The organism is Actinocrinis sp. (assembly GCF_035946395.1).
GTDB lineage: Bacteria > Actinomycetota > Actinomycetes > Streptomycetales > Catenulisporaceae > Actinocrinis.
Map to the genome: position 1 here is coordinate 1 of NZ_DASYZI010000412.1, position 41845 is coordinate 41845.

Sequence of the window (41845 nt, forward strand, 5' to 3'; positions counted from 1 at the left end):
TGTCAGCTCACGCCGAGCAGGTCGACCACGAAGATGAGCGCCTCGCCCGGCTTGATGACCGGCGGGGCGCCGCGGTCGCCGTAGGCGAGGTGCGCCGGGATGGTCAGCTGCCGCCGGCCGCCGACTTTCATCCCTGCCACGCCGCGGTCCCAGCCCGCGATGACCCGGCCCTTGCCGAGCGGGAACTGGAACGGGGCGCTGCGGTTCCAGGAGGCGTCGAACTCCTCGCCGGTTGAGTGCGAGACCCCGACGTAGTGCACGGTCACGCTGTGCCCGGGGGCCGCTTCCGCGCCGTCACCCTCCCACAGATCCTTGATTTCCAGGTCGGCGGGCGCCGGACCCTCCGGGAAGTCGATCTCGGGCTTCTGTACAGACATCTCGGTGTTTCCTCTCGGTCGCGCTTTTCCCGCCTACTTTTTCACATCGCTCGTCCCGGCCCGCCCAGCAGACTCGCGGCTGCCCGTCCGGCCGCCGCGGCGGCGAGGAAGCTCGCCCGGTCGGCCGACAGGCCCCGGCCCATCGTGGACAGGCCGACCGGGCTCGCCGCCAGCGCCTCGTCCAGCCCGCGACAGTCGACTTCGCGCAGCGTGTGACGCGCCGTCAGTGTCCGTGCCTGCTCGCGTACCCCGTCCCAGAACGAGCCGGGTTCGGCCGGGACGGCCAACAGCGTGGGGCAGAGGGCGACCCGGCCGTACGCGGTCAGGCTGTGGTGGCTAAGCCCGCGATGCCGGCCGCGGGCGTCGGCTTCGGAAATCCGCAGCACGCCGACCGGACGGCCGCCGAGCACCCCTGCCGCGTTGACGGCCTCGCCGCAGGCCACGCCCGAAAAGCCCCAGCGCGTTCCGGTGCCGAGATTGCCGGGCCCCTGCGCGACGATCGCGACGTCCGCGTCCAGGACCAAGCGCGCTGAGAGCAGGCCGGAGTGCACCGTCACGGCCTCCACGTCGCCGCCGAACGCCTGACCCACGGTCACCGACCCGGCCAGCCAGCCCGCGTCGCGTAATCCCGCGGCGGTGCGAGAGAACCACAGCGGCAGCGCGCCGCCGTCGCTCATCACGTACACAATGCGGGTGCCCGGCCGATCGGCGAGGATCGCGGCGCACACGGCCGGCAGCGCCGAGTGCAGATCGGCGGTCACCACCGGCATCCCATCGAGTGAATCCGCGTCGCGCAACAGTTCGTGGTGCGGGGAGTGCTGCTCCTCCACTCCCAGCACGATGGCTTGTAGCGGCGTGTAGCGCGCCTTCACGAGGTGCCCCGGCCCGAGCGGGGAATCCTCCGGCAGGCGGTCGGGCAGGGCGACGACCAGCGCGTAGCCGCCGGTGCCCAGTTCCATCGTCTGCGCGGTCGTGTTGAGCAGGACTCTGTCGCCGATCGCGGGCTCGCCGGTCAGCAGCGGATAGGCCAGCGCCCTGACGGCCGCGCCGTCCACGTCGGCGGTCAGTTCGCGGGCGCCCCGCCAGGCGCGGCCGAGGGCGGTTACCCGCCCGGCTCGCCAGCTGATCACGGCGGCAGCCTATTCGGTATTGTGCGTCCTTTGGTACAGAAGCCCGCGCGGAGGCAGTAGCGTCGGAGTCGCACCGTCGGCACGGGGCGCAGGCGACTAGGAGGGAGTCGGCGAATGCCAGCGAGCAAGACCGAGCGGCTGGTCAACCTGGTGATCTGCCTGCTCGCCTCGCGGACCTTCGTGACGAAGGAACGGCTGCGCGCCACCTTGGAGCCGTACCGCAGCTGCCCGACCGATGAGGCTTTCGAGCGGATGTTCGAGCGGGACAAGGAGGAGCTGCGCGAACTGGGCATCCCGCTCGAAGTGGGCGCGGTCAGCGCGCTGTTCGAGGACGAGGTCGGCTATCGGATCGCGCCGGGGGAGTACGCCCTGCCGGAGTTGCGGCTGGAGCCGGACGAGGCGGCGGCGATCGGCGTGGCCGCGCGGTTCTGGCAGCAGGCGACCCTCGCGCAGGCGGCCTCCTCGGCGCTGCTCAAGCTCAAGGCGGCCGGCCTCGACATCGGCGAGGCCGCGCCCGCCGGGATCGAGCCGCGGGTGCGGGCCGAGGCCCCGGCCTTCGAGCCGCTGCTTGAGGCGGTCTACGACCGGCAGGTCGTGCGATTCTCCTACCGCAGGTCGGACGGCGAGGTGCGGATGCGCGAGGTCGAGCCGTGGACGATCGACTCCTGGCGCGGCCGCTGGTACCTGGCCGGGTACGACCTGGGCCGGGACGACGCGCGGGTCTTCCGGCTCGACCGGATCACCAGCCCGGTGCTGCTGACCGGCCGCCCGCCGGAGCACAAGGTGCCCGACCGGCTCGACGTGCGCGCGCAGGTGGACGCCTTCGCCATGAGCAGCAGCAGCGACCTCGGCCCGGCGACGCTCCGGGTGCGCAAGGGCACCTGCTTCCCGCTGCGCCGCGGCGCGACCTCGATCGTCGAGGGCGCCGACGGCTGGGACACCATCGTGATCACGTCGTATGCGGACACGGCCGGATGGCTGGCCGAGTACGGGCCCGATGTCGTGGTGCTTGAGCCGTCGTCCCTGCGCAAGGGCGTGATCGCGAAGCTGCGTGCCATCGCGCAGCCCAGGCCGGTCGCCCACGAGCACGAAGCGCCCGCGGCGGCACACGGCGGCAAGGGCAAGCAGCTGCGCGGCAAGCATTTGGAGGTCGCCTCGTGAGCACCGCGGTCTCGCAGGTCGAGCGGCTGCTGAACCTGGTCCCGTACCTGCTCAGCCACCCCGGCAGCACGGTGAGCGAGGTCGCCGAGGAGTTCGGCGTCACGGCGAAGCAGGTCGCCAAGGACCTCAATGTGCTGTGGTTCTGCGGCCTGCCCGGCGGTTTCGCGGACGACCTGATGGAGGCGCACGTTGAGGAGGGCGGCGCGATCCACCTGGAGAACGCCGCCGAGCCGATCGTGCGGCCGCTGCGTTTGTCCACCCGCGAGGCGGTGGCGCTGCTGGTCGCGCTGCGGGCGCTGGCGCAGGTGCCGGGCATCGCGGACCGCGACGCGCTGGACCGCGCGGTGGCCAAGCTGGAGAACGCCACCGGCGACTCGGCCCGGCTGGCCGAGCGGCTGTCGGTGGCCTTCGAGGCGCGCGATGTCGTCTTCGAGGCGGCGCAGCGGGCACTGGCCGAGAAGCGGCTGGTGCACCTGCGGTACTACGTGCCCTCGCGCGACGAGGTGACCGAGCGGGACGTCGACCCGATGCGCGTCGCGCTGCTGGCCGGGCGCGCCTACCTGGAGGGCTGGTGCCGGCTGTCCAAAGGCGTGCGGCTCTTCCGGCTCGACCGAGTGGTCGGGATCGAGGTGCTGGACCTGCCGTCCGAACCGCCGGCCGACGCCGTGGGCCTTGACCTCACCGAGCAGGCGCCCGCCACGGCACTGCGCGTGGACGAGGACGATCCGCTGGTGACGCTGGAACTGGCGCCGGAAGCCCACTGGGTGCCCGAGTACTACCCCTGCGAAAGCGTGCGCGAGGTCGGCGACGGCGATGGAAGGCTGCACGTGACGCTGCGCGCCGCCGATCCGGATCGGATCAGGAGGCTGGTGCTGCGGCTCGGCGGCGCGGCCCGGGTGCTGGCGCCGGAGTCATTCGTCGCGGAGGTCCGGGACACGGCCGCCGAAGCGCTGGCGGCGTACGGAGCGGACGCCACGGCGTGACGGCTGACAATCCCGCCAATCCCGCCTCGATGGTCAGGGCGCGGTGCGAGGACTGTGGACCACGTCTCGTCGAACTCTCCTCCGTACGGCTGCTCGGCCGAGGTGACCGCTGGGAGTACGCCTTTACGTGCACCGGCTGTGGCTCGCGTGTCCGGCGTACCGCCGATGCGGAGTTGCAGGCGGTGCTGCGAAGCGCCGGAGCCGCGGAGCTGACCGTTACCGTTCACGCACCCGACGAGGCAGCGCACCAACGCTCGCCTGGGCACCAGGACGCGCCCGCGCACCCGATAGGGTCATGACCGTGATGGTCTGGGTGATTGTCGGGGCGAGCCTCGCCGTCGCGGCGCTCGCCGCCATCGGCTACTTCGCGTTCGGCGTGTTCCGCGCGCTCAAGGGCCTGATGAAGGAAGTCGGCCGGGCGAGCAAGACGTTGTCCGAGGCCGCCGGCCCGATGCAGGCCGGGTTGGCCCAGATGCAGTCCGGCGACGGGACACGGCCCGGCGCCGCTGCGGCCGACCGTTGACAATATCCACAAGCCGCTGAAACCTTGATTCGGCGTGGCAGTCCATTCCGCCGCGCCCGCGGACCGGCCGTCGAAAGGGCGCGTCACGATGTTGCTCCGTGCTGAGGGACTTTTTCTGATCATCGTCCTCGGGCTGGTCTTCTTCGGCTGGAAGCGGCTGCCCGACGCGATGCGGAACCTGGGTAAGACGCGCCGTATCCTCAAGGCGGAGAGCCAGGCGCTGCGTGACGACGTCCCGGTGCCGCCGAAGCGCACCATCGTGGCGGATCCGGAAGACGTGGTCGACCGCGCGCCGGGCCAGCAGCGGTAATGCGGTTGTAATACCGACATGACCACGACGACGGGAGCGGGTGGCACGAGAGGTGGCTGGTAAGGCCGGACGCTCCGCGGACGACGCGGAGCGCATGCCGCTCATGGAGCACATCCGGGAACTGCGCGCCCGGTTGATCAAGGCGGCGCTCGCGATGCTGGTCGCCGCGATCGTCGGCTTCATCTACTACCGCAACGTCGTGCACGTCCTGGAAGCCCCCATCTGCAACATCAAGGGCATCTCCGGCGTCGGGCGGCCTTCAGCGGACTGCGCCAACGGCGTTCTGGTGCTGCAAGGGCCGAGCGCCGGCATCACCCTCGCCTTCAAGATCGCCATGTTCTCCGGGGTGGTGCTGGCCGCGCCGGTCTGGATGTACCAGCTGTGGGCGTTCCTGGCCCCCGGGCTGTACAAGAAGGAGAAGAAGTACAGCCTCACCTTCGTCGGTACCGCGATCCCGCTGTTCGTCGCGGGCGCCGCGCTGTGCTACTACTTCTTCCCGACCATCCTGCGCGTCCTGATGGGCTTCGTGCCGCGCGGCGTCGCGGCGCAGTTGCCGCTGGACCAGACACTGGTCTTCTTCTTACAAATGATGATCGTCTTCGGTACCTCGTTCGTGCTGCCGCTGATCCTGGTGCTGTTCAACTTCATCGGGATCCTCAGCGGCGCGCGGATGCGCCAGTACTGGCGCATCGTGGTGCTGCTGATCTTCGTCTTCGCGGCCATCGCGGTGCCCACCGGCGACCCGGTCGGCATGAGCGTGCTGGCGATCCCGATCTGCGTCCTGTACTTCGGCGCCATCGGCGTCGCGCTGCTCAACGACAAGCGCCGGGCAGCGCGGCGGGCCGCCGACCCGATCCACCAGCTCTCCCCGGACGAGGCCTCGCAGCTCGACCTGAGCCCGGCCCCGGTCGAGAGGGCGAGCAGCCTCGAAGACATCTCGTGACGACGGCCGGCCGGTGAGCGCCGGCGAGGCGCTCGCACTCGTCGTCAACCCCACTTCGGGCAAAGGCCGTGGCCGTGCCTACGGTGATAGGGCACGCGCCGTCCTCACGGCTGCCGGACTCGACGTCCGGTTCATCGTCGGACGCGACGCCGACGATGCCGCGAAGCAAGCCCGCGTGGCACTCGACGACAACGCCGCCGCACTCGTCGTCACCGGCGGCGACGGCATGGTCAGCCTCGGCCTGCAACTGGTCGCCGGCACCGGCACCCCGCTCGGCGTCATCCCCGCTGGCACCGGCAACGACGTGGCGCGCTTCCTCGGCCTGCCGCTGCGCGACCCGGAAGCGGCCGCCCGCATCGTGGCGGCCGGACGCACCGGCGCGTTCGACCTCGGCCGGATCAGCGGCCCCGGCTCCCTTACGCCACGCTGGTTCGGCACCGTGATGGCCTGTGGCCTCGACTCGAAGGTCAACGAGCGGGCGAACCGGATGCGCCGCCCGCGCGGCTCGTCCCGCTACGTCCTCGCCCTGCTGGCCGAACTCGGCCCGTTCCGGGCGATCCCGTTCGCCCTCGACACGGACGGCACGCACGCCGAACTGAACGGCATGCTGGTCGCGGTCGGCAACGGCCCGAGCTACGGCGGCGGCATGCGAATCTGCCCGCAGGCCGACGTGCACGACGGTCGCTTCCAGATCACCGTGGTCGACGAGGTCACCAAGCCGACCCTGCTGCGCATCTTCCCCGGCGTCTATTCCGGCCGCCATGTCAAGCACCCTAAGGTACGCGTGCAGCACGCCGCCGAGGTCGCGCTGTCCAGCGCGCCCGGGCAGACCGTCTCGATCTGGGCCGACGGCGAGTGGGCCGGAGTGCTGCCCGCGCGCATCGAGACCGTGCCCGGAGCCTTGCTCGCCTACGTCCCCGCGCCCTGACCTGGCCCGAGCCCACGTCAGCCAGCGTGTCACGCTGGGGAGCAGCACACTACGCTACGCATATGAACGTTACAACCACGCAGCGTACTATCACCCAGCGCGAATTGCGCAATGAGAGCGCTGCGATCATGGATGCCGTCGAGGCCGGCGAGACGATGATCGTCACTCGCAACGGCGTCCCCGTCGCCCACCTCAGCCCGATCAAGCGTTATCGGCTCACGCCGATCAGCGAACTGCGCCAGGCATTCGCGGCAGGTCCCGATCCCGACTACGCATCGATGCGCGCCGACATCGATGCGTTCTTCGGCGAGGATCGGATCGGCGATGAGTGAAGCAGGCCGGCTGCCCGCCGGCGTGCTTGACACCTGCGTGTTCATCGACCTTCAGAAGATTCCCGACGAGGCGCTGCCGATGAGCGCGGGCGTCGCGACCGTCACGCTGGCGGAACTCGCGATGGGGTCCATCTGGCCACGGACCGTTTCGAGCGTTCAGTGCGGATCACGCGCCTGATCTCGGCAGAGGCCAATTTCGAGCCGCTGCCCTTCGACGCGAACGCGGCGAACGCCTACGGCGCCCTGGTGGCCCTGGTGGTCGCGCTCGGCCGCAATCCCAAGCCACGCAAGTACGACCTCATGATCGCAGCCACGGCGATGGTCAATGGGCTGCTTCTGTACACTCGCAACGTCGACGACTTCAAGACCTGAAATCGCAGCTGACTGTTGTTCCGGTGTAGAACCGGCGGTTGGGAAACGATCAGCGGCTTGTCTGAGGTGTCGCCTAGGATTGGAGCATGACCTCGCCCGCCGAGCGGTACGCCGCCGCCCGCCGTCGTCAGGCCGAAGAGCGGACCGAGCTGCACGGGTTCGCCAAGCTCTACTCCTTCGGTCTCGACCAGTTTCAGTTCGACGGGTGCTCAGCCCTCGAAGAGGGGCACGGGGTGCTGGTCGCGGCGCCGACCGGGGCGGGCAAGACCGTCGTCGGTGAGTTCGCCGTGCACCTGGCGCTCGCCCGGGGACGCAAGTGCTTCTACACCACCCCGATCAAGGCCCTGTCGAACCAGAAGTACACCGACCTGGTCAGGCGGCACGGCCCGGCGAAGGTCGGCCTGCTGACCGGGGACAACTCGATCAACGGGGACGCGCCGGTGGTGGTGATGACCACCGAGGTGCTGCGCAACATGCTCTACGCGGGCTCCGAGGCGCTCGACGGGCTCGGCTACGTGGTCATGGACGAGGTCCACTACCTCGCCGACCGCTTCCGCGGCGCGGTCTGGGAGGAGGTGATCATCCACCTGCCCGAGTCGGTGCAGCTGGTGTCGCTGTCCGCGACCGTCTCCAACGCCGAGGAGTTCGGCGAGTGGCTGGCGACCGTGCGCGGCGAGACGAAGATCATCGTCTCCGAGCACCGGCCGGTGCCCCTCTGGCAGCACGTGCTGGCCGGCGGCAGGCTCTACGACCTGTACGCCGGAGCGGACCCGCACGAGGCGGACGTGGCGCGGGTCAACCCCGAGCTGGTGCGCTTCGCCCGGGAGGGGGAGCGCTTCGGCTACGCGCCGCGCAGCGGGCGGGCCGGCGGGCGTAACGGCCGCCCGCGCCGGATGCCCCCGCCGCCGAGCCGGGTCGACGTCGTCGAGCGCCTCGACGCGGCCGGGCTGCTGCCCGCGATCACCTTCATCTTCTCCCGGGCCGGCTGCGACGCCGCGGTGCACCAGTTCCTGCGTTCCGGGGTGCGGCTGCTGACCGACGAGCAGCGCATCCAGGTGCGCGCGCACGTCCTGGAGCGCTGCGCCGACCTGCCCGCCGAGGATCTCAATATCCTGGGATACCACGACTTCGTCGACGGCCTGGAGCGCGGGGTCGCCGCGCACCACGCCGGGATGCTGCCGACGTTCAAGGAGATCGTCGAGGAGCTGTTCGCGGCCGGGCTGGTCAAGGCGGTGTTCGCCACCGAGACCCTGGCCCTCGGCATCAACATGCCGGCCCGCAGCGTGGTGCTCGAATCGCTGGTCAAGTGGAACGGCGAGGCGCACGCCGACATCACGCCCGGCGAGTACACGCAGCTGACCGGCCGCGCCGGGCGGCGCGGCATCGACGTCGAGGGCCACGCGGTGGTGGTCTGGCGGCCGGGCCTCGATCCGCGCGCGCTGGCCGGCCTGGCGTCCACGCGCACGTATCCGCTGCGCTCCTCCTTCAAGCCGTCGTACAACATGGCGGTCAACCTGGTCGGGCAGGTCGGCAAGGTGCGCGCCCGCAACCTGCTGGAGAGCTCGTTCGCGCAGTTCCAGGCCGACAAGGGGGTGGTCGGCCTCACCCGGCAGCTGCGCCGTAACCGTGAGGCGCTTGAGGGTTACCGCGAGGCGATGACCTGTCATCTCGGCGACTTCGACGAGTACATGGGCCTGCGCAGGTCGCTGGCCGACCGCGAGGCGGAGCTCTCCCGCGAGGGCGCCGGCCAGCGCCGCGCCGCCGCCGCGTCGGCCCTCGAATCGCTCAAGACCGGCGACATCATCGTCGTGCCGGCCGGGCGCAAGGCCGGGCTGGCGGTGATCCTCGACCCGGGCCTGGACGCCGGGCGCGACGGCCCGCGGCCGCGCGTGCTCACCGCGGGTCGGGAGGTCGCGACGCTCTCGCTGCTGGACTTCCCGGTGCCGGTCGAGCCGACCGGCTGGATGCGCATCCCGAAGACCTTCAACCACAAGTCCCCGCAGTCCCGCCGCGACCTGGCCGCGACGCTGCGCACCAAGGCCGGGGTCGGCGACGGCGACAAGCCGCCGCGCCCGCATCGGCAGCGCTCGGCCGCCGCGGACGACGAGGAGATCGCCCGGCTGCGCAGGGCCCTGCGCGCCCATGCCTGCCACGGCTGCGAGGACCGGGAGAACCACGCCCGCTGGGCCGAGCGCTACCACCGGCTTGAGCGGGAGACCGAGGGTCTCGACAAGCGTGTCAAGGGTCGTACGCACTCGATCGCGCGCACCTTCGACCAGGTCTGCTCGGTGCTCGCGGTGCTCGGCTACCTCGACGGGGAGAAGGTGACCGCCGAGGGCAGGCGGCTGGCCCGGATCTACTCCGAGCTCGACCTGCTGGCCGCCGAGTGCCTGCGTGAGGGCGTGTGGGACGGCCTGGGCCCGGCGGAACTGGCGTCGGCGGTCTCCCTGCTGGTCTACGAGGCGCGCAACGCCGAGGACTACGGCCCGCCCCGGCTGCCGAAGGGCAACGCGCGCGAGGCGATCGAGCGGATGGGGAGGCTGTGGCTGACCGTGCACGAACTTGAGGGCGACCACGCGGTGGACTTCCAGCGCGAGCCGGACGCCGGGTTCGCGTGGGCGGCGTTCCAGTGGGCGAGTGGGCAGCGGCTGGACACGGTCCTTGAGGAGGTCGGCCTGCCCGCGGGCGACTTCGTGCGCTGGTGCAAGCAGCTGATCGACCTGCTCGGCCAGCTCGCCGACGCGGCGGGCACCCTGGCGTCGCAGAACTCGGACTCGGCGCGGATCCGGGACACGGCCAGGGCCGCCGTGGACCTGCTGCGCCGCGGCGTCGTGGCCTACTCGTCGGTCGGGTGATCCAGACCGCGCGTGGCGGCCGGATCACCCGTTCGGCAGGTCACTCGTTCGGTAGGGCGTTCGGCGGGAGACTTCCGGCTCGGTAGGACGCTCTCAGGAGGACGAACCGCGTCGGCCCTGGCCTCGCTGCCTCGGCCGGCGCTGGTACAGCAGTGAGGCGAAGAGCACGACCAGGGCCGCACCCAGGGCCCAGAGCACCTGCGGGCTCATGGGGTCGAAACCGCTGTCCGCCATCGGATCCGGCCCGGACAGGGCGCTGTTCGGGTTCCTCGCCGCCCCGGCGTGTTCGTGCTCGAAGCCTGCGACGCTGATCGGCGTGCTGGTGACCGCCGCGACCGGTTGGGTTCCGGCCGCCGCCTTTCCGGCTGCGGTGCCCGGTCCGCCGTTGCTTCCCGTTCTGCTTCCGACTGAACCGGCAGCGGGAGCGGACGTGGACGCAGGTGTGCTCGACGGCGGCTGGTCCGGCTTCGTCGGCTGCGATGGCTGGTTGGGCGTGTCCGAGGAGGCGGGGGCGGCTGCGTTCGTGCTCGGCGATACTGCGGCGCCCGGACGGCTATTGGGGTCGTCGCTGCCGCCAGTGCTCTGCGTTGGCGCCGGGCTGCTCTTGGCCGGCTCCGGCGAGTGCGAAGGAGTGCGCGACGGCTCGGCCGTGGGCGTGACAGGACTCGTACTCGGGCTGCCCGACGGCGAAGCACTCGTGCTTGCGCCGGCATGGGCGCTTGCGCTGGGAGTGGGGGTCGGGCCGACGTCCACTTGGTCGAACGTCGCGTCCACGGCGACCCCGTTCGCGTCCGTCTTCAGGTGCACCGGATTGCGTACGTTCAGCAACTGCTCGCAGCCGAGATTGACGTACGACTGCTGAAGCCGCTGCGCCAGGAACGTGAACAGGTTCGAGGCGGCGCCTGGGTCGGGCGACGACGTCGTGTCGGTCAGGCTCCTGTCGAGCCTGGTGCGCATGACGCCGATCGTGCGCAGGTTGGCGCAGTACTGCGCCGCGGAACCGGAGGCCTGCGACAACGGGGGTTGATCCACCCCGGCGCGGTAGAGGTCTGTCTTGGTGTCGCTGGCGGCGCCGCCGTTGTCGAGGACCATCGGGTCGTCGACCGGCACCAGCGCGATCGGCGCCGCCTGGTGTGCCGCGGCCTGCAACTCGTTGAGGCCGAGGCCGGTGGCCTGGAACCCGGGGTTCGCCAGGTCCGGCGCGGTGAACGGCGTGCAGTCGAGGGCCGGGTCGACGAAGTGGTCGAGCAGCAGGTTGTCACTGCCGTTGGCCATCACCGCCAGCGTCTTCCCGGCCAGCTTCCCGGCGGCCGACCGGGTGTTCTGCGCGGTGCGTCCGTCGGGCAGGACCAGGTACGTCGTGGTCATGTTGTCGCTCTGGTCCTGGTCCACGATGCCGAAGTCGCGCGTCGTCGGGCAGGCCTTGCCGTCGGCGGCGTCGCCGAGCGGCGGCACCGTGATCTCGCCCTTCGCGATCGCCGTGTTGGCGGCGGCGAAGAAGGCGGGAGCATTGCAGTAGGAGAACTGCCCGAACGGCGAGTTGTCCGTGCCGTTGACGCAGGATCCGGCCTTCACGCCGCCACCGGTGAGCGCCAGCACGTTGCCGTTGAACCCGAACCAGAGGGCGACGACCGCGTTCGCGGGCAGCGCCGGGACGGTCGGCGCGACGGCCGGCTGCATGCCGGCGTCGACAACCAGCGGGTCGTAGACGGACAGGTGGCCGGTAGCGGGATCGAGTACGAGCCCTTGCACGAAGGCGGCGGTGCCCGAATCCGACTCGTGGCACGCTTGGCCGCCGCCGGACAGCACGAAGGGCGTGGCAAGCCCCTGAGCCGTCAACGGCTGTTCAGGCACCTGTAGCGTGCACGTCGGCTGCGGCGCGGCTGGTATGGCGGGCGCGTTGGCCGGAGCGGCGAACGCGGCGACGGCGCCGCCTACCGCCAACGCCAGGGCGAGCGGCCCGGCTTTCGCGATGCGGCCGGACAAGTGGGGCCTGGCGGGCTCGTCGGCGGTGGTTCGCCGCCGTCCGCGGGTACGCGGCCTGCTCGCGCCGCGTTGCGCGGCGGAACGCTCGAAGCCGGTCGAGTCGTTGTTTGTCAGGTCGCTGTATGTCAGGCCATTGTGTGCCGTGTCGTTGAGTCTTTGCCCGTTGGCATCAAAGCCGTTGCCATGGCTGCCGTAGTCGTCGGCGCGCGCTCGGCGTCTGCCGACGTAGTCGTACGCCCCGGCCTCCCGGCTCCCGGCCGGTTTGCGTGTATGCCCAGACATGATGCGACCCCTCGCAGTCCGGTCGCCGTGCGGCGCAGCTGATCAGGGCGCTGCAACCGCGGCAGGCGCTTTCGGCGTCAAACCCTGCCAGTCCGAACGTTCGGGGCGACAGCCCTTCTCTGAAAATATTACGTTCGAATAAACATCCCGATGGATTGTCAAATCGGGGTTTTCCGCTCACCTCCGGCCGAATCGGTCGGCCCTGTCACGCTCGGTGATGTCCCGTTTCCATGCGGATTCCATCCGGAGGCGGCTTCGTGTACGCCGATGGCATCTGCGTGGTGTGAGGATCATAATGCCTTGCAGATGCAAGTGGATCACGGCTTTCTCCTGGCAGGTGCTGGGTAGACTGTGCGTGTGACGACGTTCCGGATCGGCGAAGCCGCCGAATTGCTGGGCGTGAGCCCGGACACGGCACGCCGCTGGATCGACTCCGGGCGGCTTCCGGCGGCGCGCGACGAGCACGGGCACCGCACGATCGCGGGCAGCGACCTGGCCGTCTTCGCGCTGACTCTGGCCGATACCGACGAGCGCGAGCGGTTCGGAGCGCTCTCGTCGGCGCGCAACCGGTTCCGCGGCATCGTGACCCGCGTCGTGCGCGACGGGGTCATGGCCCAGGTAGAGATCCAGGCCGGGCCGCACCGCGTCGTGTCGCTGATGAGCCGCGAGGCCGCCGACGAGCTCGCGCTCGAACCCGGTGTGGTCACCGTCGCCGTCGTCAAGTCCACCAACGTCGTCGTCGAGCGCGCGGACGCGTCGCCCGCGCACGGATGAAAAAGGGGCAGGCCATGACCGGAGCGCGAGCCATGGCGGCGGCAGTCGTCGCCATGGGGCTGATCGCCGTCGCGGGATGCAGCTCAAGCTCGGATACGAACCCTGCGGCGAGCGTGTCGTCGAGCGGCGCGGGCGGTCCCGCTCTCTCCGGCACGGTGACGGTGTTCGCGGCCGCGTCGCTGAACAAGACGTTCACCACGCTGGGCAAGCAGTTCGAGGCCGCGCACCCGGGCGTCACGGTCAAGTTCTCCTTCGGCGGCAGTGACACGCTCGCCGCGCAGATCACCCAGGGCGCCCCGGCGGACGTGTTCGCGGCGGCCAGCACGACCACGATGGGCACCGTGACCAAGGCCGGCGATGTGATCGGCGCGCCGATGGTGTTCGTGAAGAACGAACTGGAGATCGCGGTGGCGCCGGGCGACCCGCTCAAGATCCAGAGCCTCGCCGATCTGGTCAAGCCCGGAGTCAAGGTGGCGCTGTGCGCGCCGACGGTGCCCTGCGGCGCGGCCGCGAAGAAGGCGCTGGCCGCCGCGAACGTCAAGCTGACGCCGGTGACGTTGGAGCAGGACGTCACCAGTGCCCTGACGAAGGTCGAACTCGGCTCGGTCGACGCGGCGATGGTCTACCACACGGACGTGGCGGGGGCCGCCGGGAAGGTGGACGGCGTTCCGTTCCCCGAGGCCGCTTCGGCGATCAACACCTATCCGATCGCCGTGCTCAAGAACGCGCCGGACCCGATCGCTGCCCAGGCCTTCGAGGCGTACGTGCTGTCCAGCGAGGGCGAGAGCGTCCTGTTGCAGGCAGGCTTCATCAAGCCGTGAGTAGTGCGAAGCCGTTTGTGAGTTCGCGGCGATAAGCGTCGGCGATGATCATGGATGAGTGATGAGTAAGGCCGATCGGTCACATGTGGCGCTGTACGTTCCGGCGCTCGTCGGTCTGGGCTTCCTCGTCCTGCCGGTCGTGGGGCTGCTCGCGAAGACTCCGTGGCGTGAGCTGCCCGCACTGCTCGCCGCGGGCGACTCGTGGACGGCCCTGCGGCTGTCGCTGGAGACCGCGACGCTCGCCACCGGCGTCTCGCTGGTCCTCGGCGTTCCGCTGGCCTGGCTGCTGGCCCGCACGCGCGTGCCCGCCCGGCGGCTGGTGCGGGCGCTGGTGACGGTGCCGCTGGTGCTGCCGCCGGTCGTCGCGGGCATCGCGCTGCTGCTGGTGCTCGGGCGGCAGGGGCTGGTCGGCGGCTGGCTCGACCGGGAGTTCGGGGTCACGCTGCCTTTCACCACGCCCGGCGTCGTCGTCGCGGAGTCGTTCGTCGCCCTGCCGTACCTGGTGGTGTCCGTCGAGTCGGCGCTGCGCCTGGCCGACCCTCAGCTGGAGGAGGCCGCGGCGACGTGCGGGGCGAACCAGTGGCAGATCTTCCGCTGGGTCACGCTGCCGATCGTCGCCCCGGGCGTCGCCGCGGGGGCGGCGCTCGCCTGGGCCCGCGCGCTCGGCGAGTTCGGCGCGACCATCACGTTCGCCGGAAACTTTCCCGGCACGACGCAGACGATGCCGCTGGCCGTGTACCTCCAACTCGAACAGGATCCGCAGGCGGCGATCGCGTTGAGCCTGGTCCTGCTCGTGGTGTCGATCGCGGTGCTCGCGGCGCTGCGGGACCGGTGGTGGACGGGGGTCCGCTGACGAGCCGGAACATGCCTGTAAGCATGCCGAATGGCATCCACAGGTGATTGTCAAGTCGCTCTGCGTGAAAGATTGGTCTAGACCTTGACGTTTTGCCGTAGGTAGCGCACAGTGACCCATGACGGTACTTGGAACTGGCGATCGAGTGCGGCGATCACGCGAGTGGAACCGAGGTGATCGGCCGTGCGGCGCGAGGCACGCCGACTGGCCCGGCGGATGCTGATTGCGGTCGGGCCGTCCTTCTCGACCTACGTCCCGGATCGGGCGTGGCGCGTCATACCGACACCGCTCGACCGCTTCGTGGTCACGGCGCTTCCCGGCCCCACCGCGGTCGCCGACGCGCGCAGGCTGACCGTGCGGACCCTCGACCGCTGGGGCTTGGCCGAACGCTCCGCGGACGCGGCGGTCGTCGTCAGCGAGCTCGCCGGTAACGCATTCCGGCACGGACGCGGCCCGGTACGCCTCGTGTTGCACTGCGAAGCCTCGGCGCTCGGCCCGGCGGCCGCCTGCACGATACGCGACGCGGGCCGGTGGACCGGCGCGCAGATACCCGACCGCGCCGCCGTAGAGGCCGCGATGTGCGACGAAGGCGGACGCGGCCTGTACATCGCCAGGGAACTGGCCGACTCGTTGACCGTACGTGCGACCCGCTATCGTCCGGGGACCGCGGTCACGGCGACTTTCACGAACTGGGGCGCCGCGTAGCGGCTCGCGGCAGCAAGTTTCATGGTGCAGGGTTCCGCGACGATCACTTCAAGCCGCGGCCCGTATCGCGCAAGTCGGGCACCCTGTACCTTGATGAGGTGAGCATCTTCTTCGACTTGTTCAGCTCGGGCAATCGGCATCGCACCGAGGAGTTGCGCCGGTTGGAGAACACCCGCGAAGAGGAGGCACAGGGGGAGCTCCACCGCGGCCCGATCGATCTGAACTCCGGCAGCGTCGTGATTCGCGTCCCGGCCAAGGAACCCGCCGTTGAGGACGACGACACCGCAGACGACGACAGCGCGCACAATGACGCTGTGCACAATGACAGCGCGCACAATGACACCGCGCACAATGACGTCGTGCACGACGACGCAGCGGACGCCGCCAAAGATGAGACCACAGACGACGTCGCCGCCGCTCTCGCGAGGGAGAACGGCGGCGACTGACGTGGTCTGGCTGGTCCGGCCGACTCGTCGTCGGCCGGCGGCAGGACGCCGATAGGCAGCTCGCGGCGCGTTACGCGGCCGCTGCGACCAGCTTCGTCGCACCAGCGGGGGAGAGGGCCAGGTTCAGCACCTCGCGCACGTCGGAGACCAGGTGGATCTCCAGTGCGTCACGCACCTCGCCGGGAACGTCGTCCAGATCCGGCTCGTTGCGCTTCGGCAGTAGCACCGTGGTGGCCCCGGCGCGCTGCGCGGCCAGCAGCTTCTGCTTGACCCCGCCGATCGGCAGTACCCGTCCGGTCAGCGAAACCTCACCGGTCATCGCCACCTCGGCGCGTACGGGCCGGCCGGAGAGAAGCGAGCCGAGAGCGGTCACCATCGTCACGCCGGCGCTCGGGCCGTCCTTCGGAACGGCGCCGGCGGGCACGTGGATATGTACGCCGCGCTCCTTGAGATCGCCGACCGGGAGCTCAAGCTCCGCGCCGTGCGAGCGCAGGTAGGACAGCGCGATCTGCGCCGACTCCTTCATGACGTCGCCGAGCTGCCCGGTAAGGCTCACGCCGGTCGGGCCGGTCTCCGGGTCGGCCAGCGAGGCCTCGACGAACAGCACCTCGCCGCCCGCGCCGGTCACCGCCAAGCCGGTGGCCACGCCCGGAACCGCGGTGCGTTCCGCCGTCTCCGGGGTGTGCCGCGGTCGGCCGACGTACTCGCGCAGGTCGTCCGGACCGACGCTGATCGGCAGCTCCAGCGCGCCGGTCGCGTGCTTGGCCGCCACCTTGCGCAGCACCCGGGCGATCGACCGCTCCAAGTCGCGCACGCCGGACTCGCGCGTGTACTCGGCGGCGAGCCGACGGATGGCCGTGTCGTCGAACACGACCTCGTCGCCGGTCAGCCCGGCGCGGTCCAGCTGACGGCGCAGCAGATGGTCGCGGGCGATGACGACCTTCTCGTCCTCGGTGTAACCGTCGAGCCGGACCAGTTCCATCCGGTCCAGCAGCGGGCCCGGGATCGATTCGAGCACGTTCGCCGTGGCCAGGAACACCACGTCGGACAGATCGAGGTCGACCTCCAGGTAGTGGTCGCGGAAGGTGTGGTTCTGCGCCGGGTCGAGTACTTCGAGCAGCGCCGCGGTCGGGTCGCCGCGGTAATCCGCGCCGACCTTGTCGATCTCGTCGAGCAGGATCACCGGGTTCATCGTCCCGGCCTCCCGGATCGCGCGCACGATCCGGCCGGGCAGCGCGCCGACGTACGTACGCCGGTGGCCGCGGATCTCCGCCTCGTCCCGGATGCCGCCGAGCGCGACACGGGTGAACTTGCGGCCCATGGCGCGGGCCACCGACTCGCCGAGCGAGGTCTTGCCGACCCCGGGCGGGCCGACCAGCGCCAGCACCGCGCCGGAGCGGCGGCCCTCCACGACGCCCAGGCCGCGGTCGGCCCGGCGCTTGCGCACGGCCAGGTACTCGACGATGCGGTCCTTCACGTCGTCGAGCCCCGCGTGGTCGGCGTCCAGGACGGCGCGCGCGGCGGGGATGTCGTACGCGTCCTCGGTGCGCTCGTTCCACGGCAGTTCGAGCACGGTGTCCAGCCAGGTGCGGATCCAGCCGACGTCCGGGGCCTGCTCGCCGCCGCGCTCCAGCTTGTCGACCTCCTTCAAGGCGGCCTCGCGCACCTTCTCGGGCAGGTTCGCGGCCTCGACCCGGGCGCGGTAGTCGTCCTTCTCGTCGGCCGGGCGGCCGTCCAACTCGGCCAGCTCCTTGCGGATGGCCTCCAGCTGACGGCGCAGCAGGAACTCGCGCTGCTGCTTCTCCATGCCCTCGTTGACGTCGTTGCGGATCGTCTCGGCGACTTCGAGCTCGGCGAGTTGCTCGCGGGCCCAGCCGAGCACGGTCTCCAGCCGTTCGGCCGGATCGGTGGTCTCCAGCAGCGAGATCTTCCGTTCCAGCGTCAGGTACGGCGCGTATCCGGCGGAGTCGGCCAGCGCCGAGGGGTCCTCGATCTGCCGGATCACGTCCACGACCTGGAACGCGCCGCGGTGTTGCAGGATCTTGACGGCGACCTCGCGGTAGGCCTCGGCCAGCTCGCGGGCGCGGTCGGTGGCGGGCGGCTCGGGCAGGATCTCCGCCTGCACCCACAGCGCCGCGCCCGGTCCGGTGGTGCCGCGGCCGATCTTGGCCCGGCGGGTGCCGCGCACCACGGCGACCGCCTGGCCGCCGCGCAGCCGCCCGGTCTGCTCGACGACGGCGAGCGTGCCGTAAGCGGCGTACTTGCCGTCCGGGCGCGGCACCAGCAGCAGTTCGGGGGAGTCGCCGGCAGGTGGTGCCACAGCTTCGGCGCGTGCGGCGTCGACGGCGGCGCTGACCTCGCGGTCGGTCAGGTCGAGCGGCACGACCATGCCGGGGAGCACCACCGCGTCGTCGAGCGGCAGGACCGGCAGGGCTCGGGTGGTCGGGGCGATGGCCATCGGGCAACTCCTAGCAGACGCGGGTTGAGTCTGCTCTGCTCAACTTCGGCCGCGCCCCGGGTGTTCCGCACAGCCGCGCTGTTCGCTGTGGGCGAGCAGCGCAGCGCGGCGCACGGATGCTAGCGCCCTGCGCCGACAGTCCGCCGCATAAGAAAGTCGGTCATCCGCGCCCGGCTGGATGCGGGGGCCGGTTTCTGCGGCGGACTGCCGACGCAGGACACTAACGAGCCGCTGGCTGCGTCGAGATCGCCGCGTTGATCTGCGCGGCAAGCTCGATGTCGGCCATGGTGATCTTGCCGCCGGCGTCGTGGGTGCTCAGCGTGAAGCTCAGGTTCCGCCAGCGGATGTCGATGTCAGGATGGTGGCGCGCCTGCTCGGCCAGTACAGCGACCACGTTCACCAGGTGGATCGCCCCGGGGAAGTCCTCGGCCTGGTAGGTCCGGTGGATCGTGTCGCCCTCCCTGGTCCAGCCGCCGAGCTTGCCGAGCAGGTGGTCGACGAGGTCCGGTTCGAGCGGCTCATTGGCCATCAGTTCCTCCGAGGGAGTCGGGCTGTGCTGGTTGGGGCGCATTGGGCTTCGGCGCCGGTCGGGGCGCTGCGGGCTTCGATACGGGGTCGGGCGCTGCGGGCCGCGGCAGGTCGACGGGTACCCCGTGCCGCGCGGCCCACCTGCGGGCGTGCGCTATCCGTGCCGGAATCGCAGGGTGCGTGCCGAACCAGGCCTGGGCCAGCGGATGGGGTTCGAGGTCGGAGATGCCGCGCACTGCGAGGTTGCGCCAAGTGGCGACGACCGCGCTCGGGTCGCGGGTCAGGTCGAGCGCGTACTGGTCGGCGCGCGCCTCGACATGCCGGCTGTACGCGTTGAACCACGGGGCGCCGAGCATGCCGAGCACTGTACCGATTGCGACGACCAGCGCGAGGGAGCGCGGATCGGTCGCGGACGGCGTGCCCGCGGCGTCGAGCAGGCCCCGCCAGCGTAGTGCGGCGGCCAGCAGCAGCGTGCCCGCGACCATGCCCGCGGCGCTGATCGCGGTGCCGGTCACCACGTCGCGCCGGGCGGCGTGACCGAGTTCGTGCGCGCAGATCGCGGCGATCTGGTCGGGCCCGGCCTGCTCGATCGTGGTGTCCCAGACCACGACGCGGCGGGTCCGGCCCATCCCGGAGACGTAGGCGTTCATCGAGTTGGTGCGCCGGGAGGCGTCGCTGACCAGGATGTCGCGCACGGTCACGCTGGTCTGCGCGGCCACGCTCAGCAGCCGGTCGCGCAGCGGGCCGTCCGGCAACGGCCGGAAGCGGTTGAACAAGGGCTCGAAGACGACCGGCACCAGGAAGGAGAGCACGAACACCAGCGCCACCGCGGCCAGCGCCGCCGGGATCCACCAGGTCCCCGGCAGCGTGCGGATCAGCGCGAACAGGCCGAGGCTGACCCCGCCGAGCATGACCGCGCCGATCAGGAAGCCCTTGGCCTCGTCGGCCCAGAACAGCCGCCACGACCGGTTCGACAGCCCCCACCGGCGGTTGACGACCTCCGAGCGGGCCACGATCGGCAGCCCGGCCAGCGTGAGGACGAGGTCGAGCGCGACCGCCCCGAGCAGCGCGGTCGCGATCCAGCCGCCGCCCGCGAGCGAACCGGCGCCGTGCGCCAGATCCGCGCCGAGCCGGGTGAACCCGAGCAGGCAGACCGCCGCGAAGCCGACCCCCGCCGAGGCCAGGCGCAGCGGCAGCACCGCGCGCTTGCGGCGCCGTGAGCGCGCGACTTGGTCCTCGGTGAAGTCCTCCAGCAGTTCCGGCACGCTGCAAGTGTCTCGCTCTTTCCCGCCGGACGACGGCTCGTGCACCGATCGTCGCTGCTCGGTGACAAAGTTACCGCCTGGTAGTACCGTCCCGGTCATGGCGGGCACGGCGGCTCTCGGCGGCGAGGGCGAGGGCGCATTCGACGGCGACAGCGACGGCAGCGGCGGCGGTCACGACTACGACTACGACGTGCTGGTGATCGGCTCCGGCTTCGGCGGTTCGGTGACCGCCCTGCGGCTGACGGAGAAGGGCTACCGCGTCGGCGTGCTCGAAGCGGGGCGCCGGTTCGCCGACCACGAGTTCGCGAAGAACTCCTGGCATCTGCGGGACTTCCTGTTCGCCCCCGGGCTCGGCCTGACCGGCATCCAGCGCATCCACCGCCTCGACGACGCGCTGATCCTGGCCGGCGCGGGCGTCGGCGGCGGCTCGCTCGTCTACGCCAACACGCTGTACAAGCCGCCGCGCGCGTTCTTCGAGGATCCGCAGTGGCGTGACGTGACCGACTGGGAGAGCGAGCTCGACGCGTACTATGACCAGGCGCGGCGCATGCTCGGCGTCGTGACGTACCACCGCGTGACCCCGGCGGACGAGGAACTGCGGCGCGTCGCCGAGCAGATGGGTTTCGGCGAGACCTACCACCAAGCCCCGGTCGGCGTCTTCTTCGGCCGAAGCGGCGAGGCGCCCGGCACCGAGGTCTCCGACCCCTTCTTCGGCGGCGTCGGCCCGAGTCGGTGCACCTGCACCGAGTGCGGCGAATGCATGACCGGTTGCCGGCACAACGCCAAGAACACTCTGGTCAAGAACTACCTCTATCTCGCCGAACGCAACGGCGCGCAGGTTCATTCGCTGACCACGGTCACTGACGTCACCCCGCTCGACCGCGGCGGTTACCGGGTGAGCGTCCGCCCCACTGTCGGCCGTCGGCGGGGGCGCGACGTCCGCAAGGCGTTCACCGCGCGGCAGGTCGTCTTCTCCGCAGGGGCGTACAACACTCAGCGGCTGCTGCACAGGATGCGGGCGACCGGCAGGCTGCCTGCGCTCTCCGCCGCGCTCGGCAGGCTCACCCGCACCAACTCCGAGGCGCTGCTCGGCGTGTCCACGCGCGACCGCAGCAAGGACTTCACCGAAGGCGTCGCCATCACCTCGTCCGTACACCCTGACGCGCACACTCACATCGAGCCGGTGCGTTACGGCAAGGGCAGCAACGCGATGGGCCTGCTGCGCGCACCGCTGACCGACGGCGGCGGCCGGGTGCCGCGGGTATTCAAGGCGATCGGCGTGGTGCTGCGTCATCCGGGTCAAGTGCCGGTGTTATTCAGCACGCGCAGGTTCGCCGAGCGCACGGTGATCCTGCTGGTGATGCAGCCGCTCGACAACTCGCTGACGGTGTATCCGAAACGGACGCTCACCGGCCGCGTGAAGATCCGCAGCCGCCAGGGACACGGCGAGCCGAACCCCACCTGGATCCCCGCCGCCAACCAGGCCGCGCGGCTGATGGCGGACAACCTGCGCGGCGCCCCCGGCGGCACGGTGGGTGACCTGCTCGGCTCGCCGATGACCGCGCACATCATCGGTGGCGCGGTGATCGGCGCCGATCCAGCCACCGGCGTCGTCGATCCCTACCACCGCGTGTTCGGGTACGAAGGGCTGCACGTGGTCGACGGCGCCGCCGTCCCGGCGAACCTCGGCGTCAATCCGGCGCTGACGATCACCGCGATGGCCGAACGAGCGATGGCCTTCTGGCCCAACAAGGGCGAGGCCGATCAGCGACCCCACCCGGACGAGGCGTACCGGCGGATCGATCCGGTTGCGCCGCGTCATCCGGTAGTGCCCAAAGCTGCTCCCAGCGCGCTGCGTTTACCGATCGTCGGCGCGTCCTGAGCGCTCAGGTGAGAGGCGTGTAATCGGCGCCTGACGCGGGTGCGGGGAACGTATCGGCGAGTGCGAATGCGTACGGCGTCGAGCCGTGCTTACGCAGATGCTCAAGCCGCTCGCGCGCCTCGACGAGGTCGGGCCGATGCCCGGTCGGCACCCACCACAGTACGGTGACCGCTTCAGCCAGCCGCTCGAACCACTCACGGCGCCGCTTCAGGTACGAGCGATGTCCTTCGTCGTACACGAACGCACGCAGCAGTTCTGGCGACTGCCACACGGACATGTTCACCAGGATCCAGTCGTCCAGTTCCTCGAACATGCGGAACGTCGTCGAGTCGTCGGTGTCCTCGTCCTTCAGCCGCCACACGAAGCCGGGCGCGGCCTCCGCCCGCGCGTTGATGTGCTCAAGGCCGTTGCTGAAGTCGGCCATCAGCGGCGTGTCCAGCGGCGCCAGGATGCGCCCGATGTTCACTTCCGCAAGTTCGTACCCGTACCCGTTCCCCTCGGTCATGTGGCCAAAGGTAGCCACCGTACTGATTCTGTGGCGTGTCGATTACAGGCCCATCGACCAGAGCTGCTCACCGAGCGCGGGCGCGAACGTGTCGCCCTCGGTCTCCTCGACGAGCGCGAATCCGGCCTTGCGGTAGATCCGCGCCGCGTCGCGCTGCATTTCGGTCGTGAACAAGACGATGCGCCGGTACCTCGCCTGCCGCGCGAAACGCACGCACTCCTCGACCAGCCGCCCGCCGATGCCCAAGCCGCGCGTGCTCGGTTCGACCAGCAGAAGCCGCAGCTGAGCCGTGTCCTCGTCGCGCCTGACGCAGAAGATCGAACCGACCGGCGCTCCGTCCGCCTCGGCGATCCACGCGTTCTCACGCCGCGGATCGTGCTTCTCGACGTAGTCGGCCACCACGCGCGCGCAGTAGGCCTCGATCGCGTGGTTCCAGCCGAGCTCCTCGGCGTAGAGGGCGCCGTGCCTGCTGACCACCCAGCCATAGTCGCCGGGCCGCGCCGGACGCAGGATGTACGCGGCCCGGCGCGGCTCGCCGCCGAGTAGCTCGCGGATCGTGTTCATCGCGTCGGTCAGCCGCTGCGTCTGCTCGGGTGTCAGTGACTTGAGCAGCTCGCGCACCTGGTTGTTTGAGCGCTGATCCAGCAGCGTGAAGGCGCCGCGCCCGGTTTCGGTCAGCGTGACGGTCTGCCGTCGCGCGTCGATCGTCGAGGGACGCCGGGTGACCAGGCCGTCCGCCTCGAACCTGGCGAGGATCCGGCTGAGGTAGCCCGCGTCCAGGTCGAGCGCGCGGCGCAGGTCCGCACTGTCGGCGCTGCCGTACTGGTTCAGCTCGAAGACGATCCGTGCCTCGGCCATCGAGTACGGGGTGCCGAGCAGCCCCTCGCGCAGCACGCTGAGCTGGGCCGTGTAGAACCGGGTGAAGGCGCGCACGGCGGCCACCGGGTCGGCGTCGCTTTCGGCGTTTGTCATCATTGACTCCAGCAAAGAACTCGTTGACGTAGTCAACTATGCCGGTGCCGCCGCATGGAGTCCAGCGGTTGCGCCGCGCGAGACGCGGGGTCGTGCGCGGCGGCCGATCGGCTGCGATGATTCGGGTACGCAGCCGACACCGGCGGGAGGAGCGTCCATGCCCCGGGCCAAGGCCAACGGCATCGAACTCGAATACGACACCTTCGGCGACCCGGCGGATCCGGCGCTGTTGCTGATCATGGGCCTGGCTAGTCAGCTGATCTCCTGGGATCCGGAGTTCTGCGGGCTGCTGGCCGGGCGCGGCTACTTCGTGATCCGCTTCGACAACCGCGACATCGGCCTGTCCACCGAGTTCGGCCACCTGCCCACGCCCGACCTGTACGCCATCCTCACCGGCGACCTGAGCACCGCGCCGTACGTCATGGCGGACATGGCGCAGGACACCGCCGGACTGCTCGACGCGCTCGGCATCGAGCGGGCACACGTGGTCGGCGCGTCGATGGGCGGGATGATCGCGCAGGAACTGGCGATCAAACACCCGGAGCGCGTGCTGTCGCTGTGCTCGTTCATGTCGAACACCGGTGACGGCAAGAACGGCCTGCCGTCGCAGGAGGCGTTGGCCGCCGTGAACGCGCCGCGCGGCGCCGACCGCGCGGAAGCGATCGAGCGTACCGTCAACGTTCTGCGGATCATCGGCTCGGCCACGCCCGAGTACGCCGTGACCGACGAGTGGCGGTACGCGCGCGCCACCCGGATCTACGACCGCTCGTACCGGCCGGACGGCGGTGCGCGCCAGGTGGCCGCGATCGCCGCCTCACCGGACCGGACCGAGGCGCTCGGCTCGTTGCCGATGCCCGTGCTCGTGATGCACGGCGACCAGGATCCGCTGGTCGACGTCAGCGGCGGCTACGCCACCGCGGCGGCCGTTCCCGGCTGCGAGCTGATCGTCTTTCCGGGACAAGGACACGACCTTCCCCGGCCGCTGTGGCCCGCATTCGCCGACGCGATCGTGCAGAACGCGCGGAAGGCCGCGGCCTGAAGCGCGCCGTGAAGTCTGTGGCCTGACGGCGGTATCCCGGCCGACCGCGCCGCCGGTCTGGCAGACTCGATCTCCATGAGCCGCTTCACACCGCTTGAGAACGCCCAGTGGTTCGCGAGCCTGCCCAAAATGGCGTTGTCGGCGAACGCGGTGCTGCGCGATCCGCGCGGCCGGGTGGCACTGGTGCGCAACACCTACCGGGAGGGTTGGTCGCTGCCCGGCGGGGTCGTGGACGACAACGAGCCGCCCGCCGCGGCCTGCGTGCGCGAACTGGCCGAGGAACTCGGCTTCACGGTGCGGCAACTCGGCCCGCTGCTCGCGGTGCAATGGGCGCAGCGCATGGACGGCAACCCGATGCAGTTCCTGAATCTCACCTTCGACGCGGGCGTCTGCCCGGATCCGGGGATGCTGCGCGCGCAGCCCGAGGAGATCGCCGAAATCGGCTTCTTCGGCCTCGACGAACTGCCCTCGGACGTCCGTCCGTTCATCGCGCGCCGGCTCGCAGCGATCCGCAACGCCGCGGGCACCGTCGCCTACCTAGAGGAGAGGCACGCGGTACCCGCTGCCGGGCCGCGCTGAAGAGCTTTTGAGCTGAATGGCGTTCGGGCTGAATAGCGTTCGGGCTGAATAGCGTTCGAACAGCGGGGTCCGGGCACCCCAGTTCCTCGCACTGGCCCCGTCCTTCGCCCGGCGCCCGGACGAGCGATATATGGACCGGGACGATCCGGGCTCATCATCGAGCATTGGCCTTACTCGGCAGCGAGAAATGCACGATACTCCCGGATTATCCTTCACTCATTCGAGTGACGTGCGCAGGGTGGGACTGGCGCACCGCGGTTCCGCGTCACCGATTGTTGTTGACCCTCGGATCGAGCAGTCCACGCTCCATGAGGTATTCGCGCAGCGGGTAACGGTCGTCGCCGAGTCCCCAGTACGAAATCGCGTCCTTGCCCGCGCCGAGCAGTTGCCGCTGGATCGGCGTCAACTCCGCCCACCACGGGTGCCCGGGCGCGATGATCCGGTCCTCGTGTGGTGCGATCCAGCGGTACGTCCATCCGACGAACAGCACCCTGCGGGTGATCTGGGAGTAATTGTCAGATCGGCCGTGGTACAGCCGACGGTCGAAGATCACCACGTCGCCCCGGTTCGGGCACACCTGGACAGCGCCCTTTGGGTCCTCGAAGCCGAGTTCCGGGTGCCCGGGGCGTGGCAGTCGGCTGGTCCGGTGCGAGCCGGGGACGCACATGAAGTTGCCGCGGCCCGGCTCCGACGCGTCGGAAAGCCAGTACGAGGTGCGTATCGACAGCAGCGGACGCACCGGTTCCGTCTCCACTTCGAGGTTCTGCCGGCCGCCGTCCTGATGCCAGCGCCACACCTTCGGGCGGGGCCTCGGGATCGGCGGGTGCACGTCGAGGTGGTGGTGGTACGCGTGGCTGTTCCAGCCGAGCAGGCCCCAGACCAGCGGCAGCACGGTCGGCAGTTCCAGCAGTTCGAGGAACGTCCGGTCCCGGTGCAGGAACCCCATGAGATGCAGGCTCTCGTCCTCGGGATGCAACCCGCCGGCGGCCTTCTCTCGCGCGTAGACGCGGTCCACGGCTTCGTCGAGCCGGTCCAGCAACTGCGGCGCGATCGCGTCGCGGGCGATGAAGTAGCCGTCGCGCTCGAACGCTGCGCGCTGCTCGCCGGAGAGCAAGATCCCGTCATAAGGCATGGCGGTACCCACGGCGCTGGTGCTCAAGATTCCCCTCCCGATGAAGTAACCCCACGTCATGAGTACAGACGCCTTGACTCGACGGCCAGGGTGCGCGCGGATCGACACAGGTCCGCTCTGCGCGAACATCGTTGCCCAGACGCCCGCCGCGACCGAGGATGGGGAAATGCGCATCCTCATCCTCGGCGGCAGTCGTTTCCTCGGCCGCGCATTCGTCACCGAAGCGCTCGCGGCCGGACATCAGGTGACCGTGTTCAACCGCGGCCGGTCCGGTCCCGACCTGCCGGGCGTGGTCGCCGTGCGCGGCGACCGGGAGGACCCCGCGGACCTCGCGCGCCTGGCCGCCGCCGGTCCCTGGGACGCGGTCGTCGACACTTCCGGCTACGTCCCCAAGATCGTCGGCGACAGCGCGCGTGCGCTGGCCGGCGGCGCCGAGGCGTACCTGTTCATCTCCAGCCTCTCGGCCTTCACGGGCTTCCCGGCCGAGCGCCTCGATCCCGGCTCGCCGCTGTTCGAATGCCCGCCGGACGCGACCGAGGGGGAGTACGGCGCCCTCAAGGCAGGCTGTGAGCGTGCCGTGCGGCAGGCCTTCCCTGGCAGGGTCCTGATCCACTACCCCGGTCTGATCATCGGCCCGCACGAGAACATGGGCCGGCAGACCTGGTGGCTCTCCCGCATCGCCAAGGGCGGCGACGTGCTCGCCCCCGGCGATCCCGACCGGCGGCTCCAGCTGATCGACGCGCGGGACATCGCGGGCTTCGGCTTGCACTGCCTGGAATCAGGACAGGACGACGCGTTCCTGCTCGCCAGCGAGAACGGCCACACCACGTTCGGGCAGTGGCTCCAGACCTGCGTGCTGGAGACCGGTTCGAACGCCCGGCTCGTGTGGGCGCCCGACAAGGTGCTGCTCGAAAACGAGGTGCCGGTCTGGTCCGGCCTGCCGCTTTGGACACCGCTCGACGACGAGTCTGCGGGAGTCTGGGACACCGACGTCTCGCGCGCGATCGCCGCGGGGCTCAATTGCCGCCCGATCGGGAAGACCGTCCGGGACACCTGGGCGTGGCAGCGGGATGAGCCGTCGCTCGCGGACGAGGATGGCCGGATCCACGGCCACGGCCTGCTTCCGGAGATCGAGCAGCGTGTCCTGGCGGCCCTGACGAACTGAAGGCTTACGACGCGTCCGCCTGGGTTCGTGCGCGGATGAACGCCTCGGCCTCCTCGGCGGTGCGCGGCGCGGGGACGTGCTTACCGGCCGGGACCTCGCGCGCCAGCAGATCCGCCTGCACCTCCTGAAGGTGGCTGATCTGTCCGGCGGCCGGGCCGACCGCGCCGGAGACCGGCACCACGACGCCCGCCAGCACGTCGTCTGTACGCGCCGCGGTCAGCGTCAACGCCGCGCCGACATGCTCGGCGGCCGCGTCGCGGGCTGTCAGTGCCGCCAGGTTCCAACGGGCCTCGATCGTCTTGAGGATCGACGTGTGGTCCAGCGGCGTCGCTCCCGCCGGTACCCGGAAGACGGTGCCCGCCGGGATCAGCGGCGAGACCAGGACCGTGGGCACGCGCGGCCCGAAGCGGGTGAAGTCGAAGCCGAATTCGCCCGCCGTGTTGTCCGGAGGCGTCGCGCCCCACGGCGGCGGGACGTGGTCGTAGCAGCCCCCGTGCTCGTCGTAGGTGATGATCAGCAGTGTGCTGTTCCACACCGGGCTCTTGCGCAGCGCCGCGTACACGTCGTGCATCAGCTGCTCGCCGAGCGCCACGTCGTAGTTCGGGTGCTGGCTGTTGCCCGTGCTGCTCCAGGACGGTTCGAGGAAGGTGAACTGCGCCAGCGAGCCGTCCGCCGCCGCACTCCGGAAGTCGGCGAACAGCCCGAAGTTCGCGGCGGGGGCGCGGGTGATGTCCGGGAAGTTGTGCTTCGTCAGCGGCTGCGCCTCGTAGCCGTAGACGACCCAGCTCACGCCGGCGGCGGTCAGCGAGCCGAAAATCGACGGCGAGGTGAACGTCTTCGTCTTGTCGTCCATGTGGCCTTGGCTGGTGCCGGCCAGCGCGAACGCCCGGTTGGGCAGCGTCTCGGTCGGCGCCGAGCCGAACCAGTGGTCGCATACCGCGTAGCCGCGGGCCAGAGCGCAGAGCACCGGCAGCGCCTCAGGGGTGAAGCAGCCCATGATGTCCTGCGGCTGTGTCCCGCCGACGATCGACCAGCCTTCGCGTCCCTCCCAGCCGAGCGTGTACGCGTAGTCCTTCACAAAGCCCTGCATCGCCGGGACGGGCTGCCCGCTCGGCGCGGCGGTCGAACCGAACAGCTGGCTGTTCGTGGCCATGTAGCCCTCGCCGGGGTCGGCGCCCGGCATGAAGTACGCGTTCGGGGCGTCCGGCGCGATCGGGAAGACCGGGACCGGTTTGCCGTCGGTGCCCGGGTTCGACTCGGAGCCGGTCAGCCCTTCGAAGGCCTGGCCGCTCGGCGTGACGTTGCCCGTGTCGTGGTACAGATATCCGAGCATGTGGTCGAACGAACGGTTCTCCAGCATCAGCACCACGATGTGCTCGATCGCCGCCAGCGCCGTGCCCGCTGACTCAGTGGCCTCTGATTCGCCGGTCTCGGGGGTCGTCGTCACCGCGTCGTCACCTTCCGTGAGCCGCCACTCGTAAAGCAGTTTGGCAGATCGCGGTGCGCTGTACACGTGTTTCGGCCGTTTCGACCCGAGTTACCGAGACGGACGTACCGGACGCCAGGCCAGTGGGGACGAGAGCACCATCGTCGACGAGGGCTGACCATGGTCGGCCAGCCGGTCGATCAGCGCCTCGAACTCGCCCATCGACGCCACCGCCACGCGCAGCAGGCAGCACGCGTCGCCGGTCAGCCGGTGCATCTCCAGGATCTCCGGGCTCTGCTCGACCACGTCGGGATGCCGCAACAGGCAGCGCGGTCCGTAGCACGCCATGCGTACCAGCGCCTCCACGATGCGCCCGGCCCGCGCAGGGTCCACGTGTGCGTGATAGCCGGTGATCACGCCGGCCTGTTCCAGCCTGCGCACTCGTTCGGCCACCGCCGGGGCGGACAGGTTGATCCGGCGCGCCAACTCGTTGTACGACAGGCGGCCGTCCTGCTGCAACTCGTCGAGTAGCAGCCAGTCGATCGCATCCGGAAGGTCGGGTCGCGTTGTCACCTTTCGATCGTAAAGCCATTTTGGCAATGGCAGGACCATTGGCCATTCCGAGCCGCGGGCGTCGGTAGTTCGATAGTCGGGTGCCCGCGAAGACCGCCCCACCGAAGATCACCGCCCCGAGGAATACCGGCCCGGGGATCACCGCCGCGCAGCGATCCGGCCCTAGCGAGAACGAGTACGAGGACTACGCCGAACTGCGCGCCCTACTGAGCCTGCAACGGCCGCGTACCGGAGCTCCGGCGGAGCTGTCGTTCATCGTCGTCACGCAGGTGATGGAGCTCTACTTCACGCTGCTTCGCAACGAGTGGGAAAGCGTGCGCGACTGCCTGATGCACGCGGACACCGCCGCGGACGTGCGCTCAGCGGTGCGCTCGCTGCGTCGCGGCCATGGCGTCCAGGACGCGTTGGCCGCGTCGTGGGAGGCGCTGCGGACGCTGACGGCGGCCGAGTTCGACGCGTTCAGGGAGTCCTTCGGCGTCGCGTCGGGCATCCAGTCCTACCAATACCGGCACGTCGAATTCCTGCTCGGCGCCCGGCACCCCCGCGCCCTGGCGATCCACGAGCAGACGCCGCGCATCCACGACGAACTCGCCGCTCAGGCCGCCGCGCCCTCGCTCTACGACGCGGCTCTGGTGCTGCTGCGCCGCCGCGGCTTCGCCATCCCGGACGAGCTTGCGCATCGTGATCACGAGGCCGAATATCAGGGTGACGACCGGGTCGTCGCGGCCTGGCGCGCAGCGTACTGCGACGAGTCGCGCAACGCCGATTTGGTAGACCTCGGCGACGCCCTGTTCGACACGGCCGAGCGACACTTACGCTGGAAGCAGCGCCACCTGCTGTCCGTCTGGCGTTCGATGGGCGACAAACCCGGCTCGGCCGGCACGTCGGGCGCGCAGTGGCTTGAGCGTGGCGTGCACCGCAAGTACTTCCCGGACTTGTGGACCCTGCGAGACCAGGGATGGGCTTAGCCGATGGACTCACTCGACATCAGCGGGACGACGGCGCCGACGGGCACGCTGGACGCCTTGACCGAACGTGCTGCCACGCTCGACGAGCTCAATGCGCTTGCGCACACTCGTGATCGCTTCCTGATTCCCCCGGGCACGGTCTACCTCGACGGCAATTCGCTCGGAGCACTCCCGGCCGCAGTACCGGCAGCCCTCGACGACGCGGTCCGCCGACAGTGGGGCAGAGGCCTGATCTCCTCGTGGTTCGACGAGGGCTGGTGGGACGCGCCGCCGCGCATCGGCGACCGGATCGGCGCACTGATCGGCGCGGCGCCCGGCCAGGTCGTCGCCGGAGATTCGACCTCGGTGCAGCTGTTCAACACTCTGACGGCGGCCGCGCGGCTGCGCGGCGGTCGCAGAGTACTGCTGACCGATCCGGGGCACTTCCCGACCGACGCATACCTCACCGATTCCGTTGCCGAGCTGCTGGATCTGGAGGTGCGCAGGGTACCCGCCCCCGGCGTGCCCGCGGCACTCGCCGAGTACGGAGACCGGGTCGGCGTGCTCTCGTACCCGATCGTCGACTACCGCACCGGCGAGCTGTGGGACCTGCCCGGCCTCACCCGCGCTGCGCACGACGTCGGCGCGGTGACCGTCTGGGACCTGTGTCACGGTGCGGGCGCCATACCCATCGGACTCGATGAATCAGAAGTCGACTTCGCGGTCGGTTGCACGTACAAATATCTGTCTGGCGGCCCGGGTTCGCCCGCCTACGCCTACATAGCCGCACGCCACCACGGCGACGTGCGCCACCCGCTCACCGGCTGGCACGGCCACGCCGACCCGTTCGCCATGCAGGACTCTTACACGCCCGCCGAGGGAATCGCCCGCGCCCGCGTCGGCTGCCCGCCGCTGCTCTCGCTGCTCGCGTTGGAGGCCGCGCTGACCGCCTTCGACGGCGTCGAGCTCGCCGACGTGCGCGCCACCAGCCTCAGCCTGACCGGCTTTTTCATCGAGTGCTGTGACGCGCTGCTCGCCGATCGCGACGTCCGGGTCGGCACGCCGCGCGAGCCGGAGCACCGGGGCAGTCAGGTGGCGGTGCGGCACCGGGACGCCGTAGGGCTTGTTCCGGAGCTGGCCCTGCGGTCAGTGCTCTGCGACAAGCGCGAGCCCGACATCCTCCGCTTCGGCTTCAACGCGCTCTACAACACCCACGCGGACGCGCTCACTGCGATCAGGGTGCTGCGAGACCTCACGGAGTGAGGGCGTGCACCGAGAACATGATGAAGAACGGCAGCATCGCCAGGATCACCAGCACCGCCCCGGCGATCTGCTCGATCGTGCCGTAGGCGATGTTCGGCTCCTCGGTCGTGCGCACCTGCGGGGCGCGGCCGGCCGAGACCATCACCTCGATCATGTCCCCGACCCGGTAGCTCTCCTGTTCGGTGCGGGCGAGCCGGATCGTGTCCCGGCGGACCGCCCCGCCGAGCTCGTACTCGACCACTATCCGCGCCGCGTCGGAGGGGAACGACTGCCCGGCCCGGTGCTGCGGGATCGCCTCCACCACGCGCGCCGTCACGTGCGCTCCGTGTTCCAGCAGCCGCCGCGACCGGGTGAACTGCGATGCGCACAGGAACGCGCCCCCGATCCCTGTGGTGACGCTGAGTCCCACGGCGATCCCGAAGGCGACGACATTGCCGGCCGCCACGCTCCGCCTCCTGGCGTGAAAAGTTCTTGATGGCTTTCTGTCACGTTAGCGCGCCGCCCCGCCCGGCGCACAATGGGCTGAACCTAAGAAAACCCCAGTTCCGACCGCATGCGCGGCACTTTCAGGCGGCCGGCTCGGGCGACCGGCCCGAGGACGGGTCGACACGCTGCGTCACCATGGTCACGACTTCATCACGAGCCCGCAGCACCGATCAGCGCGCGGCCTCGCGAACCGGCCAGGGTTAGAGCGTGTTGAGAAGTGGGTCGGGTCGCAGTGTCTTTCACGCACGCTCGCCGCGCTGTTGCGCCGTCCGCCTTGCGAACACAAACGCCAGGGACCGCGCTCTGACCCGACCCTACTTCTCACACACGTCCTACGGCAGCCGCCAGTCGATCGGATCAGCACCCTGCTGCACGAGCAGTTCGTTGGCGCGGCTGAACGGGCGCGAGCCGAAGAAACCGCGGTCCGCGGACATCGGGCTGGGGTGTGCGGACTCGATGCAGGGGACGGAAGAGCCGAGCAGCGGTTTGACCTCGCGCGCGTCGCGGCCCCAGAGGATCGCGACCAGCGGGGACCCGCGCTCGGCGAGCGCGCTGATCGCCTGCGCGGTCACCGCCTCCCAGCCCTTGCCGCGGTGCGCCCCCGGCTTGCCGGGCGCCGTGGTCAGCGCCCTGTTGAGCAGCAGCACGCCGTGTTCGGTCCACGGCGACAGGTCGCCGTTGGACGGGGCGGGCAGGCCCAGATCCTGGCCGTACTCGCGGAAGATGTTCACCAGGCTGGCGGGCAGCGGCCGTACCTGCGGGGCCACCGAGAAGCTGAGGCCCACCGCGTGGCCGGGGGTGGGATACGGATCCTGGCCCATGATCAGGACTCTTATCGAGTCGAAGGGCTGCTGGAACGCCCGCAGCACGTTCGCCCCCGCAGGCAGATAGGTGCGCTCCGCGGCGACCTCCGCTCTGAGGAAGTCACCCATCGCGGCGATCCGCTCGGCGACCGGCTCAAGGGCTTTCGCCCACCCGGATTCCACGACTTCGATCAGAGGGCGTGCCATGGCGCATTACTGTACCCGCAACTCAGGCCGCCTATGCGCGCTCTTCGAACATGGCCGGGGCTTCTTGCGCGGCGGCCCCGGCCAAGTCCGAAGAGCCCCCGATGCACGGATGCGCGGATCTGGTCCGGCGACCTGATCCGCGCATCGCGCGTGTCTCTCGTGATTTATGCGCTTCCTGATTCAGTGACCAGGCTCAGCACCGTTCGGCTCGGCTTGACGGTTCAGCTCCGCGGCTCGGCGTCGTGGGGCTCGTCGGCGGCGAGGATCTTGTAAAGCGCCTGCCGCGCCTTGGTCACCACGGCCCGGGCCTCCTCGCGCTGCGCGGTGCTGCCGACCTGGGCGACCTGCTTGTACGCCATGGCCAGCTGGCCGAGCAGTTCGCGGTCGTGCATGAACTCCTCGAACCGTGCGCCGGGCCCGCCGACCGCTTCCTGCCAGATCCGCGAGAGGTGCTCGGCGTTCTGCTCAGCGTGCTGACGGCCGGCCTCGGTCAGCGCGAACAGCTTGCGTCCACCCTCGCCGACCGGCTCGATCAGGCCCTCGTCCTCAAGCTGCGCGAGCGCCGGATAGACGGAGCCGGAGCTGGCCCGCCACACCCCGTCGGTGCGCTGCTCGATCTCCTGGATGATCTGGTAGCCGTTGCGCGGCTCCTCGGCCAGCAGCGCGACGATCGCCGCGCGCACGTCACCGCGCCCGGCCCGCATGCGTCCGCGCCGGTGTCCCGGGCGCGGGCCGAAACCCGGCCCCCAGAACTCGCCGCCGCCCGGTCCGGCGAAGCCGAACGGTCCGATCGGCGGTTGCCCGAAGCCGCGGCCTCTGCCGTGATGCTCGTGCGGTTCATTGTGGTGCTCATGGTGCTCGCCGTGTTCCCAGCGGGCACGCCGCTGCTCGAAGCCGCCCTCGTCGACGCGGCCCTGGCGGTCGCGGCCACGTCCGCGCCGATCGCGAGAGGGGCCGTCCTTGGGGAAGGAAGAGAAAGTCATCGTCATCTCCTCGGTAGTCTGTAGTAGTCGGGCGTCTTACCCGACGCGTTAACGATATATCGCTAACTATCGAAACGCAACTGGCGCCTGGTGCGTGACTGTCGTGCGTCCGACTACGCTGGTCCGGTGATCACGCAGGAGGCGCCGCCTCGGGGCGCGACGCACATACGCACGTTCCATCCGCGCCGCGGCCGGATCGGCGCGACCCGCGCAGACGCTCTCGCGCGGCTCTGGCCCCGGTATGGCTACGACATCGACAGTGCGTACGAGAACAGCGCGTACAAGACCAGTGGGCACGCGGACTTCGATCCGGCCGCGCTCTTCGGCCGTGAGGCCGGGCTCGTCTTGGAAATCGGCTGCGGGATGGGCGACGCCACCGCGGCGATGGCCGCCGCCGATCCCGGCCGCGACTATCTCGCCGTGGACGTGCACACTCCGGGCCTGGCGAATCTGCTGGCCCTGGCCGAGCGCGGCGACCTGGACAACGTGCGGGCCGCCCGCGGTGACGCGGTGGAGCTGCTCAGGGACCTGATGAAGCCCGGGTCGCTCGGCGCCGTGCACATCTTCTTCCCCGATCCCTGGCCCAAAGCCAAGCACCACAAACGCCGCATCGTGCGCCCCGATGTCGTGGCTCTGATACGCGGGCGACTGGTGCCCGGCGGCGTGCTGCACTGCGCCACCGACTGGGCGCCCTATGCGGAGCAGATGCTGGAGGTCCTGAGCGCGGATCCGGGCCTACGCAACCTCAGCGACGGCTACGCGCCCCGCCCGGCGTCGCGCCCGGTGACCGGGTTCGAGCGCCGTGCGCTCGCCGCGGGCCGCGACATCTATGACCTCATATTCGCGAGGAAATAGCGGAGGCCGCTTCCACGCGGGCACTCATCCGGACCTGTCACCAACCGGCCTGATCGCGCTGCTCATCGCGTCGGCTGACAACTCGCACCACACGTCCTTGCCGCCTCGCGGGTCCTGCGTCACGCCCCAGGACTGCGCGAGCCTGGAGACCAGGTCCAGCCCGACTCCACCGATGGTGCGCTGGTGGGGCGGCACGACCCAGGGCACCCCGTCGCCGTCGTCGTGCACGCTCAACCACAGCCGGTCTCCGACGAACTGGACCTCGACCTCGATCGCCGTGCCCGAGTGCACGACCGCGTTGCTCACCAGTTCGCTGACCACCAACTGGCCGATCTCGGAGTACTGCTCGCCGTGCCACGCAGCGCAGGCCCGGGCGACGAAGTCGCGGGCACGGCCGGGTGCGGAGGTCTGCGGCGCGAGGAACAACCGCCTCCGCCTCGACTCCTCGACTACCGCGCGTGCCATTCCGCCGTACTCCATGCCTGTTGCCGTGCACCCGTGAATCTGGTGCCGTTTCAGCCTTCGCGAACCGAGTCGACGGGCTCTCCCTCCTGGCTGCCCGACCTCGCGGCGGGCAAACGGGGGGTTTATGAAGCCTTCGCCGCCACCACGATGCGGCCGCCGCGATGAGGTCAAAAGTGCGATCAGCAGAGGATCAGGCTGGATCACCCACATGTACGTAGCTGAACGCCTTTGCGTGCGCGTCTACACAGCGGCGGTGAGCACTCGTTCGAGTCTGCGGATCGGGCTGGCGAGGCCGAACCGCGTGGCGAGCGCCTCCAGTTCCTTCGGATCGGCCGCAGTAGCAGGGAGCTGAGAATCGACCGGCACAGTAGGCGCGTCGTCCCGGACCCGCACGACCAGCGGTGCGGCGGCGAGATAGTCGCGTGCGGCCTCAAGGCGCCGCCGCGCGGCCGTCTTGAGGGCCGAACCGGGATCGTCAAGTGCCGCGAGGACGCCGTCGAGCGAACCGAACTTGGCCACCAACGCCGCCGCGCTCTTCTCTCCGATCCCGGCCACGCCGGGCAGCCCGTCGCTCGGATCGCCGCGCAGGGTCGCGAAATCCGCGTAACCGCGGCCGGGGATCCCGTACTTCGCGATCAGGGCACTGTCGTCGACGACTTCGAGCTTCGACACGCCGCGCGAGATGTTCAGCACCCTTACACCGCGGGTGTCGTCGACGAGCTGGAACATGTCCCGGTCCCCGGTCTGCCTTCCGGACGATCGACAGTGGTTGCCGGGTTCTCGCTACCTCGGCGGTCAGGCGTTGCAGCATGCCGTCGCGCCGGCTCCGGCCAACTTGTCGAAGTGTTTCTCTCGCATATAGGCATCCTCGGGTGCAAATGTGATAGCGGGCGAAGTCGGCAGCGAGCCAGGCCCTGCGGCCTGCCCAAGCACCGCCGAAGACCACCGCACTCCACAGCATCAGCGCCCTGAGGTCACAGGAATCCCATCGGTGGATCGAGGCTGTATGCGGGCCCAGACCTCCTTCACGCCGCCATTGTCACTCGGGCGGGACCGGCGAGCCCCAGGGCCGACTACGCCTATCGCCGCGCAGTTGCCCGCAGCGGCCGATCATGGACGATGAATAATCAGTCAGGTCCCCGCTGTCGCGATCGGCGGCAGGGGGTCACGAGCACGCACGTGGCGTCGGGGTACGGGTCACCCAGACGGCGGTGTCGTCGGATCCGGCGCAACTACCTCGATCTCGGGCAACCGCGACTCCAGCAGATCGCCGAGTGCGTCACCGATGTCGGCCGACAGAGTCCCGCTGTGCTCGATGCCCAGGGCGCGGGCCAGGTCGCCGGTGTGGAGCCGGACCGCCGCCTCGACGAGCTGCGCGTACGCTTCGGCCGCGACGCGTGAGCGGTGGCGGGCGGTCGTCGCCAGCAGCAGGCTGATGACGGCGGCGGGCCACCAGGCGGCGGTCAGTGGCGCGTACAGGACGGCCCAGGCGGCCAGGACGTACGCCGCGCTCAACTCCTGGCGGGCCGATGAGGTCTCGGAGCGGTCGGTTTCGGAGAGGGTGAGCCAGAGGTGGGGCCAGACGACGGACGTCTCCAGATGGTGGTCGCGGCGGAGGCGGACGGTGACCGCGTTGACGCGGTCTCCGGTCCAGGTCGGGCGTTCGGGGCGCTCGGGGGACACGCGGTCGAGGGCGCGGCGGGCCTCGTGGAGCGCTGTCGGGTCGTGCCGGCGTCGCAGGGCGCGGGCACGACCGGCTTCCTCGCGGCGCTGGTGGACGACGAGACGGGCTGCGTCCCAGTGGGAGCGTCGGGCAGTGACGCGGGCTGCGGCCAAGCGGCGGAAGGGCGCCGGCCAGGCGTTCCAGTCGGCGGCGAGCACCGTGTGTTCGATGGCGGCCCCTAGGGATCGGGCGGCGACGCCGACGACGGCCGCGGCGGCCAGGATCGCCGCGAGCAACACGACCTGGCCACCGGCCGTGCGGACGGCAGGTTCAGCGGCCCAGACGGTGACCTGGTGGGCCAGGTGTGAGAGGTCGAGAGGGTGCGTCTGGCCCAGGGTGAACGCGGCTCGGACCATGGCCAGGTAGAGGATCCCTGGCAGGACCAGCAGGGTGAGCCAGCGTTCTGCGAGTTGTTCACCGAGGCGGGCCAGGAACGCGCCCATCAGCCGACCGCGTCCCGGCGCAGGGGTTTGCCGGTGATTTCGCAGTGGGGCGCTGTGTCGGTGGCGGTCCTGGAGGCAACGGCGGAGGGCCATGTGAAGCGCGCGCACGGGAATGCGTCACGCGGGCACAGGAACACTGCCTCCGGATGCGCGAACTCGTCGTCTCCCGCCACGGTCAGGTTTCGCGCGTGGCCGTAGACGCCCAAGGCGTCACCCGCGACCCGCAGTGCGCGGTGCAGATTCTCCAGCGACGGCCGAGGTTCGTGGCCATCGCGCAGATCACTGAGTGCCGCGTCGAGCGGGCCCGCGCCGCTTTCGCCGACCAGGACCGCGCGCACCTGCCCCAGGTGGCCGCAGAGGTAGTCGACGGCGTCGGCTACTTGCTCGGCCGACCGCTCCACTTCCTGGGTCATCGCGTCCCCCTGCCCGGACATGTCGCGGTGTTCTATGTTCGATACCTGCGATCGTATACTGCCATAAGCCGCGACGGGACTGTATCGGGGAGGGCGGATGGAACTGTTTCCGGCATTGACGGCGTGCCTGGCCGAGGTCTACGCCACCGGGAATCCGGCCCTGGTGCTCGAACCCGGCGTCGTCGAGGAGGCCCGACACCTCGCCGGCAGCCGCGACGCCGATCCCGGCATCGACCCGGTCGGAGCACGGCACGTGCTCGGGTGGTTCCACTGGTTCCGGTACCAGGCGCTGCCACAAGGCCGGTGCCAGGAAGCGCTGGACCAAGCCCGGTCGTACTTCCTCGAGTACTTCGTCTACGAGGGCACGAAGCAGCTTCCCGAGGAACTGCGAGTGGAGCTCGCCATGAAAGCGACGCTGAGTGCCTACGAGCACCAGCGCCGCACCCTCGCCGCGCCCGACCCGTTGTCGGTCGAGGTGGGCGTGCGTCTGTGGACCCGAATCGCCGAGGCACTCGCTGAGTACGGTGACATGCAGGCGCTGTGCCTGATGGGTCTCAGTACCATGTTGCAGGTGAGGTGCCGGCTGACCGGCGATCTGGAGGATCTCGACGAGGCGATCCGCGCCAGCCGTGAGGCCGTAGCTCTTTGCCGGGAGAGCGGCGACGACAAGGGTCCTGTGGCCGGGGCGTTGTCGACGCTCAGCACCGCGCTGCGCGACCGTTTTGGGCTCGCCGGTGCGCTCGGTGATCTGGAAGGGGCGGTCGAGTTCGCCAAGCAGACGGTGCGTTCCGCGGTCCGAGACCCGGAGAATATGCCCGGCTATCTGTCGAACCTGGGCACGGTACTGACTATCCGGTTTGAACGCACAGGGGCTCCGGCGGACCTGGACGAGGCGATCCAGGTCGACCGACTGGCCGTGGAGACCACATCCGAGGGGCACCCCGACCGGGCCGCGCGGCTATCGAATCTCAGCTTCGCGCTCCAGCGTCGGTATACGAGCACGGCTGATCCTCGGGATCTGGACGAGGCGATCGCGTCCAGTCGGCAGGCGGTCGCTGCCACCGACCCACACCATCGCGACTGGACCACGCGGTTGGCGGTCCTCGGCAGCGGGCTGCGGCGTCGGTACGAGCGCACCGCCGGCGCGCGGGACGGGGATGAGGCGATTCAGATCGCTGAACGTGTCGCGCAGGCCACCGGCGAACGTCAGCCCGATTCGGCGAGTCGCCTTCACGAGCTGGGCGTCTCGCTGGTGGCCCGCTACCGGAACACCCGGGACCTCGCCGACGTGGTCCGCGCCTCGGAGGCGTTCGCCGCTGCGGTGGATGCCGAGAACGCGCCTGCCTCGGCTCGCATCCAAAGCGCCGGTATCGCGGCCGGGTTGATCGAGCCCTTGGACACGTCGCGGGCGGCGGCTCTCCTGGAGCAGGCTGTCCGTCTGTTGCCTGAAGTGACGCCCCGTCGCCTGCTGCGCTCCGACAAGCAGTACGCGCTCAGTGATTTCACGGGGTTGGCCGGGGACGCGGCTGCTCTCGCTTTGTCCGACACCGCCACGTCGCCGGAACAACGCGGCCGACGTGCGCTGTCCTTGCTGGAGAGCGGACGCACCGTCCTGCTCAGCCAGATGCTTGACAATCGGGGCAGTCTCGCCGATCTGCACCCAGACCTCGCGGCCCGGTTCACAGCTTTGCGCGACCGTCTCGACCGCGATGACGCCTCCGACCTGTCGTCTGATTCAGCCAGTGGCGGGCTACAGAAGTCGGAGGACCGCGTCGCACTGGCCCGTGAGCTTGCCGCAGTGCTTGGTGAGATCCGCAGCCGTAAGGGGTTCGAGTCGTTCGGGTTGCCGCCCAGCCTTCCCGAGTTGCTTCCCGAGGCCGCTCGCGGACCCGTCGTGAGTTTCAGCGTCAGCTCCTATCGCAGCGATGCCCTCCTGCTGACCGCTGACGGCGTCCAAGTCCTACCGCTTCCCGGACTAGAACCCGAGTCGCTGAACGCGCGAGTCGGCGCGTTCCACGCGGCGCTGGTCGCGACGACCGATCCCGAGCAGGACCGCGGAATCGCCCAAGCCGTCTTGGCCGAGACTCTGGAATGGCTGTGGGACACCGTCGCGGAACCAGTCCTCAACGCTCTGGGATACGGTTCCGCGCCCGAGAACGGCGCGGACTGGCCACACATCTGGTGGGCACCCGGCGGGCTGCTCGGACTGCTGCCCCTGCACGCCGCAGGTCGCCACACCGAGGACGGCGTCCGCCACAGGCGCTCGGTCATGGACCGCGTCATCTCCTCTTACACGCCGACGGTTCGAGCGCTGCGTCACGCCCGCGAACGGGAGGCTGCCGTCCCCAGCGTGCCCAGCTCCCTGATCGTCGCCATGCCTACGACCCCAGGACTCCCCGGCGGAGGGCGCCTGGCCCACGTTCCCGCCGAGGTCGAGACCCTGCGCACACTGCTCCCGAACCCGCTCGTGCTAGACCAGCCGACCCGCGCCCGCGTCTTGGACCAGCTCCCGCGCCACACGATCGCGCACTTCGCGTGCCACGGCGCCAACGACCCCGCCGATCCCTCCCGTAGCCGCCTGATCTTGCACGACCACCAGGCCGCCCCGCTGACGGTGGCCGCCCTTGCCCCGATCGACCTGAACCACGCGCGCCTGGCGTACCTGTCCGCGTGCGATACCGCGCTGAGCACCGCCGCCGGACTGCTCGACGAGGCCATCCACCTGACGTCGGCATTCCAGCTCGCCGGCTATGCGCACGTGGTCGGCACCCTTTGGGCCATCGACGACGAGATCGCCGTGGAGATAGCCGAGGACTTCTACGCTGGGATCCATGACGAGCCGACCGGCGGCCTGGACTTCGGCTCGGCCGCCCGAGCGCTGCATCATGCGACGCGCACCCAGCGGGATCTGTATCCGCGCACGCCGTCACTGTGGGCTGCGCACGTGCACGCCGGCGCGTAGACGAGCGTCATCGACGCGCTGCGGAACGACGAAGCCGCATAACGCAGGACACAGCGACTCGGCGACTCAGCCCGACTGCGTCACGCCGGTCGGTGACGCATACAGTGGCCTCATCCCGCAGTACTTCCGCTTCGGCCCGATGCAAGACCACTTCCATGGGCGCTCCACCGACGCGATGGGGTCGAAGACCCCGGTGCCCGGCTGCGAGTGCGGTGAATGGGGATGCTGGCCGCTCATGGCCCAGATCACCGTCACACCCGACCGCGTGACCTGGAGCTCCTTCGAACAACCCCACCGCAAGACGCGGGACTACACGGCGTTCGGCCCGTTTCGGTTCGACCGACGCCAATACGACGACGCCTTGCGGGCTTTGAACACAGCGACCGTTCCTGGCGACACGTGAGCGCCCAGTTGAGCACGCGGCCCAGGAGGAAGCTCATGTTCGACAATGTCATCGGTCTCAGCCCGGAGGACGCCGCTCGGTGGTCCGAGCTGGTCGAGCAGTGCCGACCCGTCCTCGAAAACGACGGAATGGAGGCTGTCCAAGCCTTCCTGGCCGAGCGCGACGTGAGCATCATCCATGCGATTGCAATCATCCGGGCCCTGCTCGGGAACACGACGACATCCCTTCGAGTCGCCATCGATATCGTGACTGCAAGTACGGCCCGGAAGTAGGTTCATTCAGAGAAGCCCGCATCCGCTGCCCCATGCTGTGCGTGGACCCGAAACAGCGCCCACGACTGGCCGAGATCATCCACAACCTGTCCGACCGCATCGAGGAGGCCCACATGAACGGCCGGCTCGGCGAGGTGGAGGGACTGCAAGTCAGCCTGGCCGCCGCCAAGGAAAAGCTAAGGGCTTGGAAATGAATGACACGCTCATTTGGGCGTTTCGGGCGCGGTGATGTCGTAGTTCCATTCGCCGTGGAACGCGTGGGGTGTGACGTGCTGTTTCATCAGCTGCTTCATCTCGCGGTCGGGGATCTTGATG

The 41845-nt window shown here is 70.0% G+C and carries 44 protein-coding genes; 26 read left to right on the forward strand and 18 right to left on the reverse strand.

All coding sequences use genetic code 11. The features are described from left to right. Window positions 1-2: 2 nt before the first annotated feature. Both VGS97_RS25685 and VGS97_RS25690 read right to left on the reverse strand, forming a co-directional pair. Window positions 3-377 (reverse strand): FKBP-type peptidyl-prolyl cis-trans isomerase, encoded by a 375-nt coding sequence (locus tag VGS97_RS25685; protein ID WP_326856224.1) that lies wholly within the window; start codon window positions 375-377, stop codon window positions 3-5. 41 nt (window positions 378-418) lie between these two features. Then, window positions 419-1507, reverse strand: coding sequence for a DUF3866 family protein (locus VGS97_RS25690; protein ID WP_326856225.1), 1089 nt, complete (start codon window positions 1505-1507; stop codon window positions 419-421). 114 nt (window positions 1508-1621) lie between these two features. Here VGS97_RS25690 and VGS97_RS25695 point away from each other — a divergent pair, with 114 nt between their 5' ends. The 10 genes from VGS97_RS25695 (at window position 1622) to VGS97_RS25740 (ending at window position 9914) form a co-directional block, all read left to right on the forward strand. Further along, window positions 1622-2668, forward strand: a complete 1047-nt coding sequence (locus tag VGS97_RS25695) for a YafY family protein (RefSeq protein WP_326856226.1) — start codon at window positions 1622-1624, stop codon at window positions 2666-2668. Continuing rightward, window positions 2665-3651, forward strand: a complete 987-nt coding sequence (locus VGS97_RS25700; RefSeq protein ID WP_326856227.1) for a helix-turn-helix transcriptional regulator — start codon at window positions 2665-2667, stop codon at window positions 3649-3651. Before VGS97_RS25695 ends, VGS97_RS25700 begins: the two co-directional genes overlap by 4 nt. Before the next feature lie 295 nt (window positions 3652-3946). Continuing rightward, window positions 3947-4174: a hypothetical protein gene (locus VGS97_RS25705; RefSeq protein WP_326856228.1), complete on the forward strand. Its 228-nt coding sequence runs from the start codon at window positions 3947-3949 to the stop codon at window positions 4172-4174. A gap of 88 nt (window positions 4175-4262) precedes the next feature. Beyond that, complete coding sequence (locus VGS97_RS25710; protein WP_326856229.1) at window positions 4263-4484, forward strand: twin-arginine translocase TatA/TatE family subunit; 222 nt, start codon at window positions 4263-4265, stop codon at window positions 4482-4484. Window positions 4485-4524: 40 nt separating this feature from the next. Further along, a complete protein-coding gene (tatC, locus tag VGS97_RS25715; RefSeq protein WP_326856230.1) occupies window positions 4525-5427 on the forward strand; it encodes a twin-arginine translocase subunit TatC in 903 nt (300 codons plus the stop codon). Window positions 5428-5440: 13 nt separating this feature from the next. Continuing rightward, window positions 5441-6355 (forward strand): diacylglycerol kinase, encoded by a 915-nt coding sequence (locus tag VGS97_RS25720; protein WP_326856231.1) that lies wholly within the window; start codon window positions 5441-5443, stop codon window positions 6353-6355. 62 nt (window positions 6356-6417) lie between these two features. Continuing rightward, window positions 6418-6687, forward strand: a complete 270-nt coding sequence (locus VGS97_RS25725) for a type II toxin-antitoxin system prevent-host-death family antitoxin (protein ID WP_326856232.1) — start codon at window positions 6418-6420, stop codon at window positions 6685-6687. Continuing rightward, window positions 6680-6865, forward strand: a complete 186-nt coding sequence (locus tag VGS97_RS25730) for a hypothetical protein (protein ID WP_326856233.1) — start codon at window positions 6680-6682, stop codon at window positions 6863-6865. The genes VGS97_RS25725 and VGS97_RS25730 overlap by 8 nt, the downstream gene beginning before the upstream one ends. Continuing rightward, the gene (locus VGS97_RS25735; protein ID WP_326856234.1) at window positions 6847-7059 is read left to right on the forward strand and encodes a hypothetical protein; all 213 of its coding nucleotides are present in this window, start codon (window positions 6847-6849) and stop codon (window positions 7057-7059) included. The genes VGS97_RS25730 and VGS97_RS25735 overlap by 19 nt, the downstream gene beginning before the upstream one ends. An 86-nt stretch (window positions 7060-7145) precedes the next feature. Then, on the forward strand, window positions 7146-9914 hold the full coding sequence (locus VGS97_RS25740; protein WP_326856235.1) for a DEAD/DEAH box helicase: 2769 nt from the start codon (window positions 7146-7148) through the stop codon (window positions 9912-9914). A gap of 93 nt (window positions 9915-10007) precedes the next feature. Here VGS97_RS25740 and VGS97_RS25745 read toward each other — a convergent pair whose 3' ends face one another. Further along, window positions 10008-12182 carry a hypothetical protein gene (locus VGS97_RS25745; RefSeq protein ID WP_326856236.1) on the reverse strand — a complete coding sequence of 725 codons (2175 nt, stop codon included), beginning with the start codon at window positions 12180-12182 and terminating at the stop codon, window positions 10008-10010. Between the two features lie 357 nt (window positions 12183-12539). Between VGS97_RS25745 and VGS97_RS25750 the strand changes: the two genes are divergently transcribed. From VGS97_RS25750 to VGS97_RS25770, 5 genes are all read left to right on the forward strand, one after another. Next, a complete protein-coding gene (locus VGS97_RS25750) occupies window positions 12540-12956 on the forward strand; it encodes a helix-turn-helix transcriptional regulator (protein ID WP_326856237.1) in 417 nt (138 codons plus the stop codon). Window positions 12957-12970: 14 nt separating this feature from the next. Beyond that, entirely contained in the window at window positions 12971-13777 is an 807-nt protein-coding gene (gene modA, locus VGS97_RS25755) for a molybdate ABC transporter substrate-binding protein (RefSeq protein ID WP_326856238.1), read from the forward strand. Between the two features lie 61 nt (window positions 13778-13838). Beyond that, on the forward strand, window positions 13839-14630 hold the full coding sequence (gene modB, locus VGS97_RS25760) for a molybdate ABC transporter permease subunit (RefSeq protein WP_326856239.1): 792 nt from the start codon (window positions 13839-13841) through the stop codon (window positions 14628-14630). Between the two features lie 183 nt (window positions 14631-14813). Continuing rightward, window positions 14814-15335, forward strand: coding sequence for an ATP-binding protein (locus VGS97_RS25765; protein WP_326856240.1), 522 nt, complete (start codon window positions 14814-14816; stop codon window positions 15333-15335). Between the two features lie 98 nt (window positions 15336-15433). Next, window positions 15434-15781 carry a DUF6191 domain-containing protein gene (locus tag VGS97_RS25770; RefSeq protein ID WP_326856241.1) on the forward strand — a complete coding sequence of 116 codons (348 nt, stop codon included), beginning with the start codon at window positions 15434-15436 and terminating at the stop codon, window positions 15779-15781. A 70-nt stretch (window positions 15782-15851) separates the two neighbouring features. Here VGS97_RS25770 and lon read toward each other — a convergent pair whose 3' ends face one another. The 3 genes from lon to VGS97_RS25785 form a co-directional block, all read right to left on the reverse strand. Continuing rightward, window positions 15852-18239, reverse strand: coding sequence for an endopeptidase La (gene lon, locus VGS97_RS25775; RefSeq protein WP_326856242.1), 2388 nt, complete (start codon window positions 18237-18239; stop codon window positions 15852-15854). A 220-nt stretch (window positions 18240-18459) separates the two neighbouring features. After that, complete coding sequence (locus VGS97_RS25780) at window positions 18460-18768, reverse strand: 4a-hydroxytetrahydrobiopterin dehydratase (protein ID WP_326856243.1); 309 nt, start codon at window positions 18766-18768, stop codon at window positions 18460-18462. Next, on the reverse strand, window positions 18758-20032 hold the full coding sequence (locus tag VGS97_RS25785; RefSeq protein WP_326856244.1) for a M48 family metallopeptidase: 1275 nt from the start codon (window positions 20030-20032) through the stop codon (window positions 18758-18760). The genes VGS97_RS25780 and VGS97_RS25785 overlap by 11 nt, the downstream gene beginning before the upstream one ends. Before the next feature lie 97 nt (window positions 20033-20129). On the opposite strand from VGS97_RS25785, the gene VGS97_RS25790 reads away from it, so the two are divergent. Further along, a complete protein-coding gene (locus tag VGS97_RS25790) occupies window positions 20130-21914 on the forward strand; it encodes a GMC family oxidoreductase (RefSeq protein ID WP_326856245.1) in 1785 nt (594 codons plus the stop codon). Between the two features lie 4 nt (window positions 21915-21918). On the opposite strand, the gene VGS97_RS25795 is transcribed toward VGS97_RS25790, so the two are convergent. Both VGS97_RS25795 and VGS97_RS25800 read right to left on the reverse strand, forming a co-directional pair. Next, window positions 21919-22419: a DUF3291 domain-containing protein gene (locus VGS97_RS25795; protein ID WP_326856246.1), complete on the reverse strand. Its 501-nt coding sequence runs from the start codon at window positions 22417-22419 to the stop codon at window positions 21919-21921. Between the two features lie 42 nt (window positions 22420-22461). Continuing rightward, window positions 22462-23391, reverse strand: a complete 930-nt coding sequence (locus VGS97_RS25800) for a bifunctional helix-turn-helix transcriptional regulator/GNAT family N-acetyltransferase (protein WP_326856247.1) — start codon at window positions 23389-23391, stop codon at window positions 22462-22464. A gap of 157 nt (window positions 23392-23548) precedes the next feature. Here VGS97_RS25800 and VGS97_RS25805 point away from each other — a divergent pair, with 157 nt between their 5' ends. Both VGS97_RS25805 and VGS97_RS25810 read left to right on the forward strand, forming a co-directional pair. Then, the gene (locus VGS97_RS25805) at window positions 23549-24430 is read left to right on the forward strand and encodes an alpha/beta hydrolase (RefSeq protein ID WP_326856248.1); all 882 of its coding nucleotides are present in this window, start codon (window positions 23549-23551) and stop codon (window positions 24428-24430) included. A gap of 75 nt (window positions 24431-24505) precedes the next feature. Then, window positions 24506-25009 carry an NUDIX hydrolase gene (locus tag VGS97_RS25810; protein WP_326856249.1) on the forward strand — a complete coding sequence of 168 codons (504 nt, stop codon included), beginning with the start codon at window positions 24506-24508 and terminating at the stop codon, window positions 25007-25009. Window positions 25010-25274: 265 nt separating this feature from the next. Here VGS97_RS25810 and VGS97_RS25815 read toward each other — a convergent pair whose 3' ends face one another. Beyond that, window positions 25275-26168 carry a phytanoyl-CoA dioxygenase family protein gene (locus VGS97_RS25815; protein ID WP_326856250.1) on the reverse strand — a complete coding sequence of 298 codons (894 nt, stop codon included), beginning with the start codon at window positions 26166-26168 and terminating at the stop codon, window positions 25275-25277. A 139-nt stretch (window positions 26169-26307) separates the two neighbouring features. Between VGS97_RS25815 and VGS97_RS25820 the strand changes: the two genes are divergently transcribed. Continuing rightward, a complete protein-coding gene (locus VGS97_RS25820; protein WP_326856251.1) occupies window positions 26308-27306 on the forward strand; it encodes an NAD-dependent epimerase/dehydratase family protein in 999 nt (332 codons plus the stop codon). Window positions 27307-27310: 4 nt separating this feature from the next. Here the strand turns inward: VGS97_RS25820 and VGS97_RS25825 are convergent, their stop codons facing one another. Together VGS97_RS25825 and VGS97_RS25830 are read right to left on the reverse strand one after the other, a co-directional pair. Continuing rightward, complete coding sequence (locus tag VGS97_RS25825; protein WP_326856252.1) at window positions 27311-28753, reverse strand: alkaline phosphatase family protein; 1443 nt, start codon at window positions 28751-28753, stop codon at window positions 27311-27313. Window positions 28754-28843: 90 nt separating this feature from the next. Beyond that, the gene (locus tag VGS97_RS25830; protein ID WP_349262264.1) at window positions 28844-29275 is read right to left on the reverse strand and encodes an Lrp/AsnC family transcriptional regulator; all 432 of its coding nucleotides are present in this window, start codon (window positions 29273-29275) and stop codon (window positions 28844-28846) included. A gap of 110 nt (window positions 29276-29385) precedes the next feature. Here VGS97_RS25830 and VGS97_RS25835 point away from each other — a divergent pair, with 110 nt between their 5' ends. Together VGS97_RS25835 and VGS97_RS25840 are read left to right on the forward strand one after the other, a co-directional pair. Further along, the gene (locus VGS97_RS25835; RefSeq protein WP_326856254.1) at window positions 29386-30273 is read left to right on the forward strand and encodes a tryptophan 2,3-dioxygenase; all 888 of its coding nucleotides are present in this window, start codon (window positions 29386-29388) and stop codon (window positions 30271-30273) included. Between the two features lie 3 nt (window positions 30274-30276). Continuing rightward, window positions 30277-31515, forward strand: a complete 1239-nt coding sequence (locus VGS97_RS25840; RefSeq protein WP_326856255.1) for a kynureninase — start codon at window positions 30277-30279, stop codon at window positions 31513-31515. On the opposite strand, the gene VGS97_RS25845 is transcribed toward VGS97_RS25840, so the two are convergent. The 3 genes from VGS97_RS25845 to VGS97_RS25855 form a co-directional block, all read right to left on the reverse strand. Further along, a complete protein-coding gene (locus VGS97_RS25845) occupies window positions 31505-31960 on the reverse strand; it encodes a hypothetical protein (RefSeq protein WP_326856256.1) in 456 nt (151 codons plus the stop codon). The two genes, VGS97_RS25840 and VGS97_RS25845, sit on opposite strands and share 11 nt — an antisense overlap. A gap of 373 nt (window positions 31961-32333) precedes the next feature. Further along, window positions 32334-33011 (reverse strand): uracil-DNA glycosylase, encoded by a 678-nt coding sequence (locus VGS97_RS25850; protein WP_326856257.1) that lies wholly within the window; start codon window positions 33009-33011, stop codon window positions 32334-32336. Between the two features lie 221 nt (window positions 33012-33232). Then, on the reverse strand, window positions 33233-33994 hold the full coding sequence (locus VGS97_RS25855; RefSeq protein ID WP_326856258.1) for a PadR family transcriptional regulator: 762 nt from the start codon (window positions 33992-33994) through the stop codon (window positions 33233-33235). Window positions 33995-34120: 126 nt separating this feature from the next. Between VGS97_RS25855 and trmB the strand changes: the two genes are divergently transcribed. Then, window positions 34121-34849 (forward strand): tRNA (guanosine(46)-N7)-methyltransferase TrmB, encoded by a 729-nt coding sequence (gene trmB, locus VGS97_RS25860; RefSeq protein WP_326856259.1) that lies wholly within the window; start codon window positions 34121-34123, stop codon window positions 34847-34849. Between the two features lie 24 nt (window positions 34850-34873). Here the strand turns inward: trmB and VGS97_RS25865 are convergent, their stop codons facing one another. The 4 genes from VGS97_RS25865 to VGS97_RS25880 all read right to left on the reverse strand — a co-directional run bounded on the left by VGS97_RS25865 (window position 34874) and on the right by VGS97_RS25880 (window position 37914). Continuing rightward, window positions 34874-35314, reverse strand: coding sequence for an ATP-binding protein (locus VGS97_RS25865; protein ID WP_326856260.1), 441 nt, complete (start codon window positions 35312-35314; stop codon window positions 34874-34876). A gap of 240 nt (window positions 35315-35554) precedes the next feature. After that, on the reverse strand, window positions 35555-36043 hold the full coding sequence (locus VGS97_RS25870) for a 5'-3' exonuclease H3TH domain-containing protein (protein WP_326856261.1): 489 nt from the start codon (window positions 36041-36043) through the stop codon (window positions 35555-35557). Between the two features lie 468 nt (window positions 36044-36511). After that, complete coding sequence (locus VGS97_RS25875) at window positions 36512-37480, reverse strand: hypothetical protein (protein WP_326856262.1); 969 nt, start codon at window positions 37478-37480, stop codon at window positions 36512-36514. Beyond that, window positions 37480-37914 (reverse strand): hypothetical protein, encoded by a 435-nt coding sequence (locus VGS97_RS25880; RefSeq protein ID WP_326856263.1) that lies wholly within the window; start codon window positions 37912-37914, stop codon window positions 37480-37482. Before VGS97_RS25880 ends, VGS97_RS25875 begins: the two co-directional genes overlap by 1 nt. 76 nt (window positions 37915-37990) lie before the next feature. Here VGS97_RS25880 and VGS97_RS25885 point away from each other — a divergent pair, with 76 nt between their 5' ends. The 4 genes from VGS97_RS25885 (at window position 37991) to VGS97_RS25900 (ending at window position 41724) form a co-directional block, all read left to right on the forward strand. Beyond that, the gene (locus VGS97_RS25885) at window positions 37991-40855 is read left to right on the forward strand and encodes a CHAT domain-containing protein (RefSeq protein WP_326856264.1); all 2865 of its coding nucleotides are present in this window, start codon (window positions 37991-37993) and stop codon (window positions 40853-40855) included. A 235-nt stretch (window positions 40856-41090) separates the two neighbouring features. Continuing rightward, window positions 41091-41258 carry a hypothetical protein gene (locus VGS97_RS25890; RefSeq protein WP_326856265.1) on the forward strand — a complete coding sequence of 56 codons (168 nt, stop codon included), beginning with the start codon at window positions 41091-41093 and terminating at the stop codon, window positions 41256-41258. Between the two features lie 35 nt (window positions 41259-41293). Beyond that, window positions 41294-41530: a hypothetical protein gene (locus VGS97_RS25895; RefSeq protein ID WP_326856266.1), complete on the forward strand. Its 237-nt coding sequence runs from the start codon at window positions 41294-41296 to the stop codon at window positions 41528-41530. 41 nt (window positions 41531-41571) lie between these two features. Further along, window positions 41572-41724, forward strand: coding sequence for a hypothetical protein (locus tag VGS97_RS25900; RefSeq protein ID WP_326856267.1), 153 nt, complete (start codon window positions 41572-41574; stop codon window positions 41722-41724). Window positions 41725-41845 lie beyond the last annotated feature (121 nt).

What these genes read in the sequence shown, in the direction of transcription:
- VGS97_RS25705 (WP_326856228.1), top strand. Translation starts at nt 3,947, where the DNA reads ATGACCGTGATGGTCTGGGTGATTGTCGGGGCGAGCCTCGCCGTCGCG.
- VGS97_RS25885 (WP_326856264.1), top strand. Translation starts at nt 37,991, where the DNA reads ATGGAACTGTTTCCGGCATTGACGGCGTGCCTGGCCGAGGTCTACGCC.
- VGS97_RS25810 (WP_326856249.1), top strand. Translation starts at nt 24,506, where the DNA reads ATGAGCCGCTTCACACCGCTTGAGAACGCCCAGTGGTTCGCGAGCCTG.
- VGS97_RS25790 (WP_326856245.1), top strand. Translation starts at nt 20,130, where the DNA reads ATGGCGGGCACGGCGGCTCTCGGCGGCGAGGGCGAGGGCGCATTCGAC.
- VGS97_RS25855 (WP_326856258.1), bottom strand. Translation starts at nt 33,994, where the DNA reads ATGACTTTCTCTTCCTTCCCCAAGGACGGCCCCTCTCGCGATCGGCGC.
- VGS97_RS25695 (WP_326856226.1), top strand. Translation starts at nt 1,622, where the DNA reads ATGCCAGCGAGCAAGACCGAGCGGCTGGTCAACCTGGTGATCTGCCTG.
- VGS97_RS25740 (WP_326856235.1), top strand. Translation starts at nt 7,146, where the DNA reads ATGACCTCGCCCGCCGAGCGGTACGCCGCCGCCCGCCGTCGTCAGGCC.
- VGS97_RS25800 (WP_326856247.1), bottom strand. Translation starts at nt 23,391, where the DNA reads ATGACAAACGCCGAAAGCGACGCCGACCCGGTGGCCGCCGTGCGCGCC.
- VGS97_RS25865 (WP_326856260.1), bottom strand. Translation starts at nt 35,314, where the DNA reads ATGGCACGCGCGGTAGTCGAGGAGTCGAGGCGGAGGCGGTTGTTCCTC.
- VGS97_RS25730 (WP_326856233.1), top strand. Translation starts at nt 6,680, where the DNA reads ATGAGTGAAGCAGGCCGGCTGCCCGCCGGCGTGCTTGACACCTGCGTG.
- VGS97_RS25710 (WP_326856229.1), top strand. Translation starts at nt 4,263, where the DNA reads ATGTTGCTCCGTGCTGAGGGACTTTTTCTGATCATCGTCCTCGGGCTG.
- modB (WP_326856239.1), top strand. Translation starts at nt 13,839, where the DNA reads ATGAGTAAGGCCGATCGGTCACATGTGGCGCTGTACGTTCCGGCGCTC.
- VGS97_RS25725 (WP_326856232.1), top strand. Translation starts at nt 6,418, where the DNA reads ATGAACGTTACAACCACGCAGCGTACTATCACCCAGCGCGAATTGCGC.
- VGS97_RS25895 (WP_326856266.1), top strand. Translation starts at nt 41,294, where the DNA reads ATGTTCGACAATGTCATCGGTCTCAGCCCGGAGGACGCCGCTCGGTGG.
- modA (WP_326856238.1), top strand. Translation starts at nt 12,971, where the DNA reads ATGACCGGAGCGCGAGCCATGGCGGCGGCAGTCGTCGCCATGGGGCTG.
- lon (WP_326856242.1), bottom strand. Translation starts at nt 18,239, where the DNA reads ATGGCCATCGCCCCGACCACCCGAGCCCTGCCGGTCCTGCCGCTCGAC.
- VGS97_RS25880 (WP_326856263.1), bottom strand. Translation starts at nt 37,914, where the DNA reads ATGTCCGGGCAGGGGGACGCGATGACCCAGGAAGTGGAGCGGTCGGCC.
- VGS97_RS25780 (WP_326856243.1), bottom strand. Translation starts at nt 18,768, where the DNA reads ATGGCCAATGAGCCGCTCGAACCGGACCTCGTCGACCACCTGCTCGGC.
- VGS97_RS25805 (WP_326856248.1), top strand. Translation starts at nt 23,549, where the DNA reads ATGCCCCGGGCCAAGGCCAACGGCATCGAACTCGAATACGACACCTTC.
- VGS97_RS25745 (WP_326856236.1), bottom strand. Translation starts at nt 12,182, where the DNA reads ATGTCTGGGCATACACGCAAACCGGCCGGGAGCCGGGAGGCCGGGGCG.
- VGS97_RS25850 (WP_326856257.1), bottom strand. Translation starts at nt 33,011, where the DNA reads ATGGCACGCCCTCTGATCGAAGTCGTGGAATCCGGGTGGGCGAAAGCC.
- VGS97_RS25820 (WP_326856251.1), top strand. Translation starts at nt 26,308, where the DNA reads ATGCGCATCCTCATCCTCGGCGGCAGTCGTTTCCTCGGCCGCGCATTC.
- VGS97_RS25795 (WP_326856246.1), bottom strand. Translation starts at nt 22,419, where the DNA reads ATGACCGAGGGGAACGGGTACGGGTACGAACTTGCGGAAGTGAACATC.
- VGS97_RS25840 (WP_326856255.1), top strand. Translation starts at nt 30,277, where the DNA reads ATGGACTCACTCGACATCAGCGGGACGACGGCGCCGACGGGCACGCTG.
- VGS97_RS25875 (WP_326856262.1), bottom strand. Translation starts at nt 37,480, where the DNA reads ATGGGCGCGTTCCTGGCCCGCCTCGGTGAACAACTCGCAGAACGCTGG.
- VGS97_RS25890 (WP_326856265.1), top strand. Translation starts at nt 41,091, where the DNA reads ATGGCCCAGATCACCGTCACACCCGACCGCGTGACCTGGAGCTCCTTC.
- VGS97_RS25685 (WP_326856224.1), bottom strand. Translation starts at nt 377, where the DNA reads ATGTCTGTACAGAAGCCCGAGATCGACTTCCCGGAGGGTCCGGCGCCC.
- VGS97_RS25870 (WP_326856261.1), bottom strand. Translation starts at nt 36,043, where the DNA reads ATGTTCCAGCTCGTCGACGACACCCGCGGTGTAAGGGTGCTGAACATC.